We start from the raw sequence: 57,671 nt of genomic DNA, 5'->3' as shown, positions 1-57,671 counted from the left end.
CGGCCGGCATCGCCTCCAGCCGCTGGATCGTCGATTGCGCCCTGCTGGAATTCCGGCTCAACCGGCCCGACCTGCAACTGATCTACCTGCCGCACCTCGACTACAGCCTGCAACGGGTAGGGCCCGATCATCCTTCGGTCGGCGCCGAAGTGCAGGCCATCGACAGCGAGGTCGGCCGCCTGCTGGACTTCGCCCGGGAACAGGGCGCGGCGGTGATGCTGCTGTCCGAGTACGGGATCGAAGCCGTCGAACGTTCGGTGTCGATCAACCGCACACTGCGTTCGGAAGGCCTGCTGCAGGTGCGCCAGTCGCTGACCTGGGAGCTGCTGGATCCGGGGGCCAGCGCCGCCTTCGCGGTGGTCGATCATCAGGTCGCGCACATCTATGTGAAGCACACCCGCGACATCCCTCGGGTCAAGGCGCTGCTGCAGCGGGAACCGGGCATCGAACAGGTGCTGGACAACAGCGAACAGCGCGCCCGCCAGCTGAATCACCCGCGCAGCGGCGAGTTGGTGGCCGTGGCTGCCGCGGGACACTGGTTCGACTACCGCTACTGGCTCGACGACCGCAAGGCACCCGACTTCGCCCGCACCGTGGACATCCACCGCAAGCCGGGTTACGACCCGCTGGAGCTGTTCATCGACCCGGCCATCCGTTTTCCGAAACTGAGAGTGGCGCGCCGCCTGCTGCAGAAGAAGCTCGGCTTTCGCTACTACATGGATCTGATTCCGCTGGACACGGCACTGGTCCGCGGCAGCCATGGCCGGCCGCCTGCCGACGAACAGACCGGCCCTTTGCTCATCACCGATTGCGACCTGCCGTTGCCGCAGCGTTTGGCGGCGACGGCGGTGCAACAACTGCTCCTTCGGCATTTCCTGGGGCAGACCTACACCCACCTGGCCAATGCCAAGGAGCTCACATGCGGCGAGCCATCTCCATAACCGTTCTCAGTACCCTGGCAGGATTAGCCCAGGCGGGAACGAACGACACCTTCGATTGCAGCAACTTCCTGCAATTCGGCGGCGACCTGAACAAGACCCGGGCCGAATTCGCGCAAAGCCCGGAAACCATGAGCTGGAACTGGTTCGCCTGTCTGAACCAGCCGGCGTCCGCGAACAGCCCCGACCGGGTCTGGGAAACCATGAAACCGTCGGACCAGGTGTACCTGAGCAACGGCGCCCAGCCCCTGCCCTACGCCCAGCGCGTGCCGACGCCCCAGGCCGTGCTGGACAAGGCCACGCAGCAGAAGATGAACCTGAACCGGGTGTTCCACAACCTCAACGCCATTCAGCAGGTGGACGGGCTGATCCTGGAAATGGGCGGTGACGTGCCGGAGGCCGAGCGCGGCAAGCCGGTGCGGTTCCAGTTGCTGATGGGCGAAGGCACCTTCGACTACATCGTCGAGAAGCAGGTCTACAACATGAACGGTCAGTACGCGCTGACCAGCAACCTGGCCTTCCCTTCCGACGCCTGGGAGCTGAAGTCCGGCTGGCTGTGGATCGGCAATGACCCGGCCTACCAGAAGCGGCTGGAAGACGACGGTTACTACATCGGCCAGGCCTACTACCAGGACAAGGACGGGTATCAGGTCGGCTACGCCGCGCTGAGCGCACTGCACGTGATCAACAAGCTGAACCCCGGCTGGGTGTGGACCACCTTCGAGAACCGCAACAACAGCAAGTACACCGTGACCAATGCGATCCCGCCCACCCCAATGACCAACAGCACCGGCCCCACCCCGGCGGCGCAGCCGGTCAACACGCAGTTCCAGGGCCAGTTCCCGCAGTTGGCGCAATACGAACAGATCGGCACGCAGATCCGGACGACCCCCACCCTGCTCGCCAACTCTCAGCTGGAGTCGGCCTTCCAGAGCCAGTCCTCGTGTTTCGCTTGCCACGACACCGCCGCGTACTCGAAGAAAGACGGCTACTTCAATTTCGCTCTGAAACAGCAAGGAGGCATCGTTTACCCCACTGCCTTGGTGCCGGCATCGGATTTCGCCGGTTACAACAAACTGGATTTTGTCTGGTCGCTGAAGCGCGCCCAGTGGCAACGCTAAGGAGCATGACATGAGCGTACTGAACTTCCCCCGCATCTACATGAACGGCCATATGTTCTGGAACCCGCCGACGGCCAACAACAACGACACCTACCCGCTCTACGACGCGGTGAAGATGGAGATGAACTGGCGGTTCCTGGAGCACTACAACGTCACGCCGGAAAACGCCGCCGCCGACCTGATGCCCTGGATCATCACCCCACGGGTGCTGCACGAGGCACCCGCCTACGTCACCCAGGTGCCGGGCAACGTCGGCATGAGCTCCCCCACCATGCTGCCCGGTGAATGGGATCTGTTCGGCGACAACGCCTGCGGCACCGTCAACTACGACCAGACCCGCTCCGTCATCATCGGCGGCGAGTTGCCCAACGGCGGTTACGTCGATCAGGATCCGCTGATCAACCAGACCTACAACCTGATCGGCAACCCGTTCGGCAGCACCAGCCCCACGGCGGCCCGCTTCGTCGACGTCAGCCCCTGGGAGAACACCTTCACGGCGCTGTACTTCGACAAACTGGTGCTGGGCGACGACCAGTGCGGCCTGACGCTCAACCGGCAGTACCGGATGCTGGACCGCTTCCTCAACTTCAACTGGGCGGCGACGCTGCGCGGCCTGATCTACGTGACCGTCACCTGGCAAACCTGCTTCCCGAGAGAGAACCTGAACTGGGCCGTCGGCGATTCGGCCCTGCTGCGAAACCTCAAGGAACAGATGGAACAGCAGAACGCCCAAGGCTTGATGTTCCGGTTTTCCTCCTACCTGACCTGCTACGACAGGAACGGCGTGTTCAACAACTACCCCTTCGTCGATACCCGTTCCGATTCGCCCTTGGCGTTGGCGAAGCTGCAGGACATGTACCAGCAAGGGCTGGACAACGTCGGCAGCATCTTCTTCAACCCGGCCTACAGCCGCACATCAGGCACCCTGGGCCTGTGGCTGGACGGCGAGTACCCGACGGCGCCGTCGGGCCGGCGTCTGGTTCCGGCCAAGCCGGTTCCCGTCACCGGCATCGGACAAGCCGACAACAAGGTGACGCTGGGCGTCATCTCGGCGCAGGCCCATGGCGACACCTTGTCGCTGGATCTGTTGAACACCTTCCCCAGCTACGCGTTCGACTCGAAGGCCCCCATACCGGTGGCGGAAAAGTTCGAGGCCGGCAACTACAAGCTCGGGATACGCCAAGGCGACCAGTTCACCCCGTTGGCGGGTTTCGGCTTCAAGGAATACCGGCAGTCCGAGTTCGACAAACGCTCGGGCATCCTCGATCTGCCGCTCGACGCCGAGGCGCAGAAGCAACTGCAAAGCGGCACCCTTGAGCTGCAATTGCAGACGTCTCCCCCCGTGGTGGCCGCGACCCAGCAGATGTGGACCGCCGAGGTGGTCGAAAGCGGCAGCTTCATCGACGTGGGCGAGAGCCGCACGCTGCACATCATGGTGCAGCGCGACGGCCAGCCCGCGCCGCAAGGCACCGTGCTGACGGTGGCGGAGTACAACAACCCGTACCTTGTCGGCACGTCCGATTACTACCTGGCGTTCAGCAACCCCGCCGACTTCACTCTGTTCATCGATCATCCGCAAGACCGTTCGAAGAACACCTCCAACCTGCCCCAATTCGAAGGCATGCCTGCGGTTGCCCGCAAGGTCAACGAAGGTACGGGCCGTCAGCTCGTCGCGACCCGCGAAGCCGTGTCGTCCCCCACCGAGCAGCCGGTCAGCTACCGGCAGTACCTGCCCACGCCAGGCTCGGTGGCCCTGAGCCCCTGCCTGTCGTACGAGAACCCCATCCTGGCAGAAGGGCAACTGAAGGATGAGCCCAACGGCTCGGTACAGTACAGCTACACCCGGATCCAGACCGACGCCAACGGCGTTGCCCGGTTGACCGTCACCGGACGGGCGGCGGGCTTCCCGACCCTGCGTTTCTTCTTGCACGACAGCGGGCAGCCGCCGGCCATCCCCTTCAGTTTCGAGACGGGGCAGGCCTACCTCGACTTCCTCTCGCCGCTGCGCGTCCTGCCGCGGGAGCCGCAGATGGAGCAGGACTTCGTGGATGCGTGGAACAGCATCTACCGGCAAGCCGACGCCGGCGAGCTGATCTGGACGACCTTCATCTACCCGCGCATCCTGGAGCCCTTCTATTACCTGTACCCGATCATGAACAAGTACATGCCGCTCAATTCGCTGCCGCGGATCGAAGGTGCCATCGACCAGTTCATCGTGCTGATCAGCAAGGAGTACCAGGAAGAAAGCACCCTGGCGATGCCCATCACCCGGGACCTGCCGCAGAGCCGGCGGGCGATCCTGGAGCTGTGGGCGAACGCGCTGGTCAAGCATAACTACCCACCCGTCCCGCTCAGCCTGAGCGACTACCCGCCACGCAAGGCCTGAAGCGGCAGCGCTTCACGCAGGAACGCCGGGTGACAGGCCTGTCACCCGGCGCTTGTCCACGGAGAGAGACCCATGCCTATGCACATCCCGGCGCAGCCCCACGAGGTTCTGCGCCCCCAGACGATCATCGCCGAAGGCCTGCTGAACCCCCGCGGCGTCTGCGCCGAGGCCGACGGCAGCCTGCTGCTGGCCGAGGCCGGTTCCGGCCTGCCGGACGAACCGTTCAGCGGCCGGATCAGCCGGCTGCGGCCAGATCCGCACACCCCCGGCGCTTACCTGCCACGGGAAACCCTGGCGCAGGGTTTCCGCGCCATGAACATGCAGGCCCGCATGCTGCGGGACGAAATCATGGGGCTGTCGGACATCGCGTTCGGTGACGACCGCTGCCTGGTCAGCCAGACCGATTACGTCGAAGGCTCCAAACTGCTCGACCTGCACTACAGCCCGCCGGAACCGGTGTGCCACAGCCGGGGCAACCTCAACGCCCTGTGCTACCACCCGGGGCGCCGCAGCTGGCTGGCAGTCAAGCCCGATACCAACGAACTGGTGGCGTTCAGGCCCGGCCAAGAGGAACGCGTGCTGGTCCGGTTGCCCGACCTGGATCAGGGCCAGGAAGCGGTGCCCGTCACCCTGGTGCACGAACCGGCGACGGACGCCGTGCTGATCAGCCTGTTCTCCGGCGAACTGCACGGCGATCCGGATCGCAAGGGCATCGACTTCGCCGACAAGGCCGGCCAGGTGGTCCGGGTGTGGCCGGACAGCGGGCAGATCGAGCGCCTGATCGACGGCCTGCAACTGCCCACCGGGCTGGCCCTGAGCCCCGAGGGGGATGTACTGGTGCTGGAACTCTGCGAGCGCCTGCAGCAACCCTTGACCGCCGACTGGCAAGGCGAGCCCCGGCACGGCGGCTTCACCCGATTCAGCGGACGGCTGCTGCGCTGCGACCTGACAACCGCCCAAGTGACCGTGCTCGCCCGCGACCTCGACACCCCCTCCAACCTGTGCGTGCTGCAGGACGCGGTGCTGATCAGCGAAGGCATGGGCCTGACGGGCCGGCCGCTGCCCACGCCGGAGGGCGGCGTGGTGCCGCTGCGCGGCCGGTTGCGTCGGGTGCAACTCTAAAGGGGAAAGGCCCTGCGCCGAAACCTCAAATCAGGAATGAAGCCCCGGTCATCAGCAGCCCGAAGATCAGCAGCATCGTCGTCACCCGCGTGCTGACCCGAAGCTTGGGCTGATGCTCGACCACTTTGCCGACCGCGAAATACAGCCGTTCGAGTATCTGCTGCTCGTCGAGGTCCTTCGACTCGAAGATCGAGTCGATCACCGAGCCTGCATTGGGAAACGGATCATGCAGGAACGGCGCCGCGTCGAACGCGCCTTGCTGCAAGGCGCGGGCCGAGAGCATGGCGGAAGCCACCAGCGAGCCCAGGGCCATGACCGCGCACCCCGCCTCCAGCGCAGTGATCATGTCGAGGCTGGCGGACACGCTGAAGCGCAGTATCGCGCCGTACAGCGTCACTACGCCGGCCAACGCGCCGAGCGACAGCGTGAACATCAGGCGCAGGTACACCGTCACCAATCCGCGCGAGACGGAAATTTGCTCAAGATAGATTTTGACCAGCGTTTCGATGGTCAGGCGGCGGGCTTCGAATGCGAAACGACGTTCTTCTGCCGGGGTTACGGGGTGCATCGACAGCTCCTCAAAAACAGCAAACAGGGATGATCAACAATATAGGAACCAAATGGCAGAACCGTGAGCGGAACCGACTCACGCAAGGCTGTCGTCTTCATTCAGCGGGGTGTTCCAGATCAACAGTTCAAGGGCTGCGGCAATCTGGATACGGTGGTCGGCAAACTCGATGGGCAACAGGTCCTGGGCCCGCTCCAGACGGCGCAGCAACGTATTGCGGTGGGTGCCCAGGGCCTCGGCGGTCTGGGTGATGTTGCAACCGTTGGCCAGGAACGCATGCAGTGCGTGCTGAAGCACCGTGGACTCGGTCGCCAGCCGACCGAGGGTACTCACCACAAACTGCTTGGACGCCCGGGCGTCCTGGGTCATGAGGGAAACCATCCGCACCTGGTCGATGCGGGTGACCGCCGGCGCGCCGGCCAGGCGCCCCACCAGGCTTTGCGTGTTCAGCGCCTCCAGGTGCGAACGCCGGAAGCCGTTCAGGCCCGCCGCAGGAGAGCCGATGGCCGCGCGGATCTTCGGGAACTGCTGAACCACGCCCTGCAGCAAGCTTGGGTCCAAAGGCTTTGCCGCGCCGGCCCAGAGCCAAACGGTGGCGGGACCTGCAAACACGATCAGGGGCGCCGCGGTGCCGGTCAGGCGAGCCAGGGCGCGGGCCATCTCTTCCAGCGGGCGGATCTCGGCATCCTGGATCTCGCTCCAGATGACGTAGGCATAGTGTTTCTGCTGGAGGGAGTAGCCCAGCCGCTGGCTCAACTGTTCGGTGTCCACGTCGCGGCCATCGAGCAGCCGCGTGACCAGGCTGCGCTTGTCGATGTGGTCGTGGTGGGTCAGTGCGCTCTTTTCTTCCAGGACGATCTGGGTGATCACCCGCATGTTGCCGGCGATGAACTCCGAGATGGAGCGGGACGACACCTCCAGCAACTCTTCAAGCAGCACCGGATCCTGCGTCAGGCCGAAGGCCATCTTCATCCACATTTCCCAGGCCGCGCTTTGCGTGGTTCTGGCGGAGTTCATCAGGACTTCCGACAGCCCTCTGCGCGCCAGCTCCCGGGCGGTGTCCACCATGTCGGCGGACACATAAACCCCCACCGGCTCGCCAGGGCGCTGCATGTTGGCGTTCGCCCAATGCAGCAGCTCCGAGCGGTTGGCCCGTCGGCACGCCGCGAGGATCACCGGATCCTCCAGCAGCTTCTCGTCCTCGGGCGACGAAAACAGTGACTGGTTCAGGCGCTCGATCCATTCCGGCGGCAGGCTTTGCGCCCTCTCCGCGCCTTTGCGCATGAGCTCGCGAACGGCTTCCGACGGGCGTGGCCAGGGCTGTGCGGTGGTGTTCATGTGATGTTCAAATCAACCCAAAAAAGCCATTGGAATGGTGCACTTTGTATCTTGTCGAAAGTGCCCGGCAAAAATAGCATGAACCCACTGCCTGAACCAAATGACCCTAAAGAAGCACCCTGCTTCTGCACACTTGTCTTGAGTTCAGTGCAGTCACTTCCGTAACGGCCGGCCTGTCCAGTGACGCAGTTCCATGCGTCTCTGAGCGCCCGCCTGCGCGAAATCCGTTCCTCTTTAATTGGAGTCGCTTCAATGTCCAGCGATCGAAATTCAACCGCCAGCCTGCCTATCGTCACCCGCTCAAACTCAGCGCAGGAAATCGTCTCGCTCAGTGACGGCGCGGGTGCGGTCATCATCCGGGGCTTCATGACGCCGGAGCAAGTCGCGCGCATCAACCACGAACTGGACGCACCGCTTGCGGCGTTGAATGCCGGTTCGAAACATGAACTTCAGTTGGTCAAGGATTTTCATGGCTATCAAACCAAGCGGCTCACCAACCTCATTACCTACAGCAAGACGTTCCGCGAAGAAATCCTCGATGACGACCTCTTCCACGAAATCGGCCGTGAACTTTACGAGTCGGAATGCGGCGACTGGTGGCTGACCACCGCGCAACTCATCGAGATCGGCCCGGGCAACACCGCGCAGATGCTGCATCGGGACTCGGCCCAGTACTATCCGTTCGTGGCCATGGACAAGCATGCACCGCGAGCCATCACCAACCTGATGCTGGCCCTGACCGACTTCACCGAAGAAAACGGCGCCACACGGGTGATTCCAGGGAGCCAGGATTGGGACAACTTCGAGGATGTGGGATCGCCCGAGATGACCATTCCCATCGAGCTGAAGGCCGGTGACGCCGTGCTGTTCGGGGGCAAAGTGGTTCATGGCGGCGGCGCCAACGTCACGGCCGACCAGTTCCGTCGTGGCCTGACGATCCCGCTGCAGGCCTCGATCCTGACGCCTGAGGAAGCCTATCCGTTGATCGTCCCTCTTGAGGTGGTCAGGACCCTCTCCCCTCGCGTGCAGAAGATCATCGGCTTCCGTTCGCAGTACCCCCTTGCCAGCCCGGGCCTGTGGCAGCATGACTACGCGGATCTGGCGGACTATCTCAAGCTCTGACCTCAAGCTCTGACCGATGCAAAAGGTTCGGGGGAAGGCAACCGCCGCCCCCCGAACCGCGTTCACTGCCCTGTCGACGACGTGAGCAACACGCCACGGCGGGAAAACAGCACCGGCGCCCCTTGCGGATCGAGCAACGCCGCCGTCAGCGAAAGTCCATCGACCGACTGACTCTCCTCGAAGCGCTCTCCCCCATCGCTGCTCTTCATCATCAGCCCGTCCAACCCGACCGCCAGCACCCGACCGCCGGACACCGCCACCGAGGTGACGGAACCTTTGCTCTGGGTCGGCACTCGGCGAAAGTCCTTGCCCTCGGCCGTGCCATGCATCAGCGTGCCGCGCTGGCCGCCCAGCAGCAGGCTGCCGTCCGCCAACACGGCGCCGGACCACAACGTGCCCTCGTAACCGGTGCTGATGTACCGCCAGCTTTTGCCTTCATCCTCGGAAAGCAGAACCTGGCCGTGTTCGGCGGTGGCATAGAGTTTGTGTTGGCCATCGGCAAACAGCCCCATCAGATTGAGGTCCGCCTTCTTCGAACCGGGTGGCGCTTGCAAGGTCTGCTCCGTCCACGTCAGTCCGCCGTCCTCGGTGGTCAGCACCAGGGACCACAGCCCCACGGCGACACCTTGTTGGGCATTGAAGAAATGCACGGCGAACAGCGGCCGGTCCTCTTCGTTGGACATGCGCTGGACCTGCCAGGAGTCGCCGCCGTCCGCAGTCACCAGGATCGCGCCCCAATGGCCCACGGCCCAGCCCCGTTTGGCGTCGACGAACGACACCCCCGTCAGCGGCGTGGACAACGGCACCGAGCTGGCCTGGCGAAAGCTTTTACCGTGGTCGTCCGACAGCAGCACGATCCCGTGGTCGCCGACCGCGACCACCCGCTCGCCGGCCCAGACCGCATCGAGCATGGTCGCCTGGCTGGCATGTTCCGACTGCACCGCCGGCACCACCTGCAACGGCGAAGCCTGCAAGGAAAACGGCGGCAGCATCGCGGCGATCAACACGCCGATGGACAAAAAACCGTTACGCATGACTCTCTCCTCAATGCATCAGCGCGCCGATCATGCGCACGGGGCGCCTGCGCGGGAAAACCCGTTCCAGCCAGACCGCAAAGGCCGGCAGCACGGTCATGGCCATGACCATGTTGACGATGAACATGAACGCCAGCAGCTTGCCCATGTCGGCCTGGAACTTGAGGTCGGAGAACGCCCAGGTGGCGACGCCGATCGCCAGGGTGATGGCGGTGAAGATGGTCGCCATGCCGACTTCCAGCAACGCATGCTCCACGGCTTTGGTGATGGGCTGGCCAAAAGCCTGGTGCAGTTGCAGGCGGTTGTAGATGTAGAACGCGTAATCGACGCCGATGCCCACCGCCAACACCATCACCGGCAAGGTGGCGATGGTCAGGCCGATCTGCAGTTCCTTCATGAACCAGTAGCCGATGAAGGTGCCGATGGTCAGCGGCAGGCAGCAGACCAGCACCGCCCGCCAGTCGCGGTAGACGACGAACACCAGCAACGCAATGGCGGCGTAGACGTAAAGCAGCATCGGGGTTTCGCTCTTCTCCACCTCTTCGTTGATGGCGGCCAGCACGCCGGCGTTGCCGGAAGCGAGGCGCACCGTGACGTCGGGCGACGGGTTTTCGCTGCGGAAAGCCTTGGCCGCGTCCACCACCCGGTTGATCGTGGTGGCCTTGTGATCGGCCAAGTACAGGTGCACCGCCGACATGCTGCAATCGGAGCGCATCAGCCCGGGTGTGCGCGCGACCTCGGTGGCCAGTGCGGCGTAGTTCATCGGGTCGATGGGCACCGCGCCCATCTTCGGGTTGCCTTCGTTGTAGCCCTCGTTGAACTGGCGCATGGTGGACGAGAACGACGCGACGGACAAAACCCCGGGCACGCCCTGCATGGCCCAGACGAAACGGTCCTGGTACTGCCCCACCGCGACGTTCTCGCAGGCGGCCTGGCTGTCTTCGCCGGTGCTGTCGCGGTTGGCCTCGAACACCACGCTGAGCCAGTCCAGGCCGATGTCGTAGTTGCTGGCGATGGACACGGCGTCGCGGTTGAAGCGCGAGTCTTCGCGCAACTCCGGGGCGCCGGCCTGCAGTGTGCCGACGACCCGGTCATGGCTCTGCCAGATCGCCACCACGAAGACCGCCAAGGCCACGCCCAGCACCCACTGTGCGTTGCGCCGCTCGGCGAGCCGGCTCAGGCCGTGCAGCCAGCGGGTGCGGCGCTGGCGGGAGACTTCCTGCGCGGCAGCGTACTTGTCGTCCACCTTGAGCAAGGACGCCACCAACGGCAGCATCACCAGGTTGGTGACGATCTTGTAGGCCACACCGAGCGACGCGGTGATCGCCAGCTCCCGCACCATGGGAATCGGGATCAGCAGCAACGTCACGAAGGACACCAGCGCCGTCACCAGCGCCAAAGTGCCGGGCACCAGCAGCCCGGTGAAGCTTGAGCGCGCCGCCTGCTCGGCGCTCTTGCCGACGGCGATCTCACGCACGATGAAGTTGATCTGCTGCACGCCATGGGACACCCCGATGGCGAAGACCAGGAACGGCACCAGCACCGCCAGCGGATCGAGGCCGTAGCCCAACAGGCGCAGGCTGCCGAACTGCCACACCAGCGACGCCAGGGAGCACACCAAGGCGAGCAAGGTGAAGCGCAGCGAGTGGCAGTACCAGTAGACCGCAGCCGCCGTCAGCAGCAACGCCAGCAGGCAGAACTCCAGCACCGCCGAAGCGCCGTCGGCGATGTCGCCGATCTGCTTGGCGAAGCCGATCATCTGGATCTCGAAATCGCCGTCCTCGAAGCGCTGGCGGACTTCCTTCTCCAGCGCGTGGTTGAACGCGACGTAGTCCAGGTGGGCGCCGTTGGCGTCGAACTCATTGAGCTCCGCGGTGATCATCGCACTGCTCTGATCCCGCGAGACCAGGGTGCCGATGAAGCCACCCTGGGCGCTGGAGTTGGCGATGGTCGCGATGATTTCATCGTCCAGACGTTCGGGCGTCACCGTCCCCGGCACCAACGGGTCGGCCCGGAAGCCCTCTTCGGTGATCTCGTTGACGAAGGCATTGGGCGTCCACAGCGAACGCACGCTGCTGCGGGACACGCCGGGCAGGAAGGTGACCGCCTGGGTGACGTCGTAGAGCCGCTTGAGGCCCGGCGCGCTCCAGATCGCGCCGTGGCGGGCCTTGACCACGATGGTCAGGCGGTTCGCGCCCATCAGGTCGTTGCGGTAGGCCTCGAAGGTCTTGATGTATTCGTGGCCGATGGGCAGTTGCTTTTCGAAGCCGGCATCCATGCGCAGCTGCACGGCGAACCACGCCATGATCAGGGTGAAGACGGCCAGGCTCGCCAGCACCAGCCGGCGATGCCCGAACAGGACGCCCTCGACGCGCGGCAGCAGGCCGCGCGTCCTTGCTTCAGTCAATTTCACAGAACCATTCACGGCAGGCCTCACAATGAGCGGGAGATCGCGATGCCGACATAATCTCGGTCACGGTAGAGCTGGTCGTAAGGCGTGTCGCCGCCCATGAACTTGGCGTAGTTGAGGTTCACCTGCCAACTGGCCGGGTTGCGCACGAAGTTGAGGTACAGGTTCATGCTGCTGGCGTCTTCCGTGAAGGTGGCGGTGAGGTTCGGCGTGCGCCCCCCCAGCGAGCGCGAGTAGAAGATCCCCGGCGTGACTTGCCAGCCCGGCAGCAACGTACCGTCGTAGGTCAGGCTCATGTCCAGGTTGATGCCCGAGGACGTCTTGTTGCCGTGGGCCTTGGGCGGGATCGCCGGATCCAGTTGCCACGTGTTCAGGCCGGGCGCGAGCGGCTCGCCGTTGACCTCGTCATGCAGCCCCGGGTACTTGATGACCACCAGTTCCGACAGCAAGGTGCCGGTGCTGGCCCCGGTGAAGTCCAGCAGCGTCGGCGAGTTGGACGGCGTGAAGCTGTACAGGCCGGTCAGGTGCCACTGGAATTTCTTTTCGTCCTTCCAGCATTTGCCGCCGTTGTTCGCGCACAGGTCGACGACCGGATTGAGCATCACCGCATCCTTGGGCCGGTACGACAGCTCAGTGCCGACCGCCCAGTCGCCGATCGGCATGTTCGCGCTGACGCCGTACATCATGCGGTCTTCCTGGTACTCCCAGGTGGGTGCCACGGCGAAGGTGTTCGGATCGAGCGCCACGCTCAAAGTCGGCAACTTGTCGTGGTAGCGCATCACGTACAGGCCGTAGTTGATGTCGCTGTCCTCCGGCTGCCAGCGCAGCGAAAGGCCCCACTGGCCGCTGTCGCGGGCCTTCTTGTCGGAGAACCCGTAATCGCCCATGCCCTTGCCCGGGCCGTTGCTCGTGGACCAGTAGCTGCCCACCGGCGGCAATTCGCTCTTGTTCCAGCCGAACTGGTAGTAGGTCTCGATGTTGAGCCCCGAGCCCAGGCCGGAGGCGACACTGAGCATCGGCGCCGGCAGCACGGCCTCCTTGAGCTGGACGCCGGGGCGCGCCAGGGCCTGGTAGTCGTAGGCGTTGGTGTTGTTGATGCCGCCGGCCACGAACAGGCTTTCGCCCCAGTTGATCACCTGGTTGCCCAGGCGCGCCCGGACGCGCTGTTCGCCCACGTCGAAGCCCTTGCTCACCCACAGGTCGAGCAGTCGGGCCTTGAACGCGAGGTCGTCGTGGGCAGAGTCGCTGAGGCCGTCGCTGCCGACGCTCGCGGGGGTGTTGAAGGACTGGGTGCCGGTGGTGTCGGTGGCGGCGAAGTCGCGGATCCAGCTGCCGCGCGCCAAGAAGCTGACGTCGTTGGGCATTTTGAGCAGCAGCTCGTGCGTGCCTTTGAGGTAGTTGGTGAACAGGTCGCCGCGGTCGTAGTTCAGGTCGCCCTGGTCGGCGACACCCGAGCTCTGTGCCAGGCAGCCCGAGGGCGCGTTGTGCCCGGTGACGCCCTGGTTGATCAGGTTGCAGGCGCGCGACTCCGTGCGCAGGCCCATGCCTGCGGTGATCGTGGAGTCGAACGAGCCGCGGATCGTTTCGGTTTCAAACGTGAAGCCCATTGCAAATGGGGTGGCGCACGCGATGACAAGGCCTGAAGCTTTCGTAATTGTTTTTTTCATGCTGGCTCTCGATCTGACGACGTTCGTTAGCGTTCGCTGATGGCTCGCAGGTTATCGGAGGTGAAGAAATCCCTTTTCAGGCGCGGGCTGGCGTTGTCCTCGGTGAGCCAGCGGATGTCGCTCTTGCCCGCGCCGACCGTGGTCATGTCGAAGAGGTAGCGGCCGTCCACCAGGTTGTACTGGATCTGGGCTTCCACATCGCAGGTGCCGGTTTCGTACACGGGCGTGGAGAGCCCTTCGCGCACTTTCCAGATCTGCCCCTGCTTGTCGTAGTCGACGGCCATCACCGCGTTCCAGCTGTCCTCGTCGATGTAGAACAGACGCTTCGGCGCCTGGTGGCGCATGCCCTGGCGCACGTTGGCTTCGACGACCCAAACGCGGTGCAGCTCATAGCGGCGTGCCTGCGGCGCCACCGAGTCGTTGCCGGCGAAGGCTTCCACTTTGGCGGCGGTGTCGTAGGCGCCGAACATGTTGTAGGGCACCAGCAGCTCCTGCTTGCCGACCAGCTTCCAGTCGAAGCGGTCCATGGTGCCGAAAAACACGTTCCCTTCATCGACGGTGTACTGGTTGTCGAGGCCGATCTGCGGCGCGTCGTAGGAGTACGACGGCATGCGCCGCACACGGCGTTGGCCGGGGAAGTAGTAGAAGGTGGTGGCTTGTTCGCCGGCGACGGCGGTCTGCACCGCGGCCTGACCGGCCAGCGCCGCCGGCTCCAGGTAGTTGAAGAAGGTGGCGTTCTCCAGGCGCCCGACCGACGAGAACAGCGCACTGCCCTTCTTGCCCCACGGCGTGAAGAAGAATATGTCCACCGACTGGCGTGACCACTCCCCGCCCTTGCGCGGCGAGATCCCGGAAACGCTGCGCGGGATTTCGACGCCGACGCCGCGGTAACGCATCTTCATGTTCCACATCACCTCGGCGCCGTTCTTGGGGGCAGGAAACGGAATGCCGGGCACATGGGCTTCTTCGAGGGCGAGCCCCGCGGCGTCAAGCTTGGCGAAGCCGATGTTCTGCTTGGTGTTCTCGGCCACGAAGTCCGGCGCGCCGCAGGTGCGGCGGGTCTGGTAGACATCCATGCGGTAGCCGGGAATCTTCTTGAACAGCTCAAGCTGGCCGGGAGACAGCTTGGCGGCGTATTGGGCGACGTTGTTCGAGTCGATGCTGTACAGGGGCTTGTCGCCCTTGAACTTCCAGAAGTCGCCACGAACCTGCCCGTAACTCCATCCCGCGCCCTGGGGCCCCGGCTGCGTCCAGGCCGGAATGTCTCCGCTTTTGCTGGCGGCGACCTCACCGCCCAAGGGGGTCAGCTTCGTCCCCAGCATGGCGGGCTCCACGCTCTCGGCCTGGGCCGAAAACACCACCGTCGCTGCAGCGATCCCCACGATCAGTTGCCGGATGGCATGACGGGGAAAGACTGCGCCTTTTGGATGTTCAACTACGTCATTCATTGCAAGATCCTCAGGGGGCTTTAACCGGCGGCTCGACCGCCAAATGCAAGAAAAGCTGGATGCCTCATGGGTAGATCACCTGACATGATCATTTGATCAAGTCCGAAGATCAGAAAAGCAAGCCATATGCCAAAATCCGGGGATTTGGATTTTTCGCCGGCGTATCAATGGGTTATGGGTTGGCTGTGAATTTGTGTGCGTCGACGGCCCGCACTGCTCTGTAAAATATGGAAACACCTGTTACGAAGATTCACTCGACCCTTCGGGCCCCAAGGGCCATTTCAGGCCCCACTCCGTACGCACCCGGTGTTCCGCCTCGCGCTGCCCCGCCACGGGGCGCCCCGATCCCTTTTGCACCGGCGTAGAACCTTCTGTGTCGGCGCGCGTCGGCAATTCGAATCGGGTCGGGCTGTCCTGCCCGCTTCACATATGCTTGAAGAGATCGCTCATGCTGACGATCGGATGTTTGGTCGGCGGCATGGGTGACAGCCTCACAAACTCTGTTTTCAGTACGTAGATGGTGCTCAGGGTCAGGGCGACGCCAAAGCAAGCGAATCCGAAACGACGCATGGCAAACCTCCAGAATCAACCTTGTTATTGTTTGAACTTGATTGCTGTCCTACACATCCGCCTCATCGCGAGGCTTGAGCCTTACCTGGCGCCCAGCAGCGAGCGGGAAGCCACTTTGCGGGTTCGCTCCAAGGCGCCGTAGGCGTAATACGACTGCACGATCGAGTAGGACCAGGTCAGGAAAGCGAGGGTCATGAACACCAACTTGGTGTCATCCCCGGCGATGGGGAAGAAGTCATACCTGAGCGCGATGGTCAGCCCCGCCACCCCGCCCAGCGCGGTCGCCAGCGCATGGAAGCCGGCGCCTGCGCGCACCAGCCGCCACGTGAAGTAGCACAGGTACACGGTGTAGAGAGACCACATCACCACGTAGAAGTAAGGAAGCGCCCCTTTGGTGAAGTCGGACAGGTAGTAGAAAAAGGTCGCGGCAAATCCGCCGACGAACAGCGTGATGTCTTTCGCCCGGGATGGCTTGTAACCATGGGTGACGGCCATCAATCCCAGCGTGGCGATGATCGGCACGCCGACGCCCCGCGAAAAGGCGTCGAGAAACAGCGCGACCTCGTAATTGCCTTTCCAGCCCGTGGCGATGTAAGTGGTGAAGTTCGTGGCAGAGATGCCCACGATCAGGACCTCCAGCCCTAGCAGGTAATTGCCTTTTCTGATGAATCCCACCCCGTAGCACAGCCCGGAAATCACCAGGACAATGCACGAGACCAGTGCGCACGCATCGATCAGTTCCACAATGACAGCCTCTTATAGTGTTGTGGCGCCTTACCTGCGCCAGGGTTTTCAGCGCTTGCGGGCGCTGTCCTCGCGGACTTTGCGGTTGGTTCGTTCATCCATCCATTTGGCCGCCGCAAACGCCGTCTTCAACGCGCACCACTGGAACGGCTCGGGCAGCATCGAAGGCGTCTTGTGCTCCAGCGCCGTCAGGTGCGAGGGATCCGTGCCGTTGATCCGTGCGGCGAGGTACGAGCCCATCACCGATTGCGAGGCCAGGCCGTGGCCGGAGCAGCCCGCCGCATAGAAGATGTTGTGTTTCTCGCCGGTCGTGCCGACCACGGGCAATGCGTCGTAGGCCGCGCTGATGTAGCCGCTCCAGCAATGCTGGATGCCGAGGCCCTGCAAGGTGGGAAAGCGCTCGCGCAGCCCGCGCACCAACGCGGCATAAGCGCTGTCGTCCGGCACATTGGGGGTCTTGGAACCGTAGGCGTAGCCCAGCTGTTTGGTGGTCAGCACCATCGTGTCGTGGGCGGTCAGGCGGTGGCTCTCCATGGTGAAGTGCGGGGTGATCAGCCCTTCCCGGTTCTTCCAGCCCAGGGACGCCAATTGCTCCGGCGAGAGTCGCTGGGTTTCGATCGCCGACACCCGGATCGGCGCCACCTTGTTGCGCAGCAGCCCCAACTGGGGGGTGTAGGCGTTGGTCGTCAGCACCATGACCGGTGCGGTCGCGCTGCCCGACGGGGTCTTGCAGGTGATGGACGGTCCTTCGCTGAAGGACAGCAACGGCGTGCGTTCGTACAGTTTCACGCCGGCGGCGAGCGCCGCGCGGCGCAGGCCGGAGATGTACTTGCCGGGGTTCAGGGTGCCGCCGCATTGCCCGCTCCCGAACAGGAAGGCCGGCGGGATTTCACGGGCACGCATTTCCGCCGGGTCGATGAAGCGCGTCACCGAACCCAACTCATGCCCCAGCTTCATGTTGGCGCGCAGGCGCTTTTCCTGGGAAGGATGGACCGCTGCGCGGATGACGCCGGAGGGGTTGTAGTCGCAGTCGATGCCCAGCTCCGTCAAGCGCCTTTCCACATAGATCACCCCGTCGTCGTAGAGCCGGACGAACTGCCGGGCCCTTTCCAGTCCGACGCGTTTGACGAAGAGGTCAAACTCGATGCCCATGCTGCCGAGCAGATAGCCGGCGTTGCGTCCGCTGGCGCCGAACCCGGCGAACTCCTGTTCCAGGACAATGACCTTGGCGCCGGCCGCATTCAGTTCGAGCGCAGTCGACATCCCGGCGAAACCGCCACCGACCACGATCACATCGGCCTGTTCGTCGCCGAGGAGTTCCGGTTGCAGGTCGATCGGGCGCTCCACCCAGCCGCCCAGGCTGCGAAATTTCAGCGGTCCGGCACCGCTGTTGCCGATCGCGTTGTTTGAGGCATTCATCTGTTTCGCTCCTCTGTGCATCCATCCCATCGGGCACGACGGCACGCGCCGCCCAAAGGGAGCGTGTCGTCGCCGTTCGGTCAGCGGGCTGACCGTGTTGCCGGCAGGGCCTTTCTGTGGGGGCTTAGATGCCTTTCCCGACCTCGGAGAAGGACTCCAGGGCAAGCAGTTCTTGTGGGTCCCGCATCTGCCCGTCGATTTCCACCCAGCCGAGCAGCGTGCTGCTGGCGCTCCAGCCCAGCAGGCGTTGCAGCTCGCTGGGCAGTTGCCGGACGCGTTCGATCGGGATCGACAGAAAATGGTTTTCTTCCAGCCGCAAGAAGGCCAGGTCGTAGGCCATGGTCAGGCCGGTGCGTGGCTGCGCCGTGGTGTTGGCCCCGCCGCCGTGGTACACCGAGCCCATCCACAACAGTGCGGAACCGGCCTTCATCTCGGCCGCCACGGTTTCTTCCTGGGTCGGCATGCGCTCGTCGTCCCAGGTGTGGCTGCCGGGGATGACGCGCGTTGCGCCGTTCTCTTCGGTGAAGTCGGTGATGGCCACCATAATCTGCAACCGGGCCTCGCGGCCGAACTGCGGGTGACGCCAGAGCGAGGTGGCATCGTCGCGGTGCAGAGGCTGCAAGCCTTGCCCCGATCCGATCTGGATCGCCTGGGTCATGCTCAGTTGGATGTTGGGTTCGATCGGGATGCGGTCGCTGCCCACCCATACGTGGGTCGGGGTCTGCAGGATTTTTCTGGCCGTCTCGATGAAGAGCGGGTTCAGCGCGACCTCGATGGCGGTGTCGCTGCGTTCGAAAATGCGCGCGACACGCCGGGTCTGGGTGCCCGCGAAGTAGGGATCGACACCGCAAGGCGTGGCGTTCAGGTAACGGTCGAGTTCTTCTTTAAGGGCCTGCAGCGTTTGCTGCGAAACAAAATCGGAGATGATGACGCCGCCGTCACGCTTAATGGTTTCGACCACCGCCTCGACAGAATCGCTGCTGCTTAAAGTCTTGAGTGTGAGTGTTTGCATTTATCAATTCCTGCCTATTGGATTTCACGTCAGAAAGAGGCCGTTCCACAGACTTGGCTATATAAAGGACAATTTTGATCGCTCGATATGATCATTTGATCAGGTCGCTTGATTAAAGCAATACACATGCCATTCTTTGAGGAGGCGCAAAACCGAGAAAGTTGAATGCCTGAACCCTGTAAGTTGGATATAAGCGATACCAACCTACCCACTTTTTTCCGGAGTTCTCTTTGATGTGTCACTTCAGGCCGGGTACTTACGAAACACTCACATGGCAGGAAAGGAAATCATTGATCCCTGCCCAAGCACGCATGGATTGAGACGCAGCCATGCGTTAGCATCCATCCCCGCAGACACTGAACCGGGTTACTGACGGAAACACCGAAAAGGAGGCTGAGCCTATGGCCAGAATGGGCGCGGAAGTGCGCAGACAAGATTTCATCGACGCCACCGTGAAGGTGATCGCGAAGTACGGCGCCGCCAACGCGACGACTCGCCGGATCGCCGCAGAGGCCGAGTCTCCGCTGGCGTCGTTGCACTACACTTTCCACACCAAGGATGAACTGTTCTATGCGGTGTACGAGTCGCTGATCAACACGCCGCAACAGGCCTTGGAGCAGATTCCGACGGGCGCCACCGCCGCCGAAGCCGTGGGGGAAATGCTGCGCCAGGCGGTCGACTGGTTCATGACCCACCCTGATCTGGCCATTGCGCAGTCCGAGCTTTTCACCTGGTCGTTGCGCAACAATCCGGCCATGGCGACCCAGATCTATGCCGATGCCGGCCGGGCGACAGAACAGGCCATCGAAAAGGTCGTGGGCGCGGGGCTGGACAAAACCGCGTTGGTCACCGTCAGCCGTTTGCTGATCAATCTGCTCGACGGGCTGCTGGTCGCTTGGTCCGCCCATAGCGACGCGCAGCGTCTGAAGACGGACACCGACGCGGCCTGTCAGGCATTGAAGCTGTTGGTGGCGACTTTCGAAAAGGCTCCCGAAGCAGCCAGAACGTCATAAGAAGCCGGCGCGGGACCCTGACGCTCAGAACTTTTCAAGTTTCCGATTGCGTCTGTCCCCTGCCCGCTCGACAGCGTTGTCGAGAAATAAACATAACGCCGGCGCAATAGAGAGCAGGCAACTTCAAGTCGGTGAGAAAGTTATAAAACGAGTGCGCAAAAAATAATGACTACTTGAACGCGTCATTTGAAATAAGGCAGGCGAAGCAGAAATAAAAAAATTCAAACGTGAGCATGTAAAAAGAGGGGAGCAAACTGCACTCCCCTAAATGAGACAAATGCTGCTTACAGCATATGCCCTGCCAATAGCGAAAGTAGCGTGTCGTTTAGCGAGTTGGGAAAGTCATGCCCCATGCCCGGCAGAAGAACCAACTTCGATCCGGGGATGGCGTCGGCGGTGGCGAACCCTCCGCTGGTGGCGACCATCAGATCCTTATCCCCGTGAATGACCAGTGTGCTGCACCTTATTTGCTTCAGTTCACGGGTGCGGTCACCCGAGTTGATGATGGCGCCGATCTGCCTGGCGGTTCCCACATTGTTCAGCTCATCCCCTCCGCGACCCCAGGCTTGCGCGGCATAACTGCGCAAGCTGTCTTCGCTCCACTCCAGCGTGGAGCCGATGACGCGCATGATGTCCACATAGTCCCGTACGCTTTCCGTCTGGTTCCTGGGCGGGCGACGCAGCAGCTTCATCAGCGCCTTGAGTGCCGGCTGCCCCACGCGGAGCGATCCGGTGGTGGAAAAAATCGAGGTCAGGGTGATGACCCGCTGCGGGTAACGCGCCGCCAGGGTCTGGGCGATCATGCCGCCCATGGACATCCCCACCACGTGCGCCGCCTCCAGTTGCAGGCTGTCCATCAGCCCGATCACGTCATCCGCCATGTGGCCCAGGTCGTAGCCGTCAGTGGCCTTGCGGAAAAACTGCTGCAAGACCGTCGGCGGCGTCGCATCGGTGAAGAAGGACCGGCCCGAATCACGGTTGTCCAGGGTGATGACGCGCAGGCCCTGGCCGACCAGGCCGGCGATGATCGCCTGGGGCCAGTAGGTCAGTTGCAACCCCAGGCCCACCACCAGAATCACGGCCGGGTCGGCTTCAGCCCCGTAGCTGCGGTAACAGAGACGTCCCTTGCCCGCCAATTCACAGAAGTTGTCTTTGCTCATCGACCTTCACTCACAGGCTCCAGGCCGACGCTTTCCTGCCGGCGGACAGCAGGTGCCGAGGTGAACTTGAGGCAGTCTTCGGCCACCGTCCCGCGACGCAGCAGTTTGACGTCGCGGAAGTAGTCCATCGACATCACCCACGGCTCGCACGGGCCTTGGCGCGGCATGCCGTCCAGGGCGCGCTGCACGTAGCCGGCACCGAAGTCCAGCAGCGGACGGGTCTCGATCCCTTCAGGCGCCTGGGGCTCGCAGACGGTGTGGCCCTGCTCGTCCATGAAACCCAGCAGACGGCAGAAGTGGTCGCACAACAGGCACACCTTCAACGTCCAGGACGAGTTGGTGTAGCCCACCGCGAAGGCGAAGTTCGGAACACCGGACAGCATCATGCCTTTGTAGGCCAGGGTCTGGCTCAGGGTCACGGGCTGGCCGTCCTTGTGCAGGGTGATGCCGCCGAAGAGCTGCACATTGAGCCCCGTGGCCGTGACGATGATGTCGGCCTTCAGTTCCTTTCCGGACTTGAGCAGCACGCCCGACTCGGTGAACCGCTGGATGTGGTCGGTCTCCACGGACGCCTTGCCCGCGCTGATGGCCTTGAACAGATCCCCTTCCGGCACCGAGCACAGCCGCTGGTCCCAAGGGTCGTACGGCGGGTTGAAGTGCACGTCCACCGGATAGTCTTTCGGCAGTTCCTGACGGGTCAGCCAAAGGAGCAGTTTGCGGGCGAGTTTCGGGAAACGCTGGCAGAAACCCCAGAAGCCCAATGTGATTTTGGCGTTCTTCCAGCGGGTCAACGAATAGGCGGTCTGCGCCGGCAGCACTTTGCGCAGGAACGCGGCCACGGCATCCTTGGCCGGCTGATTGATGATGTAGGACGGCGTGCGCTGCAGCATGGTGATGCTGGCCACCTTGTCCGCCATGGCCGGAATCAGCGTCACCGCCGTGGCGCCGCTGCCGATCACGACCACGTGCTTGCCGGTGTAGTCCAGGTCTTCCGGCCAGTGCTGCGGGTGAACGATCTGGCCCTTGAACTGCTCCGCGCCCTCGAAGCGCGGGCTGAAGCCTTGGTCGTAGCGGTAATAGCCGCCGGCGCCGAACAGCCAGCGGCACTCAACCGTACGGGTGACGCCCAGGTGACCGTCCTCGACCTGAACCGCCCACAGGCCTTTTTCGCTCTGCCAGTTGGCCGACACGACCTTCTGCTGGTACTGGATGTAGGGCTCCAGCCCGTACTCGTCGACCGTCTCGCTCAGGTACTCGAGGATGTCCTTGGCGTCCGCCAGGGATTTGTCTTTGGTCCAGGGCTTGAAATCGAAACCGAAGGTGAACAGGTCCGAGTCGGAACGGATGCCAGGGTAGCGAAACAGATCCCACGTTCCCCCCGCTCGCTCACGAGACTCAAGAATCGCAAAGGCCTTGCCCGGCTGGTTGCGTCGCAGATAAGCCGCGGCGCCGATGCCGGACACGCCAGCGCCCATGATCAGGACATCCAGCGGCTCGGTGGGAAGAACTGCGTGAGAAGACATGTCGCCTCCTGTTGTTGTGTTATAGAGACCTGATCATGTGATTTGATCATGCGATCATGGTAAGTCGCGCTGTCGCCATGCAACAAGGTACAAAATGCACCACGATCCGACTGATTTGGTGCAATCTGCACAACAAACAAGCAGCCCCGCAACTTCCCCCTCTGTGCGCTCGCGTCAAACTTCGTGTTTCAGGGGGAGCAATGAAGAGTCTTGAGGACTGTAGCCGATCAGCAGACAACGGCCCGCCTGCGGCATCACGCCGCGAGCGAGCATCGAGAGAGACATTGAGGAGGTGTTTCGAGGAAGTATCGCGAGGAAAAGCAGACCACGCGCCAGGCTGAACCGCCGGCCCGTGGCCTCATGCAGCGGCCGTCACATCTTGGCCTTGCCCACCAACGGGATGCGTTGCCCGGTTTCCAGCATGTCCGCCGCATCCAGCTGCTCTTCGATCTGCAGGAAGCGCATGGCGGTCACCGGGGACATCTTCTCGGCCACCTCATCGATGTAGCGGTTCAGGAGCATCTGCCGTTTGACGTGCAGGGTCTTGTAGACCTTGATCATCTTCGCCGCATCCTCATCGGTGACCGCGCCGGAGCCGTAGGCCCGCGCATACTCAAGCAGCAGCTGGAACGTGTCGCGGTTCAGGCCATCCGTTTCGTTGCGGTAGCGGGTGTAGATCGGCCAGAAGGTTTCGGCCTGCGCGCCGTCGAGCGCCATGTTGGCCTCCACCATGCGCTTGCGCTTGTAGTTCAGGGTTTCGATCTGGTTGTTGATCTTCTCCTTGTTTTCGCTCATCACCTGGTCCACCGAAGGCAAGGGTTCCTGGGCCGGTGCGGCATACGCGCAGCCGACAGCGAATAAAGCGGCAAAAATGAGGTGCCTGGACATCAGTTGACTCCTGTTGCGTTAACCAAAAAATTCGGCGCGATCATTGCGCGGTTTCCTTGAGCGGGATCTTCGGCGCCCACACCAGCCATTGCTCATCGACGGCCTCGAACAGCGCGAAGGTCTGGCCCGGCCGGGCCGGCTCGCCCATTTGCCCGTTGTCCGGCGTGGCGAAGGCGATGCCGCCTGCGACCATGGCCTCCAGGGATTCGGTGCGCACCGACACCCCTTTGAACAGGCCGGCCTCGATGCCGATTCCGCTGGCGTTCCAGAAGCGGCTGCCGGTGTGCACCAGCGGCGCGTAACGCGGCTCGATCAGGACGCTGATCAGCACCCGGTCCGCCTGCGGCCCCAGGTTCATGTCGACCACCTTGCCCACCGGCATCTTGCGGTAGGTCACCGGGCTGCCGAGCTTGATCGAACCCTTGTCCACGGCGCTCAGGGTCAGGCGCAGGCCGCTGCCCTGCCCCAGCAGGTTCGGTGCTTCGGCCAGGGTCTGGAAACGCGTCTGGCGCTCTCCCGGACGACTGCCGGCCAAGGCCTCGATGTAAGGCCCGCTGACCAGCGTGCCGAGGTGTTCCGTGCGCAGCAGGCCCAGCGCCGGGCGCACCACCCAGAAGCGCGTGCCGCTGCGGGCGAACGATTCGCCATTGGGCAACAGGCGCGCCTTGAGCTGTACGCCGGACAGGTCGGCCTTAAGGTCGACGCTCTCGACCTTGCCGATCGTCAGCCCCTTGAAGCGGATGGGCGTGCCGTCGCGCAGGCCTTCGCCGTCCTCGACGCTCAGCTGGATCTCCACGCCCTGGGCCAGTGCGGCCTCTTCGCTGTCGTAGAGGGAGAACCGCCGGTCCTTGCCCGAGGCCGGCGCTTTCGCATCCGGGGTGTCGAAGGCTATGCCGCCGTTGATCAGGGTCTGCAGCGACTCGCTCTTGACCTTCAGGCCCGTCAAATCGCCGCTCAGGGTCACGCCGCTGGCGTTCCAGAACCGCGTGGAGCTGTTCACCAGGCGCGCAAACTCCGGCTCGACATGCACCCCGATCATCACCTGCCGGTTGTCCCCGGACAGTTGGTAGCTCTGCACGCTGCCGACTCGGATCTGCCGGTAGAGCACGGGCGCGCCGACCTCCACCGAGCCGCGCTTGTCGCTGGTCAGCACCAGGTGCAGGCCCGGCACGTTGATGTCCATGGCCGGTGCCTTGGAAAGGACGCTGAACTCGCGCCGCGGCGCGCCGCTCTTGGGGAAACGCACGGCGATGTAGTTGCCCTTCACCAGCGCGTCCAGGCCGGTGATCCCGGCCAGCGAGATGTTCGGCTTGACGGTCCAGAACTCGGTGCCCTCCAGCAGCATGGCCTCGACCCGAGGATCCATCGCCAGCTCGGCGGTGGCGCCGCTGAAGTCCTGGTTCATGTCGACGCTCTTGACCAGGCCGACCTGCACGCCGTTGTACATGACCTGCGTCTGCCCCGGCTGGATGTCGCTCAGGTCCTTCATCTTCAGCGACACCCGCAGGCCGACCTGGGCCGCGTCATAGTCCTCGTACAGGCGAAAAGGCTTGCTGCTGTCAGTGGGCGGGCTGTCGCGGTGGTTGTCCGGCGTGGCGAAGGCAATGCCGCCGGCGGCCAGGGTCAGCAGCGATTCGCTGCGTACCTTGAACCCCGACAGGCCGCCGGAGATCGACAGGCCGCTGGCGTTCCAGAAACGCGTGTGCTTGCGCACCAGGTCCGCATAGGCCGGTTCGATGTGCACCTTGATCTCGATGGTGCGCTGATCCTCGCCCAGCTGAAAATTCTTCACCTGGCCCACCAGGATCTGCTTGTAGAACACCGGGCTGCCCTGCTCCAGGGAACCGAGGCGATCGGCCTTGAGGGTGATGTGCAGGCCCGGGACCTTTTCGGACATGGGCGGCGGCTCCTTCAGGGCCGTGTAGGCGCGCACGCCTTGATCGCCCTTGTCGCCCTTGGCCGGATCGACGGCGATGTAGACCCCGGAGACCAGCGTCTCCAGGCCCGTGACGCCCGCCAGCGACACCCGCGGCTTGACCAGCCAGAAGTGGGTGTCTTCGTTCAGGTAATGCTGGGTTTCCTTGTTCATTTCGATGGTGGCGAGCACGCCCTTGATGTCGTCGCTGACATTCAGTTCCACCACCTTGCCCACCGCGATGCCCTTGTACAGCACCTCGGTCTTCTTGGCCTGGATGCCGTCGCCGCTCTCGAAGCGCACCTGGATGACCGGGCCGGCCTCGTCATAGGCGCGCCAGGTCAGCCAGGCGCCGATGACCAAGGCCAGCAGCGGCAGAATCCAGATCGCCGACCAGTTGGAGGTGGGGCGTTTCGTCGGGGTGGGGAGGTCACTCATGTTCATTGTCCACGTCGGTGTTGTCCCAAATGAGCCGGGGGTCGAAAGTCAGGGCGGCGAGCATGGTCAGCACCACCACGCCGGCGAAGGCGGCGGCGCCGAGGTTGGCCTCGATGCGCGCCAGGTTGCCGAAGTTCACCAGCGCCACCAGGATGGCGATGACGAAGATGTCGAGCATGGACCAGCGGCCCACCCACTCGATGAAGCGGTACATGACGATCCGCTGGCGGGCGGACATCGGCTGGTGCCGCTGTACCGAATAGAGCAGCAGCGCGATCCCGGCCAGCTTGAAGGTGGGCACCACGATGCTGGCCACGAACACCACCAGGGCGATGGGGATCATCCCCAACTGCAGCAGGCTGATGACGCCGCTCATGATGGTGGCCGGCGCGCCCTTGCCCAGGACGCTGACCGTCATGATCGGCAGCAGGTTGGCCGGGATGTAGAGAATCGTCGCGGTGATCAGCAAGGCCCAGGTGCGACGGATGCTGTCGGGGCGGCGCACATGCAGCAGCGACTCGCAACGGCTGCAATGCGCAGGCTGCGGGCCGTCGATGGGATTGAGTTGATGGCAGTCGCCGCAGACCTGGATGCCGGCATCGATCGCACGCATGGTTACCCTCCTCGCGCGGCTCGCGCCGAACCATTGCCGACAGACGCCGGATGCCCGTCCTGGGCCGGTGAACCTCCGCTCCCGATTGCGCGCACTGTGCTCATGACTCACCTGAGGCTTGATTGAAAACGGCGCGAATGCTACTTTTCAATCCCTAATGAGTCAATATTGTCTCATATGATTTATTTTTATCTTGGCTGTTCTTTTTCCAGAGACCCGGCACCCGATGTCCCCCTTACCTACCGGCCGCTTGCCGGACCTTCCCCTCGACGCGCTGCTCGCCTGCCATGAGTGCGACCTGCTCATGCGCCGCGAACCGCTCGCGCCCGGCGAGAAATGCTGCTGCCCGCGCTGCGGCTACGAGCTGGCCGTGCATCGCCCCCACTGGCAGAGGCGTTCCCTCGCGCTGGTGCTGACCGCCCTGCTCCTCTACATTCCGGCCAACTTCCTGCCGATCATGCACCTGAGCCTGCTCGGGCAGACCCGCAGCGAAACAGTCTGGGGCGGCGTGCTCGGGCTGTTCGAAAGCGGCATGCAGGGGGTCGCGGTGGTGGTGTTGCTGAGCAGCATGGCCATCCCCCTGCTCAAGCTGCTGTGCCAGTTGCTGGTGCTGTTGAGCGTGCGGTTCAAGGTGGCGCGCCGGGCTGGCCTGCAGCTGTACCGCAGTTATCACCACCTGCGCGAATGGGGCATGCTTGAGGTCTACCTGTTCGGGATCCTGGTCTCCATCGTCAAGCTGGTCGACATCGCCGACCTGAGCCTGGGCATCGGCCTGGCCTGCTTCGTCGCGCTGCTGCTGACCCAGGTCTGGCTGGAACTGAGCATGCCGTCCCACCAGGTCTGGGAGGCGCTGTCCGACGATTAACGCCGGGCAGCGCCTGCCGTCAGATCAGGCCTTGGGAATGGGCCCACTCCGTCGCGTCATGCAGTGTCTTGCCGAACGCTTCGAAGATCGCGTCCACGTCGTCCTGCGTGGTGATCAGCGGCGGGCAGAACGCGATGGTGTCGTAGATGGCACGAACGATCAGCCCATGCTTGTGGGCCTGCCTGAAGACGTAGCTGCCCAGGATCCCCGGTTGGCTGAACGGCTGCTTGCGCGCCTTGTCCGCCACCAGCTCGATCCCGCCCATCAGGCCGACGCCCCGCACATCGCCCACCAGCGGGTGATCGGCGAAGGCCTGCAGCCGCTCCTGGAACACAGGCGCCAAGCGCTGGACATGGCCCACCAGATCGCGCTCTTCGATGATGCGGATGTTCTCCAGCGCCACGGCCGTGGCGACAGGATGCCCGGTGGCGGTCAAGCCATGCACGAACGCCCCCAGCCGCTCGCTTTGGCTCACCAGCACGTCATGGAGGGCATCGGACACCAGCAGCGCCGCCAGCGGCAGATAGGATGAGGTGAGCTGCTTGGACAGCACCAGGATGTCGGGCTGGATCCCGTACAGCTCGGAACCGAACATCGTGCCGAGCCGGCCGAAGCCGGTGACGATTTCGTCGATCACCAGCAGGATGTCGTAGCGTTTGCACACTGCCTGGATCGCCGCCCAATAGCCCTTGGGCGGCGGCAGCACGCCGCCTGCGGCGATGACGGGCTCGCCGATGAACGCGGCGATGGTCTCAGGCCCCTCCACCAGGATGTGCCGCTCCAGTTCCTCTGCCAGGCGCAACGAGAACGCCTCTTGCGACTCCCCCGGTTTGGCGAGGCGGTAATAGTTGGGGCAGGTCAGGTGGTGCACCGGAATCGCCGGCAGATCGAAATCGCGGTGGATCGACGGGATGCCGGTCAGGCTGGCGGACGCGACGGTGGTGCCGTGGTAGGCCTGCTGGCGGGAAATGAATTTCTTCTTGGCGGGTTTGCCCCGAGCGTTGTTCACGTACCAGACCAGCTTCACCACCGAATCGTTGGCCTCGGAGCCGGAGTTGGTGAAGAACACATGGTTGAGGTCGCCGGGTGCCAGTTCCGCCAGTTTTGCCGCGAGCGCCGCGGCTGGCGCGTTCGTCTTGTGGCTGAAGGTGTGGTAGTACGGCAGCTGATTGAACTGCGCCATCGCCGCATCGGCCAGCCGCTTTTCGCTGAACCCCAAGGCCGCGCTCCACAGGCCCGACATGGCTTCGATGTAGGCATTGCCCCGGTCATCGAAGACCCGTATGCCCTCTCCCCTCGTGATGACGAAAGGCCCGGTCTCACGGTGCAGCGCCAGGTTGGTGTAGGGGTGGATCAGTGCGGACAGATCGTCCCGCACGGTAGAAGTCACGCTGTTCATTCGCGGATTTTCCTGCTGCGAAGTGGGGGCGATAAGGCCCCTTGCAGCGCCAACCTCGGCGCGCTGCAAGGGGCTGGCCGGTTTACTGGCTCAGTGCGGCGGCGACCGATTCGGCGAAGATCTTCAGGCCCTCACCCAACTGATCGGTCGGCGTGTTGATCGGCGGCATCAGCTTGATGATTTCCCCGTTCGGGCCGCAGCGGTCGGCCAGCAGGCCTGCCCGCAGGGCGCGTTGCTGGGCGTCCTTGGTCAGCGCGACGTTGCCGCGGCCGAAGTCGATGCCGGCCACCATCCCACGGCAGCGCGCGCCGACGACGCCGGGGATTTCGGCGATGTCGGCCACGCCCCGCTCCATCAGCGCCATGTTCTCGGCCAGCAGTTTCAGGAAGGCCTCGTCGTGCCAGTAGCCGAGGGCGATCTGCGCGGTCAGGAACGCCAACTGATTGCCGCGGAACGTGCCGATGTGGTCGCCCGGCTGCCACACGTCCAGCGCGGAACGGATCAGCACGATGGCCATCGGCAGGCCGAAGCCGCCGATGGATTTCGCGCAGGTCACCAGGTCCGGCTGGATCCCTGAGCGCTCGAAGCCGAAGAAGTCGCCGGTGCGGCCGCAGCCGGCCTGGACCTCGTCGCAGATGAGGAGCACGCCGTGGTCCGAGGTCCACTGGCGCAGCCGTTGCAGCCAGAGGTCCGAGGCCGCATAAACGCCCGCCTGGATCTGCACCGACTCCACGATGACCGCCGCAGGCAGTTCCGTTCCGCTGGCCTGGTCGTCGGCCAGGCGTTCGAGAAAGCCGATGCTGTCGAACTCGCCGTACGGGCTGTCCTCGTAGGGCACGAAAATCACCTCGGAGGACAACGCGGCGCCGCGCCGGGTGCGGTTGCCGGTGACGGCCAGGGCCCCGGCCGTCATGCCGTGGTAGGCGCCATAGAACGAGACGACCTTGCTGCGCCCGGTGGCCTTGCGCGCCAGCTTCAGCGCGGCCTCGACGGCGTCCGCGCCGGTGGGGCCTGTGAACTGCACCTTGTAGTCCCAGCCGCGCGGATCGAACAGGTCGCGCTTGATCGACTCCAGGAAGCGGCGCTTCATGCCGGTGTGCAGGTCCAGGGCATGGGTGATGCCGTTGGCCGACAGGTACTCGATCAAGGCGTCCCGCATGCGCGGGTCGTTGTGGCCGTAGTTGAGGGCGCCGGCCCCGGCGAAGAAGTCCAGGTAGTCGCGGCCGTCCTCGCCGCGAATCTTGCTGCCCAGGGCGGTATCGAACACCACGGGCAGGTCGCGGCAATACATCCGCACGTTGGATTCAAGCTTTTCGAAGGTCTCTATGTTGTTCATGCGTAGCCTCTTGCAATGGATCCGGGCCTGTCTGGAGTTGACAGGCCCGGGGGATTCACAATCCCTTGTGTCGATGGATGGAGGGAAACCTAAGCCAAGGCGTCCGGCACGGGGCTGCGGAAGAAACCGGTGCGGCACGCCAGGTAAACGGTGCCGATGCCCAACCAGGCGCACCCCAGGATCAGCGCATCCTTGTCCAGGCTGATGAGCATCCAGCCGGCGGTGATCACGCCGATGACCGGCAGGATCACGCCCCGCAGCAGTCCGGCGCCGTCCCGGTATCCGGCATCGAAGGTGAGCCGCAAGGCGCACAGGTTGACCGCGGTGAACGCGACGAAGGCGCCGAAGTTCACCAGGGACGTTGCGGTGGCGATCGTCAGGGCAAACCCCACGGTGCCGAACGCCCCGGACAGCAGAATGTTGAACACCGGCGTGCGGAAGCGAGGGTGCAAGCTGCCGAACAGCTTACGCGGCAGCTGGTTGTCCCGGCCGAGGGCGTACAGCAGCCGGCCGACGCTCGCCTGGAACGACAGCCCCGCCGCGAAGTGCGCGATGATGATCCCCGCCAGCACCGCAGCGAAGAACACATCGCCGCCGATCATCCGGGCGATCTCGAACGCCGCGCCGTCCACGTTGGCGAACGCCATGGAGGGATGCGTCAGGTGCATGAAGTACGACGAGCCCACATACAGCACCCCGCCGATCACCGCGACCAGCAGGATCGCCCGCGGAATCGTCCGGCTCGGATCCTTGGTCTCCTCGCTCAATGTGGACAGCGCGTCGAAGCCCAGGAACGAATAGGCGGCGATGGCTGCACCGGCCATGGTCGTGGCGAACGGCACGTCCGGGTTGAAGAACGGACTGGCCGACAGCAGCCCGCCGGGGCCGTTGGCCGCAACGATGTAGTGCCAGCAGAGGCCGATGAAGACCGCAATGATCGCCATCTGGACAACCATCAACATGATGTTGAAGCGGTTGGCCACCTGGATGCCCAGCACGTTGAGCACCGTGCTGGAGACGATGAAGCCGACGATCCACACCCACTGCGGCACATCCGGGAACGCCATGTTGAGGTAACTGGCCCCCAGCAGCCAGATCAGCATCGGGATGAAGAAGTAGTCGAGCAGCGCCGCCCAGCCCACCATGAACCCAAGGTTCGGGTTCAGCATCTTGCGGGTATAGGTGTAGGCCGAACCGGCGGCCGGGAACACCCGGACCAGGCGGCCGTAGCTCAACGCGGTGACGATGACGCCCAGCGCGGCAATCGCGTAGGACAAGGCCGTGGTGTTCTCGCTGGCCTGGGAGATCACCCCGTAGGTGCCGAACACGATCAGCGGCGCCAGGAACGCCAGACCGAACAGCAGCACGGAAAACGGGCCCAGGGCGCGCTTCAACGAAGCATCGGAAGATGACTGGCTCATGATCTCCCCCTCAACCGGCGAAGCGGTAAGCGGCGACGATGATCGCGTGATAAGTCTCCACGGTCATGGCCTTGGCGTTGCTGGGGTCGGAGAAGTTCTTCTTCGACTTGTCGGCGATGGTCAGGAAGTCCTCTTCACGTACCCCTTTCACGTCGGCGAAACGAGGAATGCCCAGGGCCTTGCTCATCTGGAACAGGTACTCGACCGCCGCTTGGGCGGCGCTGGCCGGCGCCAGGCTCGGGTCGATGCCCAGCGCGTAGGCGACCTGGGCATGGCGCAGAAGGTCCGCATCGATGTTGTGGCCGAACACAAACGGCAGGAAGATCGCGTTGCCCACGCCGTGCGGCGTGTCGTACATGCCGCCGATGGCCTCGGAAATGCAGTGCACGCTGCCGACGTCGGCGTTGCCGAAGGCCATGCCGGCGATCAGGCTGGCCACGAGCATCTGCTCGCGGGCCTCCAGGTTGTCCGGCTCCTGCACGGCGGCCTTCAAGTGTTGGCTGATCAGGCGGATGGCATGCAGCGCGAGGCCGTCGCTGATCGGATTCGACACGCGGCAGGTGTAGGCCTCGATGGCGTGCGTCAGGGCGTCCATGCCGGTCGCGGCGGCGATGGCCGACGGCAGCGTCGCGGTGATGTTCGAGTCGAGCAGCGCCAGCACCGGGCCGATCCGGTAGTCCAACAGGTTCATCTTGAAGTGGCGCGCGGTGTCGGTGATCACCGAGAAGCACGTCACCTCGCTGCCGGTGCCCGCCGTGGTGGGGATCGCCACGATCGGCAGCACCCCGTGGGTGAGTTTGAAGGAACCTTCGTAATCTTCGATCCGGCCGTCGTGGGTCAGCAGCACGCTCAAGGCCTTGGCGGCGTCCATCGCGCTGCCGCCGCCGATGGCCAGCAGGCCGTCGATGCCTCGGCCCCGGAGTGCCTGCGCCGTGCGGTTGATGTCATCGCTGCGGGGGTTGGCCTTGACGTCCGAGATCTCCTCGAACGCAATGCCCGACGCGTCCAGGCTGGCGTAGATGCCGTTCAACAGCCCGGCGGCCTTGACCCCGGCGTCCGTCACGATGAGGACGCGCGCAAGGCCCAGCTCACGCAGATGCTCGCCCGTGCGCTCGCGCAGGCCAGGTTCCATGACGACTTTGGTGGGGAGTAGGAATTGGAATTTCATACGTACCTCTTGCCGGTCAGGCTCAGTTTTTGTCGTTGTTCGGGTTCTCGGCAGTTACATCTTCCGGGCTGTACGTCCTGCCCGAATCCCGGCGTGTGCAACGCCGGGGTCACGTCCTGTGCTGATCTTGTTGTTGTTCAATGCGCAGCCGTCAGGATCCGGTATCGGCGGTCTCCTGTTGCCGTGCCCACTCGCGCAGCACGAATTTCTGGATCTTGCCGGTGGCCGTCTTCGGCAGCGGCATCAACGACACATGCCGCGGCGCCTTGAAGTGCGCCAGGCGTTCGCGGCACCAGCGGATCAGGTCGTCGCCGCTGATGTCGGCCAAGGCGTCCTCGCGCAGGGTGACGAAGGCGTGCGGGGTTTCGCCCCAGCGCGCATCGGGGCGCGCCACCACGGCGGCTTCGATCACGGACGGGTGCTGGTAGAGCACTTCTTCGATCTCCAGCGAGCTGATGTTCTCGCCGCCGGAAATGATGATGTCCTTGGCCCGGTCCTTGATCTCCACATAACCGTCCGGGTGCAGCACGGCCAGGTCGCCGGTGTGCAGCCAGCCGTCGGCCAGGGCATCGCGGGTGGCCTGCGGGTTGTCCAGGTAGCCTTTCATCACGGTGTTGCCGCGCACCACCAGCTCGCCCAGGGTCGCGCCATCGGCAGGCACCGGCCGGCCGGTGTCCATGTCCAGCACCGTGGCCTCTTCGAGCATCGGGTGGGCGACGCCCTGGCGGCTCATGAACCGGGCCCGGGCCTCCAGCGGCAGCTCGTCGATGCCCGGCTGCCACAGGCACAAGGTGCTGGGGCCGTAGCTTTCGGTCATGCCGTAGGCGTGGGTGATGTTGAAGCCGCGCGCCTCCATCGCGGCGATCACCGCACTGGGCGGCGCCGCCCCGCCGGTGATCACCGACACGCTCGTCGACGGCGTTGCCGAGTTGCCGTGCTCGGCGTGGATCAGCATCGACATCACCACCGGGGCGGCACTCAAGTGGGTCACCCCGTGCTCGGCGATGGCAGCGTGGATGGCATCGGCCTGCACCTTGCGCAGGCACACATGGGTGCCACCGGACAGGGTCACCGCCCAGGTGTGGCTCCAGCCGTTGCAGTGGAACATCGGCAAGGTCCACAGGTAGACGCTGCGCGGGCCGAGCTGGAAGATCAGCGCCCCAGCGCAGGCATTGAGGTAGGCGCCCCGGTGATGCAGCACCACGCCCTTGGGGTCGCCGGTGGTGCCCGAGGTGTAGTTGATGGCGATGGACTGCCATTCGTTCTGCGGCGCGGTCAGCGGTCGGCCGGGGTCGCCTTGGGCCAGGAAGCTTTCGTAGTCCAGGCTGCAGTCCAGATCGTGAGCCGGCCCCTCAGCCTGGCTGTCGTCGATCCCCACCAGCAGCGGCGGCGAATCGAGCAGGGCCAAGGCTTGGCGCACCACCGGGCCGAACTCGCGGTCGCAGATCAGCACCTTCGCGGCGCAGTGGCGCAGGATGAAAGCGATGCTGCGTGCCTCCAGGCGGATGTTGATGCAGACCAGCACGGCCCCGGCACCGGGCACGCCGTAGTGGGCCTCCAGCATTTCCGGGACGTTCGGCGCCAGAATGGCCACACGCTCTCCCGGCCGCACGCCGACATGCTCCAGGGCGCTGGCCAGGGCGCGGCTGCGCTGGTGCAACTGGCGGTAGCTGTAGCGCCGCTCGCCGTAGACCACCGCATCGCGTTCCGGGTACACCTGCGCGGCACGCTTGAGGAACGACAGCGGCGACAGCGGCACATGGTTGGCTTCGTTGGGGGCCAGTCCGTGCTCGAAGGTCGAGGTCATCATGACCGCCCCTCCATCAAGACATCGCCCAGGCATCGCACATTCATACACACCTCCTGTCCGTTGCGGGTTCTTGTTGTTCTTGCGTTAGGGCGCCTCACAGGCTGCTGCACAGGTGCCCGGCGTCGACCACGATCTCGGCACCGCTCATGGCCCGGCCGGCATCGCTGGCGAGCAGCAGCAACGCACCGTCCAGGTCCTGCGGCTGACTGAAGCGGCGGCCGGGAATGCGCAGACGCAGCTTTTCGCCGGCCTCGCCGGTGAGGAAGTCCTCGTTCAGATCGGTCATCACGTACCCCGGCGCCAAGGCGTTCACGCGGATCCCGTGGCGCGCCAGTTCCAGGGCCATGGCGCGGGTGAGGTGGGCCAGGCCGGCCTTGGCCGCCACGTACGGCGCAATGGCCCCCGCCACCCGACTGGCGAGAATCGAAGTGACATTGATCAGGCTGCCGCCGTGCCCGGCGGCGATCATCCGCCGGGCGCTTTCCTGGGCCACCGTCCAGGCGCCTTTGAGGTTGGTGTCCAGCACGCGATCCCAGGCCTGGTCGTCGCAGTCCAGCAAAGGCTGGCTGTCGCTGACTCCGGCGTTATTGACCAGCACATCCAGCGATCCGGCGGCATCGAGCACCCGGCAGACGTCATCGCGGCAGGTCACGTCGAGGGCGAAGGCCCGGGCACGGCCGCCGGCCGCCTCGATCGCTTCCACCAGCGTCTGCAACGGCTCCAGGCGCCTGGCCGTCACGATCACTTCGGCGCCGGCGGCGGCCAACGTCATCGCGAAATGGCGGCCGAGGCCGCTGGAAGCACCGGTGACCAAGGCGCGGCGCCCCTCAAGGTCGAACAGTCGGGCAATAGAGGGTTGCATCACCGATCCCCCAGACGTTGGTCGAGCAGCTTCTTCGCCAGGCTCATGCGGTGCACTTCGCTCGGGCCGTCGTAGATGCGGAATGGGCGGATGTCGCGGAAGATCCGTTCCACCACGGTCTCCCCGGTGACCCCGCGCCCGCCCAGGACCTGCACGCAACGGTCCACCACCCGCCACAGCGCTTCGGCGCTGATCACTTTGGTCATGCTCGAATCGACGTTGCCGCGCCCGCCCTCGTCCAGCACCCAGGCGCAGTGCCAGATCGCCAGGCGCACCACGTGCAGGTCCATCAGGTTGTCGGCCAGCATGAAGCCGACGCCCTGGTGTTCGCCCAGCGGCTTGCCGAAGGTTTCCCGGGTGCGGGCGTAGTCGCAGGCGATGTCATGGGCGCGCCGTGCGGCCCCCAGCCAGCGCATGCAATGGGTCAGGCGTGCCGGCGCCAGGCGCACTTGGGCGTAACGGAAGCCTTTGCCGATCTCCCCCAGCACGTCGCTGGCCGGCACGCGCAGGTTGTCGAAGCGCAACTGCCCGTGGCCGCCGGTGAAGCAGCTGTCCAGCGAGTCCAACTGACGTTCATGGACGATCCCTTCGCGCTGCATGTCGGTGAGGAACATGGTCGCGGTGCCGTCCTCCATGCGCGCCATGATGATGGCGAAGCCGGCGCCCTCGGCCCCGGTGATCAGCCATTTGCGGCCATTGATCAGGTAATCGTCGCCGTCGCGGACGGCGGTGGTGCGCAGCATCGAAGGGTCGGAGCCCGAGCCCGGCGCCGGTTCGGTCATGGCGAAACAGGAACGCACGTGCCCCTGCACCAGAGGCCGCAGCCAGCGGTCCTTCTGCGCGTCGGTGGCCACCACGTCCATCAGGTGGATGTTGCCTTCGTCCGGGGCATGGATGTTCATCGCCACCGGGCCCAGCGGCGAATACCCCGCCTCCTCGAACACGATTGCCTTGGCCACATGGCTCAGGCCCAGACCGCCCATCTCAAGGCTGGCGTGGGGCGTCAGCAGGCCGGCGGCCCGGGCGCGGGCCTGCAAGTCCACGCGCAGGGCGTCGCTGGGGCCATGGGCGCCCTGGCGCGGGTCGTTCTCGAACGGGATGACCTGCTCGGCGATGAATTCGCGGGTTTTGCGCTGCAGTTCAAGCAGCTCGTCCGGGAGGGTGAAGTTCATGGTTATCCTTCTTTTTCTCTTGGCAGTTCGGGAAATGGAGGGCGGCGCGGCGCTCACGGCACGGCTTTGGGATTGCTGATCGCCAGCCGGGTGAGCGTCATCTGGCGCAAGGCCTCGGTCAGCGAGCGCTGGCTGTGCGCGGCATCGTGATGGCCCTGGCGGATGTCCCGGGCCAGTTGCCGACGGGCCTCGCGCAGCGGCGCCCCGCCGTCGCCGGTCAGGACGCTGAGCAACGCCAGTTCCTGGCAGCGGGCATCGGCTTGCAGACGGTTTTCGCGGGCGGCGATGGCCATGGCATTGGCGATCATCAGCAGCGGGTAGCGCAGTTCCCCGGGCAGCGCAGGCAGCAGCTGTTCCAGCAGGGTCTGACGGGCGATCTCCAGCAGTTCATGGGCGTTCGGCTGGGTCATGGCGCGTCTCCGCAGGTCAGGTTCAGGATGTCGAGTTCGAGCTCCGGCAGTAGGCGCGCGGTCAGCGCCAGCTCAAGGGAAGGCTCTTCGCCGGACAGGTGGCGTTGGCCTTGCTGCAGGGCGATCACGGCCCAGCGCAACGTCGCCATGACCTGCCAGTAATGCAGTTGGCCGGGTTCGATGCGCAGCGGCGAAACCGAGTGGTAGCCGGCCAGGAAATCCTCGAGCCGGCCGATGCCGCCCGCCTCCAGGTCCGGCCGGGTGAAGCGCCAGCAACGGGCGGTGAACCAGCCCAGGTCCTCGCAGGGGTCGCCCCAGCCGGTGAACTCCCAGTCCAACACTGCCTCCAGCCCTTGTTCGCTGGCCAGGTAGTTGCCGGTGCGGTAGTCGCGGTGCAGCAGGCAAAGGTGCGTGCTGCGCGGTGCGTTGAGCTCGCACCAACGCAGGCCCCACTCCAGGACCGGATAGGCCTCGTCGAGGGTGTCGAGGTAACGGCGGTAGGCGCTGACGGTGCTCAGGGCCGGCGACGCCTCCGGTACGGGCAGGAACGCCAGCGCCGGGCACGGCGGGCGAAGCTGATGCAGACGCGCCAGGTTGGCACCGAGTTGAGCGGCCAACCGCGTCCGGCCTTGGGGGCCCGCGTCGGCGCTGAGCAGGCGTCCGGCCGCAACGCCCGGCACATGTTCCATCAGGAAGAACACCCGCCCATGGACGCTCGTGTCACGGCACAGCCAGAGCGGCCGCGGCACTTTCACCCCGGCCTGGTGCACCGCTTGCAGCACGGCGAACTCCTGCTCGCGGCCAAGGCTGGCCGGCAGCGCCGAGAGCGCGTCGCTGCGCAACACCCAGCGCCGCGCGCCGGCCCATGGGCCGCCTTCGATCTGCAGTTCAATCAGCCAGTTTTCCTGGATGGCGCCGCCGCTCAGGCGTTTGCGGGCCTCAATGACCACCCGGGTCGCTTCGGCTTGCTGGCGGATGAAGTCGACCAGATTTCCATCGCCGGTCTTGGTTGCGAACGAATCATCAGCCTGATGCTTAGTTAGGGAACTGCTCATGGATCCAAGGGCCCCGCCTGCACTTTTTGAAGTTGTCGGGTCAGCTAGAGCAATGCCTGGGCCAACTTTGCAGCGATGGGCTGCGGGCCACGCCGTTCGGGCGTTTGAGATCTTTCGCGGGTAGGCATGAACAGAACCCGCGTTTCACACCTGAAATGAATTGGTTCAGTATTGGGACATTTCACTCCTGAACAGGTCTCGCCATGCACTCTCCCGCCTCAAAGGTCGTCGTGCTGATCAGCCACCTGCAGCGCCCCCGGCAGCGCAGCCGCCTCGCCCAAGTGGTGGCCGGGCTCACCGGGGATTACCCCGACACGCACATTGAAGTGCTCGACACCTCGGTGTCCGAAGCGCTGCAGACCGCCCGCGAGCTGGAACAGCGCGGCGAAGCCGATGTGTTCGTCTGCGCCGGCGCCACGGCCGCCTACCTGCGCAAGCACCTGGCGCGGCCGGTGCTGACGATGCACGTCGGCGGCGATGACCTGCTGCGGGCGCTGGGGCGGGCCCGCGAGCACTCCCCGCAAGTGGCCCTGCTCAGCTACAACAGCATCAACCACGACCTGCAAGCCATGAACGCGCTGTTCACCGTGCAGGTTCACCAGGCGGCCTACACCTCGCTGGAAGAAGCTCGCCAAGCTGTCGAACACGCCGCCCGGCTGGGCTGCCGCAGCATCATCGGTTCGTCGACGGTGGTGGAACTGGCGCTGCAGGCCGGCCTGCACGGCGTGCTGTCGCTGAGCGAGGACACTGTGCGCAAGGCACTGGAAGAGGCGTTGGGCATCCTCGACAGCCAACGCATCGAGATCGCCAAGCGCCGCCACTTGAACGCCGTGCTGCAGCACATCCCCACCGGCGTGGCGGCGGTCGACAACCAAGGCGTGGTGCAGTCGCTCAACCCGGCCCTTGCCCACTTGCTCGATCTGCCGGCCGGCGAAGCGCTGGGCCGGCCCTTGCAGCAGCTGTGCCCCGAGCTGGACCTGCCGCAGGCATTGGAGGACGGCAGCGGCGAGGAAAACCGGGTGATCCGGCTCGGCTCCCATGCGGTGGTCAGCAACCTGTTGCCCATCCTTGAGAACGGCGAGCGCACCGGCCTGGTCCTGACCTGCCAGGACATCACCGCCGTGCAGCGGGCCGACCAACGCATCCGCTCCACCCGCCGTCCGGGCGCGTTCACGGCCCGCTACCGGCTTGAGCAGCTCGCCGGCAACAGCCAGGCCAACCGCGACATGCTGCAATTGGCCAAACGGTTCGCCGTCAGCCACTCGACGATCCTGATCACCGGCGAAAGCGGCACCGGCAAGGAACTGCTGGCCCAAGGCATCCACAACGAGAGCCCCCGCCGGCAGGGCCCGTTTGTCGGCATCAACTGCGCGGCGTTCCCGGAGTCGCTGCTGGAAAGCGAACTGTTCGGCTACGAGGAAGGCGCCTTCAGCGGTTCGCGCAAGGGCGGCAAGCCCGGCCTGTTCGAAGCGGCGCACCGCGGCACGCTGTTTCTCGACGAGATCGGCGACATGCCGGTGTCGTTGCAGACCCGCCTTCTGCGCGTGCTGCAAGAGCGCGAGGTACTGCGCCTGGGCGGCACCGAGCCGATCTCCATCGACGTGCGGATCATCGCCGCCACCCACCAGAACCTGCGCACCGCCATGGACGAAGGCGACTTTCGCAGCGATCTCTACTACCGCCTCAACATCCTGCGCCTGCAGACCACCCCGCTACGCGAACGGCCAGAGGACATCGCCCTCATCTGCCGGGGCATCAGCCAGCGCCTGCTGGTCCAGGGCCAGCCCCTGGGGGCCGCCGACATCCCGGCCGCCCTGCTCCCGCACCTGAGCCGTTATGCCTGGCCGGGCAATGTCCGGGAACTGGAGAACGTGATCGAACGGGCGATGCTCTCCGCCCGCGAACTGCTGCACGACCACGGCCTGGACGAGCAATACCTGGCCCGCGTGCTGCCCGAACTGTGCGAAGGCCCAGCCCTGACCCCGGCCCCGAAAACGTCTTCACGGGAATCGGACTTGCAGATGATCGGCAAGGCCGCGCAACTGCGGCACGTGCAGGAAACGCTGGACAGTTGTCAGGGCAACCTCGATGAAGCGGCGCGCCGGCTCGGCATCAGCCGGACCACGTTGTGGCGCCGGCTGCGCTCCGTTCAGTGATGAGGCATTGAGGGCTCACTCGGCCGCATACACCCGCGTGCGGTTGCGCCCCTCATGCTTGGCCCGGTAAAGGGCCTGGTCGGCCAGGCTGACCCAATGCTCAAGCGAAGCGTCGCCGTCGAGCTGCACCATGCCGATGCTGACGGTCGACGCCAGCTCGCCGCCGGGCACCGGCAACCGGTGCTGGCTCCAGGTCTCGCGCAGGCGTTCCAGCAAGGCCAAGGCCTGTTCACGGTCGGTCTGCGGCAGCAACAGCACGAACTCTTCGCCGCCATAGCGGGCAAACAGGTCTGTGCGCCGGACATGGCTTTCGCACACGGCGCTGAAGGCCTTGAGCGCTTGGTCGCCCACCAGGTGGCCATGGGTGTCGTTGACGTGCTTGAAGTGATCGATGTCGAACATCGCCAGGCACGCCGGACGGCCTTGTTGGCGGGTTTTGGCCAGTTCAAGCTGAGCTTGCTCGATGAAGGCCCGGCGGTTGAGGACGCCGGTCAAGGCGTCCCGCGCGGCGGTCCGGCGCAGTTCCTGTTCCAGGGATTTGCGGCCGCTGACGTCGCGGATCTCCGCCACCTGGGTGCCATCGTCCAGCGCCGCGACCGTCAGCTCCGCAGCGAACCGATTGCCGTCGCAGCGCACCGCCACCCGGTCCATCGGCACACCGTCGCAGCGGCCCAGCTGTTTCTGCAAGTCTTCGTCGGTTTCGAACAGGTCTACCAGCGGACGCTCGTACAAAAATTCCCGCGGACAGCCGAACAGGTGCTTGAGCACCGGGTTGGCATCGACAATCCGGCCGTCGCGCACGATCACCACGGCGGCGCTCGTGATGTTCATCAGGCGCTCGAAACGCACCGCACTGCTCTGGGACGCCAAAAGGAAGCGGCGCAGGCTGAGCAGCGTCAGGCCGAACAGGCACAGGATCCACAACGGATAACCCACGTTGTAGGCAAGCATTTCGGCGGCCGGCTCGACGTCTTGGCGCCCCTGGCTTTGCGACAACCCCTCGAACAGGCCGAGCACCCCGCTGCCGGCCGCGCTCAAGGCCAGCAAGCCAAACATCAGCGCGGCGAAGATCCGCGCGCTGTGCAGCCGACGGTCGCCCGGCAGCCGCAGCAGCGCATAACAAGCCATTCCCCGGATGAAGGCGCTGAGGAACGCGTACAGGGCCACCACGTCACCGGTCTCCAACGGCTGCAAAAGCCAGTGCCAAAGCCACCAGGGCGCCGCCGCCAGGAAAGTCACCGGTATCAGCCACCAGGGCGTGGGGCGGCCGAGGAAGCGGAACACGCCGATGACCAGCACCGTTTCTCCCGCGGTCAGCAAGCTGTGGCACAAGACGTTGTAGGGCAGCGAGGCCGTATAGGCGGTGCCCTGCGCCAGGTACTGGCCCACCGTCACCAGCAGGACGCCGCACGTCCAAAGGCCGGGCCCCGGATGGGGCCGCGAGTAGTACCACAGGGCCAGGCAAATGATGGCGCTGGCAATCAGGATGTTGGTACCGATCAGGTGGGGTGACAGCAACAAGGCATTCATGGCGGTGGGAGTCTGCAAACCGAAGGGGTCGATCACCGGACGGAGCGCCCGGCGAGGCCTACGAGTTTTCTGCCGGGCCCGTCCGAACTTTAGGCGGCCGGCGAAAAATCCGCCCGTCGGGCTCCAGGTTTGCCCGCCGCCGCCCAAAGAATGCGCTTGACCTTAAAGGCAGCTTTAATCTTAGGGTGCACACCACCCCGACTCGACATCCTCAATCCTCATAGGAAACACCATGCAAACCGTCCTGGGAGCAACCGGCCAGATCGCCATGGAGCTGGCCCGCGAACTGCACCGAAACCATACGCAAGACATCCGGCTCGTCAGCCGCAAGCCCCTCAAGGTCAATGACACCGACACCTTGGCGCCGGCCGACCTTTTGGATGCCGAACAAGCGACCAAGGCAGTGAAAGGCAGCAGCATCGTCTACTTCACCGCCGGGCTGCCGCCGGACACCCAGGTGTGGGAAACCCAATTCCCCGTGATGCTGCAAAACGCACTCGACGCGACCCGCGCGGCCGGGGCGAAGTTCGTGTATTTCGACAACACCTACATGTACCCCCAAGATGCCCGCGTGCTGAGCGAAGACGCTCCGTTCGAGCCGTTCGGCCGCAAAGGCCGGGTGCGCGCACAGATGGCGTCCATGGTCCTGCGGGAAATGCAGCGAAGCGAGATCCCGGTCGTCATCGGCCGCGCTCCGGAGTTCTATGGGCCAGGCAAGACCCAGAGCTTCACCAACGCGCTGATCCTCGACAACCTCAAGGCCGGCAAGACGCCCCGCGTTCCCGTGCGGGACGATACGAAGCGCACGCTGATCTGGACCCCGGACGCCAGCCGCGCCCTGGCCGCGCTGGGGAACGCACCGGACACCTACGGCCAGACCTGGCACCTGCCCTGCGACGACGACCGCCTCACCTACAAGCAATTCGTGGCCCTGGCATCCGGCATCGTCGGCAGGAAACCGACCTACAAGGTGCTCGGCAAATGGACGCTGACGGCCGCCGGCCTGTTCGTCAAACCAGTGCGCGAACTGCGCGAGCTGCTGCCGCGGTACGAGCACGACAACCTGTTCGATTCCTCGAAGTTCAAGCGGCGTTTTCCGGAGTTCGAGGTCACGACCTATCGCGAAGGGCTCACCCGGATACTGACCGGCCCTGGTCGCAGCATGGGCTGACCGTGCCGGCACATCGAGACGAATCGCTGTTCAGAACTCACAGGACCAGCGCCACTCGCCCTGAGCCGAGCGAAAGAACAAGCCGACACCGTTCTCTGCCCATTTCCAGTTGATCAACGATTCCGAAGCGATCTGAAACACGAACTCGTCGAGCCTGGAGGTGCGCAGGATTTCAGAAGGATAGCCACCCACCTTGGTTCCGGTGCAATGGGCGGCCGCCCCGTCGCAGGAACGCCCCGCTGTCTGGCTTTGAAATGCATCGCCCCCCTCGTGCGCCTTGCGCCAATGGATCGGGTAGGAATGATCGGGGGACAGAACGTTGTGAACCGCCGACAACCCCTCGGCGCAAGCGTATTCGCGGATGGCCCAGCCCTGGCCATGAGGCTGTCCGAACGGGTAGCTCTGAAGGTTCATGTACAACACCAGGACTGCGATGTGCCTCAATTGCACAGGGACAAAAGGCAGTTCATCGACCCTGATCTGAAGCAACGGAAACATCGGTTTTCCTTCCCAGAAAAGCGTGTCTTCGCCGGCATGGCGAACGCCATGGAAAAAACGCGAATCGACATAGGCCGTCGGGCGTGTCGGTTTGCCGATGACCGCGACCGAAACGCTTCGCCCAACGACATCCAGTCTGTCCGGTGCATTGATCGTGCTTGAGTCCATTCTGTACCCCTGTCCTTTGTGACCGTATCGGGCAACGCCGTCATTGGCGCGCTCATGCACTGGAGCGTTCGCTCAGAAACGATCCGGGCTGAACGCCTGGATCGGAACCGTCGTCGCCCCCTCCAGCGCCAGCTGGGCGGCGGCCAATCCTACTGCCGGCGCATGCTTGAAGCCATGGCCGGCAAAGCCGCCGCACAATACGAAACCAGGCAACCGATCGGACTGCCCGAGGATAAAGTCCCCGTCAGGCGCCTGTGCGCTCATGCAAGGCCGAGCGAAGGCCGGGCGGGCCGAGAGACCCGGCAGCGCCGCTGCGACAAAATCGCTGACCGGTTGCAGTTCCTTGTCGTCCGGTTGCCTGCCCTTGTTGTCTTCCGGACGGTCGAGCCATAGTTTTTTCTCGATGGAAGCGCTGCTTACGCCGACTTTCACGCCCATGCCGTCGATGTCGGGGATCCCCCAGCCATCCAGCGCCCCGCTCTTGTAGGTGAACACGGGAAAGGACGACGGCCCGTAGCCTGACGGATCTTCGAGGGACTTGAACCATGACAGCGTCGAGCGCTGCAGGCGGATGGGGCAGTCCAGCTTACGGGCAAAATGGTTGAACCAGCCCCCCGTCGCCAGTATGACTTTCGATGCATTGAACGTCCCGGTGTCGGTGATCAGCTTCAGGTGCTTCCCCGCCCGGTCGGCCTGTATGTCCAGGCACCGGGAGCGCCTTTCGATCCGCGCACCCTGCCGAACAGCGACGGCGATGGCCGCAAGCACCGACGCCTCAGGACGGATCACCCCGGCGCTAGGCTCATACAGGCCCAGATCGCCGCTTGCGAGTGAAAACTGAGGAAAGCGCAGGCCCATGGCCTGTCGGGTCAGGCACTCGAACGGGATGCCGTGGGCAGCGGCATTTGCCATGGCGTCTGCGATAAGGCGGCTTTCACCGGGTGCGACGGCAAGGCCGCCGCACAGGGTCAGGAGCGGCTGACCGCTCTTTTGACCCAGCGCCTGATAAAGAGCGAGGGACGTTTTGGCAAGCGGGACATAATGCTTGCCCTCCGCCCCCAGTGTCCGGAAGATCCTCGACCCGCCGTGCGATGCGCCATTGGGGTGCCCGGGGTCGAACTGTTCGAACGCTATGACCTTCGCCCCTTGCTCCGCAGCCTGCCATGTCGCCATCGCCCCCATTACCCCTAGTCCGACGACCGCAACGTCAAAGCGATCAGACATGGCATTCTCTCCTTCCCGCCAACCCTGGCGGCATTTCCGGCAACGCTGCCGGCGCTGAAAAACGTCGCAAGGGCAAAGGCATTCCGAGGCACCTCACAATCCTTTGCCGTGTTCGATCGATGCCGTGTGATTCAGGGACGGCGTGCGGCAAGCACTGTCCACACCAGCAGTCCATCGCGGGCGAAACCGATTTTCTTGTTCCAGCGATCCAGCAAGTTGTCGTATTCAGCGGAGGACAAGTCCTGCATGAACAGTTCCTTTTGCGTCAGCAACAGTTCCCTTCCCTCCAGCATACTGTTCAATAGATCCTCGGTTCGATCACTCAAGACGATATCGGTGAAACCGGCGGCGGTCAGGATTTCGATATAGCGCGACGGCAACATCATATGTTGGCCCCAGGCATCCATAATATTGTCGAACTCCGTCGACTCAGCAGGCCCTTTGCAATAGTCCGTTATGAGAACTTGCCCGTCCGGCCGCAGTGCCTGATGTAAACGCCCCCAGATATCCGCCTTTTCTTGCTCGCTCCAGAACGCGCCGCAGTCCCGGGTCCACACCACGTCGAACGAGGCGGGTTCCAGCAGCGCTGTCGTGCGTACATCGCCGGTCGTAAACGTTACGCCCTTGATCGGCGAATTTCGGTAACGCTCAAGGCATATCCCGGTCATGTCCGGTGCCGCGTCCAGGCCGACCACCGCGACACCGAACTTTTCAGCCAGTCGAAGGCAGTCTCCGCCCAGCCCGCTCCCGACGTCCAGCACGCTCAACCCCTGCCTCAGGTCGAGCCTGGCGGCCAGTCGGTCGAAAACCGCCTCGCTGCCCGGGCCCTGATACCCATGCCCGTAGAGTCGCTCGTGTCGCAATGCCACTTTGCGCGAATAACGCTCATCCATAACCGCCGACATATGTTCGTCCATCCTGTCTTGAAATGAATAGTGAAGTCAGAGCCCCACACTAAAAGAACAAAAAACAATCATTGTTAACATCGCTTCATGACAATTCCATGACCACTCCCCAATGACTTGTTTATCAAGAACACCGACCTGACAAATATTGTCAAAAGCAACGACTGCGCCAATGCAATTGAATTAACATCCTGCGATACAGCCAGAACAACATAGGCAGACGAACGTTTTTTCGTTCTGCCGACAACAGTTGCCCGCCCCGTTTTTTCTGACGACCGCACGAGGAACACATGAAGGAACAATGGAAAAGTACCCACTTGGACAGTCTCCCGCTGCGCAGTGACCTGCGAGGACAAACGCCTTACGGAGCACCTCAGCTCGACGTTCCGGTGCAACTCAATGTCAATGAAAACCCCTACCCTCCCTCGGAAAAAGTTGTCGCTGAAATCACCAAAGCCGTGACGCTCGCCGTCCAGAACATCAATCGCTACCCCGACCGAGAGTTCCTGGGGTTGCGCGGCGACCTGGCGTCCTACCTGAGCGAAGACACCGGGACACCGTTGCAGGCCGAGAACGTGTGGGCGGCCAACGGCTCCAACGAAGTCCTGCAGCAACTCCTGCAAGCCTTTGGCGGCACCGGGCGCACTGCGCTCTCTTTCGCCCCGACCTACCCCATGTACCCCGAGTACTCGCGCAACTCACTGACTCAATGGGTGGAGGGGCGACGCCAGGAAGACTTCAGCCTGGATATCGGACACGTGCTGGATTTGATCAATGTCCATAACCCCTCAGTGATCTTTCTGACCTCCCCCAACAACCCCACGGGAACCGCACTGACCCTTCCCGAGATCGAATCCGTCCTGGCCGCCGCCCCCGGCATCGTCATCGTGGATGAAGCGTATGCCGAGTTCCGGCGCGCCGGTGTCCCCAGCGCGGTGTCTCTTCTGCCCCGCTACCCTCACCTGGTTGTCAGCCGGACAATGAGCAAGGCGTTCGCGTTGGCCGGCGGTCGTCTCGGTTATCTGGCGACCTCCCCCGCGATTGTCGATGCACTGCGCATCGTTCGGCTGCCCTATCACCTCTCGGCCGTCACCCAGGCGGTGGCCCGTGCCGCCCTTTCACATCGTGACGCCTTAATGGCCAACGTGGATGAACTGAGACAAGAAAGGGACAGAACCGTGACCTGGCTGCGCTCCATCGGCCTGGAGGTCGCTGATTCTGACGCTAACTTTGTCCTGTTCGGACGTTTCGATGACCGCCATGCCGTCTGGCAGGGCCTGCTTGAACGGGGGGTACTCATCCGTGAAGCCGGCCCTGCGGGATGGTTGAGGGTCTCCATTGGAACCGCTGCTGAAATGCACGCCTTCAAAGAGGCGCTGGTTTCGGTTCTGGCCGCTCCGGCCGCCTGACCGGCTCGTGCCCCGAGCTTGTCTCGGGGCTGCTTGCGGATGTTTGCGCCTGCACATGCCCCCAGAACCCCTTCAGCCATTTAAGGATGTCCTGCATCACGTAGTGGTTCTGCGAGGGACGCAGCGCCGACAGCAGAAACGACTTCCCGCCCTCCGCCGGCGGGCCCAGCACCGTGATCTGCTTCTCGACCGTTCCATCCTTGCGGATCGGGTGATGGTCGTCTGTCAAATCAATCCCGCCAGGCACGTAGCGTTCTCCCGGCAATGAGTCGTTGGCCCACATGCGCACTGTCCCTCGGGCAATCAGGTTTCGGTACAGCCTTGATGCGTCCTTGCGGGGGTCAAAGGGATGAAGCCTTGCGTTGATCAGCGTATCCACCCTGGCCAGCCTCCCGGTCTGCGCCCCTCTGACCGTGAAACAGCCATGCGCCTGATCGGTTTCGACCACCGCGCCCGGGCCGATGCCGACATCCAGCAGACCGCACTCTATCAACGCCCGGACTTTTTCCATGATCTGCGCCGCAGCGCCGTTTGAAAGCCGGTTGTGGATGCTCAAGTACTCTCGCTGGAAGCGCTGATGAGAGGCGGCTGTCAGCCCGGCGTCGTCAATCGCATGGGAGATCACCGAGCGCAGGTCCCGCCAGACGCCGTCTGCGGCAGCCTTATGGGGGTTGTGCAGGTTTCCTTGAGCCGCCCACAGCAGATCGCGGTCCATGAAGTCGAGCACCGCTGCGCGATACGCGTGCCCGTCAGCACAATCGCTCGGCGAAACGGGATTGATCGTCAGTTCCCAGCAGAACCTGTTCCCGCGCACATCATTCTCCAGCCGCCAAGGCGACGACCAGGCTTGGGCGATACCGGCGAGGCCTGCGGGGTCATGCAGCTGCATGCGCGCCTGTTCCCGCGCCTCGGCACCGTGAACGACACCGATCCAGTGGTCCAGAACGCATTCGACCGACCACCCGGCCGCCTGCCGCTGGGCTTGCGCCACCGTCGCTTGCCCGGTCAGCACCCGGGACAGCACCGCCGTCACCTCATCGACGATGCCTTCAATCGCGGCGAGTCCGTCGAAGTCAGCGGGCAAGGTGGCTTCATTGGCGGCATGCGCCTGAAAGTCAGGCAGCACGCGTGCCGAAACCAGAACCTCGATCGAAGGCCCGAACAGTGTGAGGTAGTGGAGGTAGCCCATCTCCAGCTTCAGCACGGGCAACAGGTCCGCGTCAAAATCAAACTGCGGCCGTGCCTTCTCGGCTTCGCTGCGCCGGCCGGCGAGCTTTCGGCGCAAGCGGTCAACGGTCTCCCTGGTAAAAAAGACCCCCTGATGCTCCAGGTTCACCGGGCCGGTCTCCTTATGGTTTTCCGGGCGCGCAAAGGTAAACAGGCCCGAATGGCTGAACGCCAGGATGGAGGACGGTTCCCGGCCACTGGGCTGATAGTGCAAGCCGCCGTTTTGCGCCTTGGAGAACCACCCCCCTCGCCCCTCCGTCAGATGCAGGATCACATCGATCGCGGTCAGGCCCATGCCCCAGCAGCCGACCGTTTCGGGCCTTTCCTGGGTGGGCGATGGAAGCGCCCTGTCCAGCGGGTAGGCAAAAGGGACGTAGGCGGCCTGCTCGTGGCGCCGGGCAAACTCGATCAACGCTCTGGCGTCGTCGCACCGGTCCGGATCATGGTGGGTGTGCCCCGTCAGCAGCAGCACATAATCGACGAGGAACACCTCGCCCGCCGAATCTTCGACATGGAACCGTGCGTCTTCGGCGAGGACATCGACCACCTCGGTCGGGCGCAGGATCACCTTGGCTCGGGAATCGGCGTCTATGTCACGAATGAAGTCCATCAGCATGTCCTGAAGGGCCAGCCCATGGACATAGCGCTTGGGCCAGTCGGTGGGGCCCAGATCGAAATCGCGATGGCCGGTCAACGCATACTGGCGCCGACACCACTCGTGCAATGTCGGACGCTTGTGCGCCGCACGGAGGGGGCCCGCATCCGTGACACTTTCATCGGCAGCGAAACTCACCTGGCCGGCGATCCTGTTGAGATAGCTCGTCTTGGGTTGGGAGCCACTGTGCGCCTGGCCCGCACCGAATTCACCGCTGCGCTCGAACAGGTACACTTCCAGCTCCGCATCAGGGCCGAGCCGCTCAAGCGTCGCCGACAGACGCTCCATCGCATAGACCGCTCGGGGGCCGCCACCGACCACAGCAAGCCGGTATGGCCTGCCGCTCACAGAAAGATTATTCATCGCGAACCCCGTCTCAACGATCGTGCGTTACAGGCCGGACAGACAGAAACTGCGCCATCGTCTCCAGGAAGCCGTCGATGTCCTCCGCGGACATGCACCCCATGGTGGACAGCCGGAAGAACCTGTTCGCCAGATGTTCCTGGGCGGTGTAGATGACGTACCCGGCGCTTTTCAGCACCGGGTGCAGATCCGCATAGTGGACACCCTCCGGCAAGCCGACCGTGGTCAGGCCGACCGCTCGGTGTTCGGGAGCCAGCAATATGCTCAGCCCTAGTCGGGTCAAACCGTCGCGAAGGTGCGTCGCCAACCGACGGTAGCGCGAGTTTCGTTCCGCCACCCCTTCCGCCATCAGCAGGTCCAGCGCGGTGTCCAGTGCGTAGAACAGGGGAACGGCGGGTGTGAACGCCGGTGCGTTGGAGGTCTCTTGCGCAGTGAAATGGCGATGCAGATCAAGGTAAAACGTACGTGCCTTGTGGGCTTTCAGGGACGCGAAATCCGCTTTGAGAGCGCACACGAATGACAGGCCCGGCATCCCCTCGATGCACTTGCCGGCGGAGCCGATCAGCCAGTCGATGCCATCACGTGACTGGTCGATCGGTTCAGCCCCCAGGCTGCTGACGGCATCGACAATCATTTTGCAGCCGTGCCGATGGGCAATGGCGGCCAACCCGACAATGTCATTGAGCATGCCGGTGCTGGTCTCGTGATGGACCACGGCCACATGAGTGACGCCGGGGTTTTCACGGAGGGTTCTGTCGATCAGTTCCTTATCGACCGGCACGCTCCAGCCCAGCGTCAACCGAACGCTGGCGATGGCGTGGATTTTGGCGATGTCATGCAGACGCTCGGCGTAGTGTCCGTTGTCGATGATCAGCACGGTGCCGCCGTCCGGTATCACCGACGCCATCGTCGCTTCGACCGCCGCGGTGCCTGAACCGGTCAGCACGACCGATGCGTACCGGTCATCGCCCCCCGACACTTGGGTGATCTTTTGCCGGACGGCCGTCATCAGTGCTGCAAACTCCGGCTCACGATGACACTGGTCGGGCCCCGCCAACGACAATCGAACACGCTCTTGAGTTGTGACAGGCCCCGGGTTCATCAATACCTGGCGTTTATCGGCCGCACCCTGTGTAGAAGCCATATGCAAACCTCCTCCCTGAGTCAGTGGACTGACATTCAGAATGATTGATCAAACGGCGCGCACCCCGTGTCTGAACGCGACACCAGGACGGCGCGGATAACGAGTGCACTGAGGTTCAATCGCCTTCAGCCAAGCGACAGGGCGTCCAGCAGCGCTTCAAGAAAACCGTCGATGGCCGCCGCTTCCTGAGGTCTCGCCACCGTTTTCAGGTGAGCCGAGTAACTGCCTGCCTTATTGATGACATTGAGCAGTTCCTCAACGCTGAACGCCCGTGCGTCTGTCATTGCCGACAACCGCTGCTTGAATGCGCCTACGGATGCGTAGGGCGTGGTGTCTGCGCCCCCTGCTGGCTCGCCGCCTGATACGGGCGCACGACTATGGCTCTCGGCGTACCCCTTGGTGGCGAACTCGGGGCAACTGTCGGCCAGGTTGGTCCTCAATCGTTTGAGTTCACCTTCTTTCAGCAGGTCGGCAGCCCAGATGACGTTATTGCGGCTTGATGAGATCTTGGCGTTGTTCAGGAACAGGAAAAAACTGGCCTTCAATGCCGTGGGCACCATGGCGGTGATGCCCAGCACCATGGAAAGGTAGGGAAACAGGAACGCATAGTAATAAGAGTTATCGATCCCGAAGTAGGCGACGACCTCAGGCGGGTGCTCCAAAGCGTTCAAGCGCCGCACGGACTCTGCAAAACCGACTGATGTGTCCACATTGCACGCTTTCAGAACGGAATACAGATGCCCGAAGTAGATCTCAATCCAGGGATTCAAGGCCCCCTGCATCGTTTTGGGAAACACGCCGTACGCGGCATCGTAGCTGAACCCGATCCGGTGGGCCTTCAGGTGCTGGAACATCGAGTCGATGCGACGGTTGCCCGAATGCAGCGTGTCGACCACTTCTGCGATCCGTTCAACTTCCTTGGCCGTGATCGCAAGGAACTGCACCTCTTTTTCGCTCAGGACATGATCCGCATGACCGCAGGTATCGCACACCGGTGCGATCGCTTTTTCAAACGCCATAGGGATGCAGCAATTTTCGCAGACGTTGAGAAAGGCGTCGTGAAGACAATGGCTGCAAAAGCCTTTCACGTTGGCCTCATACAGCGAACTGTCACACTTTGAGCAATGCTTTGCCTTGGCGGTTTCCAGATTCAGCCGGGGGATCAGGTGCTCCACCGCCGAATCGAGAAACGCCAGGTATAGCGTCGAGGTGTTGTCGATGAACAGATCGTGGTCGATGCCGAACGATTTGAAGTCATGCTTGATGCCCGCCTGGACATCCTCGAAGAACTCATTGACGTCACGGCCCAGTTGAGCCGCCTTTTTCGGGACGTAGCTCTGATAGGTATCGATGTGGGACAGGTGTTGGACGGGCCGTCCGCTCACAAACCGAATCAGCCGTGAATGCAGGTCCGCACGAAGGTAAGGGCCTGAGATATGGCCGATGTGCAAACGACCGTTGGGCGTCGGAGGTGGCGTCAGGATGATCATGGGCGATGAAGGCGAACGGCTCACTGTGCTCATGCCGGCACCTGCTCGGTGCTCACCGCTTTCCACCACAGGCTGAACAGGCGGGCCTTATCGGTCGACGTGTTTTTGAACGAGTGGCTTTGTCCGATTTTCGCGAAAGCGACATCGCCCGCCTTCACGGAATGAACGACGCCATCCAGCGTGAAATCAGCCGTGCCATCGAGCAGCAGAAAAATCTCTTCTACGTTTTCTTTATTGATGTGCTCGCGGATGGTTTCACCTGGATAGAACTCGACCATGGCAGCGCCCATGGCCTCCTTCTTTGCGGAAGTCAGGGCCAGCAAGTCACTCAGGCGGCGTACCGATACATCATATTCGGCACTGTATTTACTGCTTTCATCACGATCGATAGTCACGCTTAAATCCCTCTTAGGTTAACTATGTTTTATTGAACTGCGGGCAATGCAAAGCCCTTCGTGGATATCGCTTGTTTGCGCAAAACCTGAGCGCAAAACAAGCGACACCACAAATCATCAAAACAACAGCGATCATTTGGACATGCCCTTCGCAGGCGAGTCCGTCTTTCTTTTAACAGCGGCTCGTTCGCTTCATCGCAACGATGGCTGACTCACCGTAACGAAATGACGAGCAGGCCCAGCAACATCACAGCGACACTGATGATCTTCAGGGGCGGCGCTGTTTCCTTGAGCCACACCACGCCAATCAATACCCCCACGGGAATCGACAGTTGCCTCAGCGCGACGATGTAACTGACATCCGTACTGAACGCCATGGCGATGAGGACAAGTCCGTAAGTAGCGGTAATCATCAAACCGGTGACGAGTATCGAGCGACGATGCTCGCGCCAGACAGGAGCGAACACCGTTCGCTCTGAACTCATCACCGCAATCAACGGCAGTCCCCACAACACCGTGGTCAACGCTTGCAGCACCATGTAGTTGGCGCCGGCCGTCAATCGTGAAAAGCCGGCATTGACCATCATATCCAGCGCCACTTTGTCGATCACCGAATAGCCTACGGTTCCTGCGGCGGCCAACAGCGCATAGCCCAATGCCGGGTTGAAGTATGTTTTCAGTCGAAAGGAACGGAAGCTGCTCAACGGCAGACAGAGCGCGCCCAACACAATCAAGACAATGCCGTACCAGTCTCTGGCGACCAGCGCCTGGCTGCCCAGCAGGCCCACCGTCACCATGGGAACCATCACCACCGGCAGCGCTCGGGCCAGCGGGTAAATGACGCTGACATCCCCACGGGAATAGGCCCAGGCCAACCCGCCCATGTACAGCATCTGGCAAAGCCCGGTCGCCAGCAGCAGCCACCAGAACATCGCCGGCAGCTTATCCAGGCCCGCCCCCAGGCTCAGCAGCGGGCTGAACAGAATGGCGCTCGTGCCGATCGCCAGTATGAAAAAGCTCAAGGACGGCGCCTGTTTCTTGCCGAGCAGATTCCAGCCCGCGTGCATGCATACCGACAAAAGAGTTATTGCAAATGCCATTGAGTTCAAACGCTTTTTCTCCTTGTGCTTGTCGCTTATCCCTGGCCTGCCGCTGCATGAGCCGGCACCCTGCCGATCGCCGGTGCCGGCCACGGACGGCACGACAAGGTTGGGATTCAATCGGAAACGAATGCCATGAACCCCGCCAGCCCTTCCTTCAAGTCCATCGAGGGCCGACCCAGATCGCCTCGGGCGCCCTTGTCGACCATGATCTCCAGCAAGGCCGGGCCCTGCGCATCAAGCAACCACTCGATCTCCTCAAACAGATCGCCGCGCGCGACGCAGAGCGACACGTAGCTGTAGCCACAGCCGACGAACACTGACTGCAGGTCGATCGATTGCGCGACGGTCGGCTGACCGCCCACGGAGTCGTGGGCGCCGTTATTGATGACAAGGTGCTTGAAGTTGCCTTTGGCCCTCGTCCCTGCAATGGCCGCGCTCCCCATGTGCATCAGCAGCGCGCCGTCCCCGTCCAGGCAGATCACTTGGCGATCCGGCTTGTGCGTGGCAATCTCGAGGGCGATCTGCGACGCGTGCCCCATGCCGCCGATGGTCAGGAAGTCCGCATCATGCCCTTGTCCGTGCCTTTTGCGGCACTCGAACAACTCCCTTGAAATCATGCCGGTGGTGGCAACCACAATGTGGCGTTCATCGAGCCGCTGGACCAGCGCATCGATGACGTCTTCGCGAGAGTAGGAAAACACCTTATTGCCCTCGACGCGGGGTTCGAAGCTGCCGACGGCCCCGCCCTTGACCACCAGTGCATAGGCGCGGGACTGAGAGGCGGCGGTCTCGACCGCTCTTGATATGGCTGCCCGGGCGAGGGATTCGTCACCGTCAATCACGTCATAAGGTATTTCCATGGCCTCCAGCAGCGCCAATGTCACGCGCCCTTGCTTCAGGTGCTGCGGCTCATCCTTCACCCCAGGCTCGCCTCTCCAGCCAATGATCAGAATCATCGGGATAGAGTAGACATCGGGATCGCCCAGCGACAGCAACGGATTGATTGCATTGCCCAAGCCCGAGTTCTGCATGTACACCGCCGGGATGCCGCCTGTCGCCAGGTGATACCCCATCGCCAAACCGATGGCGCCGCCCTCGTTGGCCGCGATGACATGATGGCTGGCGGGTGTGTGCTCGGAAACGTAGAAGCAGAACGACTTCAACAACGAGTCCGGCGTGCCCGCAAAGTACTCGACACCCTTGCTTTTCAGTGACTGGTAAAAAAACTCTGGAGAAATCATCGAATCACCGCGTCCCTGGTATCAGATCCAAAATCTCGTTGATCGGCATGCATTCCGACTCGCACTCCATGGAGCGGCCATGCGTCAGGATCGACTGCGCGATGCGGCTCATCGCCGGATAGGAAGCCCGCAACATGTGGTTGGCGTAGATGACGATGTTCACACCTGCGCGGGACAACTCAATGTCAGTGATGCTGTTGTAACTGGAGGGAACGGCGACAAGGGGTACGCGCTCATCGAACATCGCGTAGTGCCGGCAGAACTCCAGGATCTCGGCAGGGGATTTTTCACGGCTGTGGATCATGATGCCGTCGGCCCCGGCCGCGATGTACGCCTTGGCGCGCGCTAGCGCGTCATGCATGCCTTTCTCGAGTATCAGGCTTTCGATTCTCGCAATGATCATGAAGTCATTGGTTTGGCAGGCCGCCTTGCCGACTTGGATCTTATGGCAAAACGCTTCGATACTTTCCTGATCCTGCGTGACGGTGTTGCCGAACAGTGAGTTCTTCTTCAACCCGGTCTTGTCTTCAATGATGACCGCAGAGACACCGACCCTCTCCAGGCTCTTCACCGCCAGCGCAAAGTGCTCGGGTTTGCCGCCGGTGTCGGCGTCATAGATGAGCGGTTTGGTGGTGACCTCAAAGATGTCGTTGATGTTCTGCAGACGCGACGTCAGGTCCACCGCCTCGATGTCGGGTTTCCCCTTGGATGTCGAGTCGGTCAGGCTGCTGGACCACATCGCATCAAACGTTCGGGATTCTCCGCCTGATTCAACCTGCAGGTTTTCGATAATCAGCCCGCACAGCGGTGTATGGGCTTCGAGCACCCGGACAAAGGACTTGGCCTCAAGAAGGCGGCTCAGTTGCTGCTGCCTGGAATGCGGTCTGGCGTAGGCCTTGTTCAAGCGCTCAAACACTGACGCATTCGAGCCTGTGTGAGATTGATCGCTGACAATCAGTTTCCCGCCCCAGCCGGAAAGCGCCTGTTCGACGCGTTCCCGCTCGGGCCGACCGATGCCCTTGCCTTCATCGTCCCAGTGGAGAACGTAGGTCGGTTGTAAATCCAGAATGTTGGTGATGGCGTCCGCACTGTCTTGAGGCACCACCTTGGAGACACCTTTGACACGACTGAAAACACTTGCACGCTGTTCGAAATTCAATATCGGCTCGCGTCCGGACAACGCCATCGCCTTGTCCGTCAACACACCAACGACCACAGAACCATACTTTTCCGCTTCACCGATCACGTCAATGTGACCCGAATGAAGAATATCAGCGTTCATCTTTACGTATACAACATTGCCAGCAATATCCATATGCCCTATTCCAGATCTTCATGATAATGCTATTGAAGTTGACGTCTCGAACCAACCGCGCCCGCCTTGCCCATTAGAACCAATAGGCAAGTTTTTAATCAGAGCAAACACGAGTTCACCCCAACAGAATGCGCAGGCCAAACATATATAAGAATTGAATAAGTGAGCGACGACCATTGGCTGCCTGTAAGGCTACAGGGCCGTAACTGTCGGGCAACACGAAACAAGATACTGGTATTGCAGAGATCGGGAGCCGTTTCGAAGCAGGCGAGTCTGATTGGACGTTATGCTTCTCAGGAATCTTATTCCATCGACGGTGAAGTGCTTTATTACTTCCGAATCGAAGTATCTTGTCATGAAATAAACATGTCAATATTTTTTTATCGGAGCAAAACTTTAATATTTAATTCACTTTCATGTAGCAATTGTGAAATATTGCCCAAGCTCGCCCTCTGCAGAAGTTGCACTGCATTATATGTACATACAACTATAGCCATGTAAGAAACATATCGCAGACACCGTACGGTGAAAGACAACGAGAACATCGCAAGTGCGGCACCTGAGCGTTCCGCGACAAAGGAGAACAGGCGCAGGACGAGGCGCAGCGGCCATGCCCTGCTCCGGCACGCCATTTGAATGCGCCCGGCACTTGCGGCTGTCCCTCCTAAGCTGTGAGGATAGCGGCTTTGTCGCCAAGACTCGGCAAGCGCCTTTGCCGTGGAAGAGATTCGGATTGATTGACTGATGACTAAGAATGCGCCGCAAGCGCGCTATCAACGCGCGAAGGATTTCGTGCAAGGCAAGCTTCGCGCCGGGGTCTGGAAACCCGGCGACCTGATCCCTTCCGAGCATCAGTTGGTGCAGGAACTGGGCATGTCGCGCATGACGGTCAACCGTGCCCTGCGCGAACTCGCCGACGAAGGCCACCTGGTGCGGATCTCGGGGGTCGGCACGTTCGTGGCCGAGAGCAAGCCGCAGTCGAACCTGCTGCGCATCACCAACATCGCCGACGAAATCATCGCCCGGGGGCACAGCTACACGTGCAAGGTGCTGCACCTGGCACGCGAGGCCGCCTCGATGCAGGTGGCCGCTGCGTTGGCGTTGCCTACAGGGGCGTCGGTGTTTCATTTGATCTGTGTGCACAGCGAAGAAGGCGTGCCGGTGCAATTGGAGGACCGCTACGTCAATCCCGAGATGGTGCCGGAGTTTCTGCAGCAGGCGTTCGGCGAAAGCCTGCAACCGGCCCGGTACCTGTTGCAGGTCATCCGGCCGGATGAGATGGAGCACATCGTCGAGGCCAGCCACCCCAGCGGCGACGAGAGCAAATACATGCAGATCGATGACAACGAGCCTTGCCTGGTGCTCATGCGCCGGACCTGGAACCAGGGCAAGATCGTCACCTATGTGCGCCTGGTCCATCCGTCGTCGCGCTACCGTCTGGGCAGCCGTCTTCCGGTCAATGGCGCCCACAGGGAAAGTTGATCCCTCAGGGCTCCACCGCTTTCAAAATCCAATCGCAATGCCGCTTCCGCAAGGTGTACAGGCTTCAATGCGGGAGCAGCTGTCTTTGCGGCGCCTGGACTGCCGTCATCGCTGGCAAGCCAGCTCCCACAGGGGACTGCGCAGAACCCGTGGGAGCTGGCTTGCCAGCGATGAGGCCCTTACAGGCTCGGCAGCAGTTTGGCAGGCACCAACGCGCTCAGGCACCGCGACGCCAGCAGCCCGGTCGC

46 protein-coding genes (1 of these 46 running past the window's edge) are annotated in these 57,671 nt (G+C 63.2%); 11 read left to right on the top strand and 35 right to left on the bottom strand.

Going from position 1 to position 57,671, the window contains the following annotated elements:
• From CAG41_RS26015 to CAG41_RS26000, 4 genes are all read left to right on the top strand, one after another.
• On the top strand, nucleotides 1-941 hold the 3' portion of the coding sequence (locus CAG41_RS26015) for an alkaline phosphatase family protein (protein ID WP_085707662.1). The gene continues 505 nt to the left of window position 1, outside the view; 941 of the gene's 1,446 nt are visible here — the last part of the coding sequence; its start codon lies off the left edge, out of view; it ends in the stop codon at nucleotides 939-941.
• A complete protein-coding gene (locus CAG41_RS26010) occupies nucleotides 920-2,059 on the top strand; it encodes a hypothetical protein (protein WP_085586544.1) in 1,140 nt (379 codons plus the stop codon). Before CAG41_RS26015 ends, CAG41_RS26010 begins: the two co-directional genes overlap by 22 nt.
• A gap of 10 nt (nucleotides 2,060-2,069) precedes the next feature.
• Nucleotides 2,070-4,445 carry a hypothetical protein gene (locus CAG41_RS26005; RefSeq protein ID WP_085586546.1) on the top strand — a complete coding sequence of 792 codons (2,376 nt, stop codon included), beginning with the start codon at nucleotides 2,070-2,072 and terminating at the stop codon, nucleotides 4,443-4,445.
• 72 nt (nucleotides 4,446-4,517) lie between these two features.
• A complete protein-coding gene (locus CAG41_RS26000; protein ID WP_085695380.1) occupies nucleotides 4,518-5,567 on the top strand; it encodes a hypothetical protein in 1,050 nt (349 codons plus the stop codon).
• A 25-nt stretch (nucleotides 5,568-5,592) separates the two neighbouring features.
• Here CAG41_RS26000 and CAG41_RS25995 read toward each other — a convergent pair whose 3' ends face one another.
• Together CAG41_RS25995 and CAG41_RS25990 are read right to left on the bottom strand one after the other, a co-directional pair.
• Nucleotides 5,593-6,135: a hypothetical protein gene (locus CAG41_RS25995; RefSeq protein WP_085586551.1), complete on the bottom strand. Its 543-nt coding sequence runs from the start codon at nucleotides 6,133-6,135 to the stop codon at nucleotides 5,593-5,595.
• Between the two features lie 78 nt (nucleotides 6,136-6,213).
• Entirely contained in the window at nucleotides 6,214-7,473 is a 1,260-nt protein-coding gene (locus tag CAG41_RS25990) for a CdaR family transcriptional regulator (RefSeq protein ID WP_218189833.1), read from the bottom strand.
• A gap of 252 nt (nucleotides 7,474-7,725) precedes the next feature.
• Here CAG41_RS25990 and CAG41_RS25985 point away from each other — a divergent pair, with 252 nt between their 5' ends.
• Nucleotides 7,726-8,595 (top strand): phytanoyl-CoA dioxygenase family protein, encoded by an 870-nt coding sequence (locus CAG41_RS25985; RefSeq protein ID WP_085707661.1) that lies wholly within the window; start codon nucleotides 7,726-7,728, stop codon nucleotides 8,593-8,595.
• A 62-nt stretch (nucleotides 8,596-8,657) separates the two neighbouring features.
• On the opposite strand, the gene CAG41_RS25980 is transcribed toward CAG41_RS25985, so the two are convergent.
• From CAG41_RS25980 to CAG41_RS25950, 8 genes are all read right to left on the bottom strand, one after another.
• The gene (locus CAG41_RS25980; protein ID WP_085707660.1) at nucleotides 8,658-9,629 is read right to left on the bottom strand and encodes a YCF48-related protein; all 972 of its coding nucleotides are present in this window, start codon (nucleotides 9,627-9,629) and stop codon (nucleotides 8,658-8,660) included.
• A gap of 10 nt (nucleotides 9,630-9,639) precedes the next feature.
• The gene (locus CAG41_RS25975; protein WP_085707659.1) at nucleotides 9,640-12,054 is read right to left on the bottom strand and encodes an RND family transporter; all 2,415 of its coding nucleotides are present in this window, start codon (nucleotides 12,052-12,054) and stop codon (nucleotides 9,640-9,642) included.
• A gap of 8 nt (nucleotides 12,055-12,062) precedes the next feature.
• A complete protein-coding gene (locus CAG41_RS25970; protein ID WP_368665201.1) occupies nucleotides 12,063-13,706 on the bottom strand; it encodes a DUF1302 domain-containing protein in 1,644 nt (547 codons plus the stop codon).
• A gap of 26 nt (nucleotides 13,707-13,732) precedes the next feature.
• A complete protein-coding gene (locus CAG41_RS25965) occupies nucleotides 13,733-15,154 on the bottom strand; it encodes a DUF1329 domain-containing protein (RefSeq protein WP_085633751.1) in 1,422 nt (473 codons plus the stop codon).
• Between the two features lie 423 nt (nucleotides 15,155-15,577).
• Nucleotides 15,578-15,724: a hypothetical protein gene (locus tag CAG41_RS28705; RefSeq protein WP_170930071.1), complete on the bottom strand. Its 147-nt coding sequence runs from the start codon at nucleotides 15,722-15,724 to the stop codon at nucleotides 15,578-15,580.
• An 81-nt stretch (nucleotides 15,725-15,805) separates the two neighbouring features.
• Nucleotides 15,806-16,468 (bottom strand): hypothetical protein, encoded by a 663-nt coding sequence (locus CAG41_RS25960; protein WP_085707658.1) that lies wholly within the window; start codon nucleotides 16,466-16,468, stop codon nucleotides 15,806-15,808.
• A 48-nt stretch (nucleotides 16,469-16,516) separates the two neighbouring features.
• Nucleotides 16,517-17,887 (bottom strand): FAD-binding oxidoreductase, encoded by a 1,371-nt coding sequence (locus tag CAG41_RS25955; protein WP_085707657.1) that lies wholly within the window; start codon nucleotides 17,885-17,887, stop codon nucleotides 16,517-16,519.
• 124 nt (nucleotides 17,888-18,011) lie between these two features.
• Nucleotides 18,012-18,899, bottom strand: coding sequence for a phytanoyl-CoA dioxygenase family protein (locus CAG41_RS25950; protein WP_085586568.1), 888 nt, complete (start codon nucleotides 18,897-18,899; stop codon nucleotides 18,012-18,014).
• Nucleotides 18,900-19,300: 401 nt separating this feature from the next.
• On the opposite strand from CAG41_RS25950, the gene CAG41_RS25945 reads away from it, so the two are divergent.
• Nucleotides 19,301-19,912 (top strand): TetR/AcrR family transcriptional regulator, encoded by a 612-nt coding sequence (locus CAG41_RS25945; RefSeq protein ID WP_085633755.1) that lies wholly within the window; start codon nucleotides 19,301-19,303, stop codon nucleotides 19,910-19,912.
• A 284-nt stretch (nucleotides 19,913-20,196) separates the two neighbouring features.
• Here the strand turns inward: CAG41_RS25945 and CAG41_RS25940 are convergent, their stop codons facing one another.
• The 5 genes from CAG41_RS25940 to CAG41_RS25920 all read right to left on the bottom strand — a co-directional run bounded on the left by CAG41_RS25940 (nucleotide 20,197) and on the right by CAG41_RS25920 (nucleotide 26,449).
• Nucleotides 20,197-21,072, bottom strand: a complete 876-nt coding sequence (locus CAG41_RS25940) for an alpha/beta fold hydrolase (RefSeq protein WP_085633757.1) — start codon at nucleotides 21,070-21,072, stop codon at nucleotides 20,197-20,199.
• On the bottom strand, nucleotides 21,069-22,595 hold the full coding sequence (locus CAG41_RS25935; protein WP_085657107.1) for an NAD(P)/FAD-dependent oxidoreductase: 1,527 nt from the start codon (nucleotides 22,593-22,595) through the stop codon (nucleotides 21,069-21,071). Before CAG41_RS25935 ends, CAG41_RS25940 begins: the two co-directional genes overlap by 4 nt.
• A 372-nt stretch (nucleotides 22,596-22,967) precedes the next feature.
• Entirely contained in the window at nucleotides 22,968-23,483 is a 516-nt protein-coding gene (locus tag CAG41_RS25930) for a transcriptional regulator (protein WP_085586576.1), read from the bottom strand.
• Nucleotides 23,484-23,523: 40 nt separating this feature from the next.
• Entirely contained in the window at nucleotides 23,524-25,836 is a 2,313-nt protein-coding gene (locus CAG41_RS25925) for a PqiB family protein (RefSeq protein ID WP_085707656.1), read from the bottom strand.
• Nucleotides 25,829-26,449 (bottom strand): paraquat-inducible protein A, encoded by a 621-nt coding sequence (locus CAG41_RS25920; protein ID WP_085586580.1) that lies wholly within the window; start codon nucleotides 26,447-26,449, stop codon nucleotides 25,829-25,831. Before CAG41_RS25920 ends, CAG41_RS25925 begins: the two co-directional genes overlap by 8 nt.
• A gap of 226 nt (nucleotides 26,450-26,675) precedes the next feature.
• Between CAG41_RS25920 and CAG41_RS25915 the strand changes: the two genes are divergently transcribed.
• A complete protein-coding gene (locus CAG41_RS25915; RefSeq protein ID WP_085640985.1) occupies nucleotides 26,676-27,314 on the top strand; it encodes a paraquat-inducible protein A in 639 nt (212 codons plus the stop codon).
• A 19-nt stretch (nucleotides 27,315-27,333) separates the two neighbouring features.
• On the opposite strand, the gene CAG41_RS25910 is transcribed toward CAG41_RS25915, so the two are convergent.
• From CAG41_RS25910 to CAG41_RS25870, 9 genes are all read right to left on the bottom strand, one after another.
• A complete protein-coding gene (locus CAG41_RS25910) occupies nucleotides 27,334-28,713 on the bottom strand; it encodes an aspartate aminotransferase family protein (RefSeq protein ID WP_085695374.1) in 1,380 nt (459 codons plus the stop codon).
• An 82-nt stretch (nucleotides 28,714-28,795) separates the two neighbouring features.
• Nucleotides 28,796-30,049, bottom strand: a complete 1,254-nt coding sequence (locus CAG41_RS25905) for a diaminobutyrate--2-oxoglutarate transaminase (RefSeq protein WP_085586584.1) — start codon at nucleotides 30,047-30,049, stop codon at nucleotides 28,796-28,798.
• Between the two features lie 89 nt (nucleotides 30,050-30,138).
• The gene (locus tag CAG41_RS25900; protein ID WP_085633767.1) at nucleotides 30,139-31,470 is read right to left on the bottom strand and encodes an APC family permease; all 1,332 of its coding nucleotides are present in this window, start codon (nucleotides 31,468-31,470) and stop codon (nucleotides 30,139-30,141) included.
• A gap of 10 nt (nucleotides 31,471-31,480) precedes the next feature.
• Nucleotides 31,481-32,638: an iron-containing alcohol dehydrogenase gene (locus CAG41_RS25895; protein ID WP_085707655.1), complete on the bottom strand. Its 1,158-nt coding sequence runs from the start codon at nucleotides 32,636-32,638 to the stop codon at nucleotides 31,481-31,483.
• Nucleotides 32,639-32,789: 151 nt separating this feature from the next.
• The gene (locus CAG41_RS25890; protein WP_256575588.1) at nucleotides 32,790-34,448 is read right to left on the bottom strand and encodes an acyl-CoA synthetase; all 1,659 of its coding nucleotides are present in this window, start codon (nucleotides 34,446-34,448) and stop codon (nucleotides 32,790-32,792) included.
• A 94-nt stretch (nucleotides 34,449-34,542) separates the two neighbouring features.
• Nucleotides 34,543-35,310 (bottom strand): SDR family NAD(P)-dependent oxidoreductase, encoded by a 768-nt coding sequence (locus tag CAG41_RS25885; RefSeq protein ID WP_085695372.1) that lies wholly within the window; start codon nucleotides 35,308-35,310, stop codon nucleotides 34,543-34,545.
• On the bottom strand, nucleotides 35,310-36,482 hold the full coding sequence (locus tag CAG41_RS25880; protein WP_085586592.1) for an acyl-CoA dehydrogenase family protein: 1,173 nt from the start codon (nucleotides 36,480-36,482) through the stop codon (nucleotides 35,310-35,312). Before CAG41_RS25880 ends, CAG41_RS25885 begins: the two co-directional genes overlap by 1 nt.
• 53 nt (nucleotides 36,483-36,535) lie before the next feature.
• Nucleotides 36,536-36,892 (bottom strand): DUF6285 domain-containing protein, encoded by a 357-nt coding sequence (locus tag CAG41_RS25875; RefSeq protein WP_085586594.1) that lies wholly within the window; start codon nucleotides 36,890-36,892, stop codon nucleotides 36,536-36,538.
• A complete protein-coding gene (locus CAG41_RS25870; RefSeq protein ID WP_085707654.1) occupies nucleotides 36,889-37,947 on the bottom strand; it encodes a phosphotransferase family protein in 1,059 nt (352 codons plus the stop codon). The genes CAG41_RS25875 and CAG41_RS25870 overlap by 4 nt, the downstream gene beginning before the upstream one ends.
• 203 nt (nucleotides 37,948-38,150) lie before the next feature.
• Between CAG41_RS25870 and prpR the strand changes: the two genes are divergently transcribed.
• Nucleotides 38,151-40,103 (top strand): propionate catabolism operon regulatory protein PrpR, encoded by a 1,953-nt coding sequence (prpR, locus tag CAG41_RS25865; RefSeq protein WP_085586598.1) that lies wholly within the window; start codon nucleotides 38,151-38,153, stop codon nucleotides 40,101-40,103.
• 15 nt (nucleotides 40,104-40,118) lie between these two features.
• Here prpR and CAG41_RS25860 read toward each other — a convergent pair whose 3' ends face one another.
• Nucleotides 40,119-41,633 carry a sensor domain-containing diguanylate cyclase gene (locus tag CAG41_RS25860; RefSeq protein ID WP_139834999.1) on the bottom strand — a complete coding sequence of 505 codons (1,515 nt, stop codon included), beginning with the start codon at nucleotides 41,631-41,633 and terminating at the stop codon, nucleotides 40,119-40,121.
• A 232-nt stretch (nucleotides 41,634-41,865) separates the two neighbouring features.
• Here CAG41_RS25860 and CAG41_RS25855 point away from each other — a divergent pair, with 232 nt between their 5' ends.
• Nucleotides 41,866-42,804 (top strand): NAD-dependent epimerase/dehydratase family protein, encoded by a 939-nt coding sequence (locus CAG41_RS25855; RefSeq protein ID WP_085707652.1) that lies wholly within the window; start codon nucleotides 41,866-41,868, stop codon nucleotides 42,802-42,804.
• Between the two features lie 30 nt (nucleotides 42,805-42,834).
• On the opposite strand, the gene CAG41_RS25850 is transcribed toward CAG41_RS25855, so the two are convergent.
• From CAG41_RS25850 to CAG41_RS25840, 3 genes are all read right to left on the bottom strand, one after another.
• Nucleotides 42,835-43,470 carry a hypothetical protein gene (locus CAG41_RS25850; protein WP_139834998.1) on the bottom strand — a complete coding sequence of 212 codons (636 nt, stop codon included), beginning with the start codon at nucleotides 43,468-43,470 and terminating at the stop codon, nucleotides 42,835-42,837.
• A 72-nt stretch (nucleotides 43,471-43,542) separates the two neighbouring features.
• A complete protein-coding gene (gene solA / locus CAG41_RS25845; protein ID WP_085707650.1) occupies nucleotides 43,543-44,694 on the bottom strand; it encodes an N-methyl-L-tryptophan oxidase in 1,152 nt (383 codons plus the stop codon).
• Nucleotides 44,695-44,825: 131 nt separating this feature from the next.
• Entirely contained in the window at nucleotides 44,826-45,599 is a 774-nt protein-coding gene (locus CAG41_RS25840; protein ID WP_170930305.1) for a methyltransferase domain-containing protein, read from the bottom strand.
• A 290-nt stretch (nucleotides 45,600-45,889) separates the two neighbouring features.
• Between CAG41_RS25840 and CAG41_RS25835 the strand changes: the two genes are divergently transcribed.
• Nucleotides 45,890-47,008 carry a histidinol-phosphate transaminase gene (locus CAG41_RS25835; protein WP_085586607.1) on the top strand — a complete coding sequence of 373 codons (1,119 nt, stop codon included), beginning with the start codon at nucleotides 45,890-45,892 and terminating at the stop codon, nucleotides 47,006-47,008.
• Here CAG41_RS25835 and CAG41_RS25830 read toward each other — a convergent pair.
• From CAG41_RS25830 to aepX, 7 genes are all read right to left on the bottom strand, one after another.
• Entirely contained in the window at nucleotides 46,965-49,253 is a 2,289-nt protein-coding gene (locus CAG41_RS25830) for an FAD/NAD(P)-binding protein (RefSeq protein WP_085707648.1), read from the bottom strand. The genes CAG41_RS25835 and CAG41_RS25830 overlap by 44 nt on opposite strands.
• A 13-nt stretch (nucleotides 49,254-49,266) precedes the next feature.
• Nucleotides 49,267-50,397 (bottom strand): alanine--glyoxylate aminotransferase family protein, encoded by a 1,131-nt coding sequence (locus tag CAG41_RS25825; RefSeq protein WP_085707647.1) that lies wholly within the window; start codon nucleotides 50,395-50,397, stop codon nucleotides 49,267-49,269.
• A gap of 125 nt (nucleotides 50,398-50,522) precedes the next feature.
• Nucleotides 50,523-51,920, bottom strand: a complete 1,398-nt coding sequence (locus CAG41_RS25820; protein WP_085707646.1) for a class I tRNA ligase family protein — start codon at nucleotides 51,918-51,920, stop codon at nucleotides 50,523-50,525.
• Nucleotides 51,917-52,282, bottom strand: a complete 366-nt coding sequence (locus tag CAG41_RS25815) for a cupin domain-containing protein (protein WP_139831401.1) — start codon at nucleotides 52,280-52,282, stop codon at nucleotides 51,917-51,919. Before CAG41_RS25815 ends, CAG41_RS25820 begins: the two co-directional genes overlap by 4 nt.
• Before the next feature lie 212 nt (nucleotides 52,283-52,494).
• On the bottom strand, nucleotides 52,495-53,502 hold the full coding sequence (locus CAG41_RS25810; RefSeq protein ID WP_218191448.1) for a hypothetical protein: 1,008 nt from the start codon (nucleotides 53,500-53,502) through the stop codon (nucleotides 52,495-52,497).
• Nucleotides 53,499-54,626, bottom strand: a complete 1,128-nt coding sequence (aepY, locus tag CAG41_RS25805; RefSeq protein ID WP_085707645.1) for a phosphonopyruvate decarboxylase — start codon at nucleotides 54,624-54,626, stop codon at nucleotides 53,499-53,501. The genes CAG41_RS25810 and aepY overlap by 4 nt, the downstream gene beginning before the upstream one ends.
• 4 nt (nucleotides 54,627-54,630) lie before the next feature.
• Nucleotides 54,631-55,941 carry a phosphoenolpyruvate mutase gene (aepX, locus tag CAG41_RS25800; protein WP_085586614.1) on the bottom strand — a complete coding sequence of 437 codons (1,311 nt, stop codon included), beginning with the start codon at nucleotides 55,939-55,941 and terminating at the stop codon, nucleotides 54,631-54,633.
• Between the two features lie 744 nt (nucleotides 55,942-56,685).
• Between aepX and hutC the strand changes: the two genes are divergently transcribed.
• Nucleotides 56,686-57,423 carry a histidine utilization repressor gene (gene hutC / locus CAG41_RS25795; protein ID WP_085586615.1) on the top strand — a complete coding sequence of 246 codons (738 nt, stop codon included), beginning with the start codon at nucleotides 56,686-56,688 and terminating at the stop codon, nucleotides 57,421-57,423.
• Nucleotides 57,424-57,671: the final 248 nt, after the last annotated feature.

This window comes from Pseudomonas sp. B35(2017) (genome assembly GCF_002113645.1).
GTDB lineage: Bacteria > Pseudomonadota > Gammaproteobacteria > Pseudomonadales > Pseudomonadaceae > Aquipseudomonas > Aquipseudomonas ekonensis.
Note: the sequence above shows the minus strand (reverse complement) of the source record. Positions and strands in the feature narration are given on the sequence as shown.

What these genes read in the sequence shown, in the direction of transcription:
- CAG41_RS26010 (WP_085586544.1), top strand. Translation starts at nt 920, where the DNA reads ATGCGGCGAGCCATCTCCATAACCGTTCTCAGTACCCTGGCAGGATTA.
- CAG41_RS26005 (WP_085586546.1), top strand. Translation starts at nt 2,070, where the DNA reads ATGAGCGTACTGAACTTCCCCCGCATCTACATGAACGGCCATATGTTC.
- CAG41_RS26000 (WP_085695380.1), top strand. Translation starts at nt 4,518, where the DNA reads ATGCCTATGCACATCCCGGCGCAGCCCCACGAGGTTCTGCGCCCCCAG.
- CAG41_RS25995 (WP_085586551.1), bottom strand. Translation starts at nt 6,135, where the DNA reads ATGCACCCCGTAACCCCGGCAGAAGAACGTCGTTTCGCATTCGAAGCC.
- CAG41_RS25990 (WP_218189833.1), bottom strand. Translation starts at nt 7,473, where the DNA reads ATGAACACCACCGCACAGCCCTGGCCACGCCCGTCGGAAGCCGTTCGC.
- CAG41_RS25985 (WP_085707661.1), top strand. Translation starts at nt 7,726, where the DNA reads ATGTCCAGCGATCGAAATTCAACCGCCAGCCTGCCTATCGTCACCCGC.
- CAG41_RS25980 (WP_085707660.1), bottom strand. Translation starts at nt 9,629, where the DNA reads ATGCGTAACGGTTTTTTGTCCATCGGCGTGTTGATCGCCGCGATGCTG.
- CAG41_RS25970 (WP_368665201.1), bottom strand. Translation starts at nt 13,706, where the DNA reads ATGAAAAAAACAATTACGAAAGCTTCAGGCCTTGTCATCGCGTGCGCC.
- CAG41_RS25965 (WP_085633751.1), bottom strand. Translation starts at nt 15,154, where the DNA reads ATGAATGACGTAGTTGAACATCCAAAAGGCGCAGTCTTTCCCCGTCAT.
- CAG41_RS28705 (WP_170930071.1), bottom strand. Translation starts at nt 15,724, where the DNA reads ATGCGTCGTTTCGGATTCGCTTGCTTTGGCGTCGCCCTGACCCTGAGC.
- CAG41_RS25955 (WP_085707657.1), bottom strand. Translation starts at nt 17,887, where the DNA reads ATGAATGCCTCAAACAACGCGATCGGCAACAGCGGTGCCGGACCGCTG.
- CAG41_RS25950 (WP_085586568.1), bottom strand. Translation starts at nt 18,899, where the DNA reads ATGCAAACACTCACACTCAAGACTTTAAGCAGCAGCGATTCTGTCGAG.
- CAG41_RS25945 (WP_085633755.1), top strand. Translation starts at nt 19,301, where the DNA reads ATGGCCAGAATGGGCGCGGAAGTGCGCAGACAAGATTTCATCGACGCC.
- CAG41_RS25940 (WP_085633757.1), bottom strand. Translation starts at nt 21,072, where the DNA reads ATGAGCAAAGACAACTTCTGTGAATTGGCGGGCAAGGGACGTCTCTGT.
- CAG41_RS25935 (WP_085657107.1), bottom strand. Translation starts at nt 22,595, where the DNA reads ATGTCTTCTCACGCAGTTCTTCCCACCGAGCCGCTGGATGTCCTGATC.
- CAG41_RS25930 (WP_085586576.1), bottom strand. Translation starts at nt 23,483, where the DNA reads ATGTCCAGGCACCTCATTTTTGCCGCTTTATTCGCTGTCGGCTGCGCG.
- CAG41_RS25925 (WP_085707656.1), bottom strand. Translation starts at nt 25,836, where the DNA reads ATGAGTGACCTCCCCACCCCGACGAAACGCCCCACCTCCAACTGGTCG.
- CAG41_RS25920 (WP_085586580.1), bottom strand. Translation starts at nt 26,449, where the DNA reads ATGCGTGCGATCGATGCCGGCATCCAGGTCTGCGGCGACTGCCATCAA.
- CAG41_RS25915 (WP_085640985.1), top strand. Translation starts at nt 26,676, where the DNA reads ATGTCCCCCTTACCTACCGGCCGCTTGCCGGACCTTCCCCTCGACGCG.
- CAG41_RS25910 (WP_085695374.1), bottom strand. Translation starts at nt 28,713, where the DNA reads ATGAACAGCGTGACTTCTACCGTGCGGGACGATCTGTCCGCACTGATC.
- CAG41_RS25905 (WP_085586584.1), bottom strand. Translation starts at nt 30,049, where the DNA reads ATGAACAACATAGAGACCTTCGAAAAGCTTGAATCCAACGTGCGGATG.
- CAG41_RS25900 (WP_085633767.1), bottom strand. Translation starts at nt 31,470, where the DNA reads ATGAGCCAGTCATCTTCCGATGCTTCGTTGAAGCGCGCCCTGGGCCCG.
- CAG41_RS25895 (WP_085707655.1), bottom strand. Translation starts at nt 32,638, where the DNA reads ATGAAATTCCAATTCCTACTCCCCACCAAAGTCGTCATGGAACCTGGC.
- CAG41_RS25890 (WP_256575588.1), bottom strand. Translation starts at nt 34,448, where the DNA reads ATGATGACCTCGACCTTCGAGCACGGACTGGCCCCCAACGAAGCCAAC.
- CAG41_RS25885 (WP_085695372.1), bottom strand. Translation starts at nt 35,310, where the DNA reads ATGCAACCCTCTATTGCCCGACTGTTCGACCTTGAGGGGCGCCGCGCC.
- CAG41_RS25880 (WP_085586592.1), bottom strand. Translation starts at nt 36,482, where the DNA reads ATGAACTTCACCCTCCCGGACGAGCTGCTTGAACTGCAGCGCAAAACC.
- CAG41_RS25875 (WP_085586594.1), bottom strand. Translation starts at nt 36,892, where the DNA reads ATGACCCAGCCGAACGCCCATGAACTGCTGGAGATCGCCCGTCAGACC.
- CAG41_RS25870 (WP_085707654.1), bottom strand. Translation starts at nt 37,947, where the DNA reads ATGAGCAGTTCCCTAACTAAGCATCAGGCTGATGATTCGTTCGCAACC.
- prpR (WP_085586598.1), top strand. Translation starts at nt 38,151, where the DNA reads ATGCACTCTCCCGCCTCAAAGGTCGTCGTGCTGATCAGCCACCTGCAG.
- CAG41_RS25860 (WP_139834999.1), bottom strand. Translation starts at nt 41,633, where the DNA reads ATGAATGCCTTGTTGCTGTCACCCCACCTGATCGGTACCAACATCCTG.
- CAG41_RS25855 (WP_085707652.1), top strand. Translation starts at nt 41,866, where the DNA reads ATGCAAACCGTCCTGGGAGCAACCGGCCAGATCGCCATGGAGCTGGCC.
- CAG41_RS25850 (WP_139834998.1), bottom strand. Translation starts at nt 43,470, where the DNA reads ATGGACTCAAGCACGATCAATGCACCGGACAGACTGGATGTCGTTGGG.
- solA (WP_085707650.1), bottom strand. Translation starts at nt 44,694, where the DNA reads ATGTCTGATCGCTTTGACGTTGCGGTCGTCGGACTAGGGGTAATGGGG.
- CAG41_RS25840 (WP_170930305.1), bottom strand. Translation starts at nt 45,599, where the DNA reads ATGTCGGCGGTTATGGATGAGCGTTATTCGCGCAAAGTGGCATTGCGA.
- CAG41_RS25835 (WP_085586607.1), top strand. Translation starts at nt 45,890, where the DNA reads ATGAAGGAACAATGGAAAAGTACCCACTTGGACAGTCTCCCGCTGCGC.
- CAG41_RS25830 (WP_085707648.1), bottom strand. Translation starts at nt 49,253, where the DNA reads ATGAATAATCTTTCTGTGAGCGGCAGGCCATACCGGCTTGCTGTGGTC.
- CAG41_RS25825 (WP_085707647.1), bottom strand. Translation starts at nt 50,397, where the DNA reads ATGGCTTCTACACAGGGTGCGGCCGATAAACGCCAGGTATTGATGAAC.
- CAG41_RS25820 (WP_085707646.1), bottom strand. Translation starts at nt 51,920, where the DNA reads ATGAGCACAGTGAGCCGTTCGCCTTCATCGCCCATGATCATCCTGACG.
- aepY (WP_085707645.1), bottom strand. Translation starts at nt 54,626, where the DNA reads ATGATTTCTCCAGAGTTTTTTTACCAGTCACTGAAAAGCAAGGGTGTC.
- aepX (WP_085586614.1), bottom strand. Translation starts at nt 55,941, where the DNA reads ATGGATATTGCTGGCAATGTTGTATACGTAAAGATGAACGCTGATATT.
- hutC (WP_085586615.1), top strand. Translation starts at nt 56,686, where the DNA reads ATGACTAAGAATGCGCCGCAAGCGCGCTATCAACGCGCGAAGGATTTC.